61 protein-coding genes and 2 rRNA genes (1 of these 63 running past the window's edge) are annotated in these 57,671 nt (G+C 43.2%); 53 read left to right on the forward strand and 10 right to left on the reverse strand.

The features are described 5' to 3' along the window. Together ACFPOF_RS01825 and rrf are read left to right on the forward strand one after the other, a co-directional pair. Positions 1-99, forward strand: a 23S ribosomal RNA gene (locus tag ACFPOF_RS01825); the annotation flags it as partial. Between the two features lie 96 nt (positions 100-195). Beyond that, a 5S ribosomal RNA gene (gene rrf, locus ACFPOF_RS01830) occupies positions 196-312 on the forward strand. Between the two features lie 1,248 nt (positions 313-1,560). On the opposite strand, the gene ACFPOF_RS01835 is transcribed toward rrf, so the two are convergent. Further along, the gene (locus ACFPOF_RS01835) at positions 1,561-2,091 is read right to left on the reverse strand and encodes a C40 family peptidase (protein ID WP_378129045.1); all 531 of its coding nucleotides are present in this window, start codon (positions 2,089-2,091) and stop codon (positions 1,561-1,563) included. 306 nt (positions 2,092-2,397) lie between these two features. On the opposite strand from ACFPOF_RS01835, the gene ACFPOF_RS01840 reads away from it, so the two are divergent. The 20 genes from ACFPOF_RS01840 (at position 2,398) to ACFPOF_RS01940 (ending at position 16,516) form a co-directional block, all read left to right on the forward strand. Further along, on the forward strand, positions 2,398-2,985 hold the full coding sequence (locus tag ACFPOF_RS01840) for a guanylate kinase (RefSeq protein WP_378129047.1): 588 nt from the start codon (positions 2,398-2,400) through the stop codon (positions 2,983-2,985). A gap of 173 nt (positions 2,986-3,158) precedes the next feature. Next, positions 3,159-4,328 (forward strand): P-loop NTPase family protein, encoded by a 1,170-nt coding sequence (locus tag ACFPOF_RS01845; protein WP_378129049.1) that lies wholly within the window; start codon positions 3,159-3,161, stop codon positions 4,326-4,328. After that, positions 4,288-5,226 (forward strand): CpaF family protein, encoded by a 939-nt coding sequence (locus ACFPOF_RS01850; protein WP_378129051.1) that lies wholly within the window; start codon positions 4,288-4,290, stop codon positions 5,224-5,226. The genes ACFPOF_RS01845 and ACFPOF_RS01850 overlap by 41 nt, the downstream gene beginning before the upstream one ends. Before the next feature lie 287 nt (positions 5,227-5,513). Continuing rightward, a complete protein-coding gene (locus ACFPOF_RS01855; RefSeq protein ID WP_378129053.1) occupies positions 5,514-6,902 on the forward strand; it encodes a hypothetical protein in 1,389 nt (462 codons plus the stop codon). 149 nt (positions 6,903-7,051) lie between these two features. Next, positions 7,052-7,915, forward strand: a complete 864-nt coding sequence (locus tag ACFPOF_RS01860; protein WP_378129055.1) for a DUF4231 domain-containing protein — start codon at positions 7,052-7,054, stop codon at positions 7,913-7,915. A 258-nt stretch (positions 7,916-8,173) separates the two neighbouring features. Further along, positions 8,174-8,386: a hypothetical protein gene (locus tag ACFPOF_RS01865; protein WP_378129057.1), complete on the forward strand. Its 213-nt coding sequence runs from the start codon at positions 8,174-8,176 to the stop codon at positions 8,384-8,386. Between the two features lie 632 nt (positions 8,387-9,018). After that, positions 9,019-9,243 (forward strand): hypothetical protein, encoded by a 225-nt coding sequence (locus tag ACFPOF_RS01870; protein ID WP_378129059.1) that lies wholly within the window; start codon positions 9,019-9,021, stop codon positions 9,241-9,243. Positions 9,244-9,276: 33 nt separating this feature from the next. Continuing rightward, positions 9,277-9,552: a hypothetical protein gene (locus ACFPOF_RS01875; protein ID WP_378129061.1), complete on the forward strand. Its 276-nt coding sequence runs from the start codon at positions 9,277-9,279 to the stop codon at positions 9,550-9,552. Between the two features lie 21 nt (positions 9,553-9,573). Continuing rightward, the gene (locus ACFPOF_RS01880) at positions 9,574-10,077 is read left to right on the forward strand and encodes a hypothetical protein (RefSeq protein WP_378129063.1); all 504 of its coding nucleotides are present in this window, start codon (positions 9,574-9,576) and stop codon (positions 10,075-10,077) included. A 363-nt stretch (positions 10,078-10,440) separates the two neighbouring features. After that, a complete protein-coding gene (locus ACFPOF_RS01890) occupies positions 10,441-11,019 on the forward strand; it encodes a hypothetical protein (RefSeq protein WP_378129065.1) in 579 nt (192 codons plus the stop codon). 608 nt (positions 11,020-11,627) lie between these two features. Continuing rightward, a complete protein-coding gene (locus ACFPOF_RS01895) occupies positions 11,628-11,843 on the forward strand; it encodes a hypothetical protein (protein ID WP_378129067.1) in 216 nt (71 codons plus the stop codon). A gap of 139 nt (positions 11,844-11,982) precedes the next feature. After that, positions 11,983-12,357, forward strand: a complete 375-nt coding sequence (locus ACFPOF_RS01900; RefSeq protein WP_378129069.1) for a DUF2513 domain-containing protein — start codon at positions 11,983-11,985, stop codon at positions 12,355-12,357. A gap of 50 nt (positions 12,358-12,407) precedes the next feature. After that, positions 12,408-12,881, forward strand: coding sequence for a hypothetical protein (locus tag ACFPOF_RS01905; RefSeq protein WP_378129070.1), 474 nt, complete (start codon positions 12,408-12,410; stop codon positions 12,879-12,881). A gap of 234 nt (positions 12,882-13,115) precedes the next feature. Then, positions 13,116-13,652 carry a hypothetical protein gene (locus ACFPOF_RS01910; RefSeq protein ID WP_378129072.1) on the forward strand — a complete coding sequence of 179 codons (537 nt, stop codon included), beginning with the start codon at positions 13,116-13,118 and terminating at the stop codon, positions 13,650-13,652. A gap of 529 nt (positions 13,653-14,181) precedes the next feature. Beyond that, the gene (locus ACFPOF_RS01915) at positions 14,182-14,382 is read left to right on the forward strand and encodes a hypothetical protein (RefSeq protein WP_378129074.1); all 201 of its coding nucleotides are present in this window, start codon (positions 14,182-14,184) and stop codon (positions 14,380-14,382) included. A gap of 47 nt (positions 14,383-14,429) precedes the next feature. Next, entirely contained in the window at positions 14,430-14,747 is a 318-nt protein-coding gene (locus ACFPOF_RS01920; RefSeq protein ID WP_378129076.1) for a hypothetical protein, read from the forward strand. A 51-nt stretch (positions 14,748-14,798) separates the two neighbouring features. Continuing rightward, a complete protein-coding gene (locus ACFPOF_RS01925; RefSeq protein ID WP_378129078.1) occupies positions 14,799-15,269 on the forward strand; it encodes a hypothetical protein in 471 nt (156 codons plus the stop codon). 75 nt (positions 15,270-15,344) lie between these two features. Continuing rightward, entirely contained in the window at positions 15,345-15,818 is a 474-nt protein-coding gene (locus tag ACFPOF_RS01930; RefSeq protein WP_378129311.1) for a DUF1643 domain-containing protein, read from the forward strand. A 294-nt stretch (positions 15,819-16,112) separates the two neighbouring features. Then, positions 16,113-16,289 carry a hypothetical protein gene (locus ACFPOF_RS01935; RefSeq protein ID WP_378129080.1) on the forward strand — a complete coding sequence of 59 codons (177 nt, stop codon included), beginning with the start codon at positions 16,113-16,115 and terminating at the stop codon, positions 16,287-16,289. A gap of 53 nt (positions 16,290-16,342) precedes the next feature. Continuing rightward, positions 16,343-16,516, forward strand: a complete 174-nt coding sequence (locus tag ACFPOF_RS01940) for a hypothetical protein (protein ID WP_378129082.1) — start codon at positions 16,343-16,345, stop codon at positions 16,514-16,516. A gap of 122 nt (positions 16,517-16,638) precedes the next feature. Here ACFPOF_RS01940 and ACFPOF_RS01945 read toward each other — a convergent pair whose 3' ends face one another. Further along, positions 16,639-16,800, reverse strand: coding sequence for a ribbon-helix-helix domain-containing protein (locus ACFPOF_RS01945; RefSeq protein WP_378129084.1), 162 nt, complete (start codon positions 16,798-16,800; stop codon positions 16,639-16,641). 339 nt (positions 16,801-17,139) lie between these two features. On the opposite strand from ACFPOF_RS01945, the gene ACFPOF_RS01950 reads away from it, so the two are divergent. The 10 genes from ACFPOF_RS01950 to ACFPOF_RS01995 all read left to right on the forward strand — a co-directional run bounded on the left by ACFPOF_RS01950 (position 17,140) and on the right by ACFPOF_RS01995 (position 30,322). Continuing rightward, complete coding sequence (locus tag ACFPOF_RS01950; protein WP_378129086.1) at positions 17,140-17,559, forward strand: hypothetical protein; 420 nt, start codon at positions 17,140-17,142, stop codon at positions 17,557-17,559. A gap of 105 nt (positions 17,560-17,664) precedes the next feature. After that, positions 17,665-17,850, forward strand: coding sequence for a hypothetical protein (locus ACFPOF_RS01955; RefSeq protein ID WP_378129088.1), 186 nt, complete (start codon positions 17,665-17,667; stop codon positions 17,848-17,850). Positions 17,851-18,250: 400 nt separating this feature from the next. Next, positions 18,251-19,084: a hypothetical protein gene (locus tag ACFPOF_RS01960; RefSeq protein ID WP_378129090.1), complete on the forward strand. Its 834-nt coding sequence runs from the start codon at positions 18,251-18,253 to the stop codon at positions 19,082-19,084. 252 nt (positions 19,085-19,336) lie between these two features. Then, positions 19,337-20,689, forward strand: coding sequence for a hypothetical protein (locus ACFPOF_RS01965; protein WP_378129092.1), 1,353 nt, complete (start codon positions 19,337-19,339; stop codon positions 20,687-20,689). After that, positions 20,661-21,032 (forward strand): DUF5659 domain-containing protein, encoded by a 372-nt coding sequence (locus tag ACFPOF_RS01970; RefSeq protein ID WP_378129094.1) that lies wholly within the window; start codon positions 20,661-20,663, stop codon positions 21,030-21,032. The genes ACFPOF_RS01965 and ACFPOF_RS01970 overlap by 29 nt, the downstream gene beginning before the upstream one ends. After that, positions 20,962-22,443, forward strand: coding sequence for a TOTE conflict system archaeo-eukaryotic primase domain-containing protein (locus ACFPOF_RS01975; RefSeq protein ID WP_378129096.1), 1,482 nt, complete (start codon positions 20,962-20,964; stop codon positions 22,441-22,443). Before ACFPOF_RS01970 ends, ACFPOF_RS01975 begins: the two co-directional genes overlap by 71 nt. Positions 22,444-22,586: 143 nt before the next feature. Continuing rightward, complete coding sequence (locus tag ACFPOF_RS01980; RefSeq protein ID WP_378129098.1) at positions 22,587-23,075, forward strand: AP2/ERF family transcription factor; 489 nt, start codon at positions 22,587-22,589, stop codon at positions 23,073-23,075. 389 nt (positions 23,076-23,464) lie between these two features. After that, a complete protein-coding gene (locus ACFPOF_RS01985; protein ID WP_378129099.1) occupies positions 23,465-28,963 on the forward strand; it encodes an RHS repeat domain-containing protein in 5,499 nt (1,832 codons plus the stop codon). 12 nt (positions 28,964-28,975) lie between these two features. Further along, entirely contained in the window at positions 28,976-29,251 is a 276-nt protein-coding gene (locus ACFPOF_RS01990) for a hypothetical protein (RefSeq protein WP_378129101.1), read from the forward strand. Between the two features lie 447 nt (positions 29,252-29,698). After that, positions 29,699-30,322 carry a recombinase family protein gene (locus ACFPOF_RS01995; protein ID WP_378129103.1) on the forward strand — a complete coding sequence of 208 codons (624 nt, stop codon included), beginning with the start codon at positions 29,699-29,701 and terminating at the stop codon, positions 30,320-30,322. Positions 30,323-31,394: 1,072 nt separating this feature from the next. Here the strand turns inward: ACFPOF_RS01995 and ACFPOF_RS02000 are convergent. From ACFPOF_RS02000 to ACFPOF_RS02010, 3 genes are read right to left on the reverse strand one after another with little or no spacing between them, the layout of a single operon-like run. Next, complete coding sequence (locus ACFPOF_RS02000; RefSeq protein WP_378129105.1) at positions 31,395-31,892, reverse strand: hypothetical protein; 498 nt, start codon at positions 31,890-31,892, stop codon at positions 31,395-31,397. 34 nt (positions 31,893-31,926) lie between these two features. Then, on the reverse strand, positions 31,927-32,505 hold the full coding sequence (locus ACFPOF_RS02005) for a hypothetical protein (protein ID WP_378129106.1): 579 nt from the start codon (positions 32,503-32,505) through the stop codon (positions 31,927-31,929). Between the two features lie 44 nt (positions 32,506-32,549). Continuing rightward, positions 32,550-32,876, reverse strand: coding sequence for a hypothetical protein (locus ACFPOF_RS02010; RefSeq protein ID WP_378129108.1), 327 nt, complete (start codon positions 32,874-32,876; stop codon positions 32,550-32,552). Positions 32,877-33,968: 1,092 nt separating this feature from the next. Here ACFPOF_RS02010 and ACFPOF_RS02015 point away from each other — a divergent pair. The 14 genes from ACFPOF_RS02015 (at position 33,969) to ACFPOF_RS02080 (ending at position 45,737) form a co-directional block, all read left to right on the forward strand. Further along, the gene (locus ACFPOF_RS02015; RefSeq protein ID WP_378129110.1) at positions 33,969-34,190 is read left to right on the forward strand and encodes a hypothetical protein; all 222 of its coding nucleotides are present in this window, start codon (positions 33,969-33,971) and stop codon (positions 34,188-34,190) included. Between the two features lie 4 nt (positions 34,191-34,194). Then, positions 34,195-34,530, forward strand: coding sequence for a hypothetical protein (locus ACFPOF_RS02020; protein ID WP_378129112.1), 336 nt, complete (start codon positions 34,195-34,197; stop codon positions 34,528-34,530). A gap of 74 nt (positions 34,531-34,604) precedes the next feature. Next, positions 34,605-35,135 (forward strand): hypothetical protein, encoded by a 531-nt coding sequence (locus ACFPOF_RS02025; RefSeq protein WP_378129114.1) that lies wholly within the window; start codon positions 34,605-34,607, stop codon positions 35,133-35,135. Between the two features lie 318 nt (positions 35,136-35,453). Then, positions 35,454-37,232, forward strand: a complete 1,779-nt coding sequence (locus ACFPOF_RS02030; protein WP_378129313.1) for a recombinase family protein — start codon at positions 35,454-35,456, stop codon at positions 37,230-37,232. Between the two features lie 143 nt (positions 37,233-37,375). Further along, the gene (locus ACFPOF_RS02035) at positions 37,376-37,585 is read left to right on the forward strand and encodes a hypothetical protein (protein WP_378129116.1); all 210 of its coding nucleotides are present in this window, start codon (positions 37,376-37,378) and stop codon (positions 37,583-37,585) included. A gap of 31 nt (positions 37,586-37,616) precedes the next feature. Continuing rightward, complete coding sequence (locus tag ACFPOF_RS02040; RefSeq protein WP_378129118.1) at positions 37,617-37,985, forward strand: ATPase, T2SS/T4P/T4SS family; 369 nt, start codon at positions 37,617-37,619, stop codon at positions 37,983-37,985. Beyond that, positions 37,982-38,722, forward strand: coding sequence for a type II secretion system F family protein (locus ACFPOF_RS02045; protein WP_378129120.1), 741 nt, complete (start codon positions 37,982-37,984; stop codon positions 38,720-38,722). Before ACFPOF_RS02040 ends, ACFPOF_RS02045 begins: the two co-directional genes overlap by 4 nt. Beyond that, the gene (locus ACFPOF_RS02050; protein WP_378129122.1) at positions 38,719-39,561 is read left to right on the forward strand and encodes a type II secretion system F family protein; all 843 of its coding nucleotides are present in this window, start codon (positions 38,719-38,721) and stop codon (positions 39,559-39,561) included. The genes ACFPOF_RS02045 and ACFPOF_RS02050 overlap by 4 nt, the downstream gene beginning before the upstream one ends. A gap of 21 nt (positions 39,562-39,582) precedes the next feature. Then, positions 39,583-39,789 carry a Flp1 family type IVb pilin gene (locus ACFPOF_RS02055; RefSeq protein ID WP_378129124.1) on the forward strand — a complete coding sequence of 69 codons (207 nt, stop codon included), beginning with the start codon at positions 39,583-39,585 and terminating at the stop codon, positions 39,787-39,789. 4 nt (positions 39,790-39,793) lie between these two features. Next, the gene (locus ACFPOF_RS02060; RefSeq protein WP_378129126.1) at positions 39,794-40,486 is read left to right on the forward strand and encodes a TadE family protein; all 693 of its coding nucleotides are present in this window, start codon (positions 39,794-39,796) and stop codon (positions 40,484-40,486) included. 13 nt (positions 40,487-40,499) lie between these two features. Beyond that, positions 40,500-42,683 carry a hypothetical protein gene (locus tag ACFPOF_RS02065; protein ID WP_378129128.1) on the forward strand — a complete coding sequence of 728 codons (2,184 nt, stop codon included), beginning with the start codon at positions 40,500-40,502 and terminating at the stop codon, positions 42,681-42,683. Continuing rightward, complete coding sequence (locus tag ACFPOF_RS02070; protein WP_378129130.1) at positions 42,646-43,608, forward strand: TadE family protein; 963 nt, start codon at positions 42,646-42,648, stop codon at positions 43,606-43,608. Before ACFPOF_RS02065 ends, ACFPOF_RS02070 begins: the two co-directional genes overlap by 38 nt. A gap of 15 nt (positions 43,609-43,623) precedes the next feature. Further along, positions 43,624-44,118, forward strand: a complete 495-nt coding sequence (locus ACFPOF_RS02075; protein WP_378129132.1) for an A24 family peptidase — start codon at positions 43,624-43,626, stop codon at positions 44,116-44,118. Beyond that, positions 44,115-45,737, forward strand: a complete 1,623-nt coding sequence (locus tag ACFPOF_RS02080; protein ID WP_378129134.1) for a DUF6382 domain-containing protein — start codon at positions 44,115-44,117, stop codon at positions 45,735-45,737. The genes ACFPOF_RS02075 and ACFPOF_RS02080 overlap by 4 nt, the downstream gene beginning before the upstream one ends. A 20-nt stretch (positions 45,738-45,757) precedes the next feature. Here the strand turns inward: ACFPOF_RS02080 and ACFPOF_RS02085 are convergent, their stop codons facing one another. The 3 genes from ACFPOF_RS02085 to ACFPOF_RS02095 all read right to left on the reverse strand — a co-directional run bounded on the left by ACFPOF_RS02085 (position 45,758) and on the right by ACFPOF_RS02095 (position 47,608). Continuing rightward, a complete protein-coding gene (locus ACFPOF_RS02085; RefSeq protein ID WP_378129136.1) occupies positions 45,758-46,651 on the reverse strand; it encodes a TIGR01777 family oxidoreductase in 894 nt (297 codons plus the stop codon). 24 nt (positions 46,652-46,675) lie between these two features. Next, entirely contained in the window at positions 46,676-47,080 is a 405-nt protein-coding gene (locus tag ACFPOF_RS02090) for a superantigen-like protein SSL4 (RefSeq protein WP_378129138.1), read from the reverse strand. Between the two features lie 93 nt (positions 47,081-47,173). Beyond that, positions 47,174-47,608 carry a DUF2621 family protein gene (locus ACFPOF_RS02095; RefSeq protein WP_378129140.1) on the reverse strand — a complete coding sequence of 145 codons (435 nt, stop codon included), beginning with the start codon at positions 47,606-47,608 and terminating at the stop codon, positions 47,174-47,176. A gap of 139 nt (positions 47,609-47,747) precedes the next feature. Between ACFPOF_RS02095 and ACFPOF_RS02100 the strand changes: the two genes are divergently transcribed. The 4 genes from ACFPOF_RS02100 to ppnP all read left to right on the forward strand — a co-directional run bounded on the left by ACFPOF_RS02100 (position 47,748) and on the right by ppnP (position 52,388). Beyond that, positions 47,748-48,878, forward strand: a complete 1,131-nt coding sequence (locus ACFPOF_RS02100) for a deoxyribonuclease IV (protein ID WP_378129142.1) — start codon at positions 47,748-47,750, stop codon at positions 48,876-48,878. A gap of 45 nt (positions 48,879-48,923) precedes the next feature. Next, positions 48,924-49,823, forward strand: coding sequence for a formyltetrahydrofolate deformylase (gene purU / locus ACFPOF_RS02105; RefSeq protein WP_378129144.1), 900 nt, complete (start codon positions 48,924-48,926; stop codon positions 49,821-49,823). Between the two features lie 182 nt (positions 49,824-50,005). Next, positions 50,006-52,018 (forward strand): transketolase, encoded by a 2,013-nt coding sequence (tkt, locus tag ACFPOF_RS02110; RefSeq protein WP_378129146.1) that lies wholly within the window; start codon positions 50,006-50,008, stop codon positions 52,016-52,018. 55 nt (positions 52,019-52,073) lie between these two features. Continuing rightward, positions 52,074-52,388 carry a pyrimidine/purine nucleoside phosphorylase gene (gene ppnP, locus ACFPOF_RS02115; protein ID WP_378129148.1) on the forward strand — a complete coding sequence of 105 codons (315 nt, stop codon included), beginning with the start codon at positions 52,074-52,076 and terminating at the stop codon, positions 52,386-52,388. A gap of 94 nt (positions 52,389-52,482) precedes the next feature. On the opposite strand, the gene ACFPOF_RS02120 is transcribed toward ppnP, so the two are convergent. Further along, entirely contained in the window at positions 52,483-53,742 is a 1,260-nt protein-coding gene (locus ACFPOF_RS02120) for an NAD(P)-binding domain-containing protein (RefSeq protein WP_378129150.1), read from the reverse strand. A gap of 202 nt (positions 53,743-53,944) precedes the next feature. Here ACFPOF_RS02120 and ACFPOF_RS02125 point away from each other — a divergent pair, with 202 nt between their 5' ends. After that, positions 53,945-54,817 (forward strand): SPFH domain-containing protein, encoded by an 873-nt coding sequence (locus ACFPOF_RS02125; RefSeq protein ID WP_378129152.1) that lies wholly within the window; start codon positions 53,945-53,947, stop codon positions 54,815-54,817. 9 nt (positions 54,818-54,826) lie between these two features. Continuing rightward, a complete protein-coding gene (locus tag ACFPOF_RS02130; RefSeq protein ID WP_378129154.1) occupies positions 54,827-55,027 on the forward strand; it encodes a type II toxin-antitoxin system antitoxin in 201 nt (66 codons plus the stop codon). 87 nt (positions 55,028-55,114) lie between these two features. Here ACFPOF_RS02130 and ACFPOF_RS02135 read toward each other — a convergent pair whose 3' ends face one another. Next, positions 55,115-55,990: an AraC family transcriptional regulator gene (locus tag ACFPOF_RS02135; RefSeq protein WP_378129156.1), complete on the reverse strand. Its 876-nt coding sequence runs from the start codon at positions 55,988-55,990 to the stop codon at positions 55,115-55,117. A gap of 194 nt (positions 55,991-56,184) precedes the next feature. On the opposite strand from ACFPOF_RS02135, the gene ACFPOF_RS02140 reads away from it, so the two are divergent. Next, on the forward strand, positions 56,185-57,671 hold the 5' portion of the coding sequence (locus ACFPOF_RS02140; protein ID WP_378129158.1) for a glycoside hydrolase domain-containing protein. 205 nt of this gene lie beyond the right edge of the window; the window shows 1,487 of its 1,692 coding nt (coding positions 1-1,487); the start codon lies at positions 56,185-56,187; its stop codon lies beyond the right edge, outside the window.

Consider the following 57,671-nt stretch of genomic DNA (forward strand, 5'->3'; position numbering starts at 1 on the left):
TCGTAAGACCCCTGGAAGAACACCAGGTTGATAGGCTCGAGGTGGAAGCGCAGCAATGTGTGGAGCTGACGAGTACTAATCGGTCGAGGGCTTATCCTACTACAGTTTCACGCAAGTTAAACGCCGGATACTTCTTCAATAACGCTTTGTTTCGCTTCCAGTTTTCAAGGCGCAAGCTTTGAGTCAATCAGTTGGTCTGGTGGTAATGGCGGAGGGGTTCCACGCGTACCCATCCCGAACACGACCGTTAAGCCCTCCAGCGCCGATGGTACTTGGACCGCAGGGTCCTGGGAGAGTAGGACGCCGCCAGGCTGATGATAAGTAGAAAAAGCACCCTCGCGGGTGCTTTTTTGTGATGTTGATGTAGTTATCGCGGTTTCCACACTAGAACGGCGAGTTCAACCATCCGCGCGGTATGTCTTCATGGAAAAATCCATTACAAAGCGCCGATTAAGCGGGTTTAGTCGTCTGCCCCCGAAATAACTGTACATATCCATTAACGTCTCGTCCTGGGCATGAAAGAGACCAAATAACTGGATTTTTCCATGAAGCGCACCACAACGCTCGGTTGAACCCACTTGCCACGCCATTCACCGACTCCATCTCTCCCATATAGCAGGCTCCGTGCCAAGAGTTACTTACTCACGCGCATTATCTCGTCCGCTAAGCGTTTGTCGGGCACCTTGATATTTGCTCACTCACTTTATTTCGCACAATAGCGGATCCGATCTCGAGTTCATTATCGTACGCGCTCGCCCGCTAAGCAGACTTCGAGCCCCGAGTTACTTACTCGCCCGCTAAGCAGACTTCGAGCCCCGAGTTACTTACTCGCCCGCACAATCTCGCCAACTAATCAGGCTCCGAGCCACGAGTTGCTTACTCGCACGAACTATCTCGCCCACGTTATCGCTGTTTCTCACCTGAAGGGCATGCTCGACGACCGTTGTGCTATGTATTCATGTAAAAGTCCATTACATGGACAAGTTACTCACTCAAAACAGTTCGAATTCATGGCAAAAAGTCCATTAGAAATCGCTGCTTGAGTAAAGTCAGCCGTCCGTCCCCCCGAAATTGCTGTAGATACCCATTAACGCGCTCGTCTCAGGAGCGAGGCGAGCGGAATTGATGGACTTTTCCATGAAGCGTAAAGTGCCTGAGAATTGGGTTCAGGGATGAGCTTTGCCATAGGTCTCGGGGCCCGTACGCATTGTTCAGAGCAATGAACACATTCCGTCGTCGTGCAGCCCCCCCCTAGCTCCATTCCTCTACAAATCGGGAGTGCTTGCGAGACACAGGCGGCCTTTACAACAAGGCAGAGATTGATCTGGATGACATTCGTCATGGGTGTACGACGATCATTATCGCACACCGTTTGTACATCAAAATGAATGCGGATTAGTGGAGGAACAAGGTACTCAAGTGGACTAATGGGAGGAGTTACGAACAACAAAATCGTTAGTTTTGAAAAGCAGCAAACTTCGTTAAACAGCGCATAGTGTCTTAAAACACGGAAAACCCCGACATGCATTGGCATGCGGGGGCTTGTCCGTTAACGAAGCATTAACCAACCCGACGAGCGGTAATGTAGCGCTTGGAATAATCGCTCAACTTGCTGATCAAAATGCCGTTAAATTTACTGCCGATCGTATTGTGAATAAATTGACCGTTGCCGATATAAATACCAACATGGTTGATTTTTCCTGGCGTACTAACGCTAAGGAAAATCAAATCGCCAGGCTGCAAATTGCTTTTGGCCACGTAAACACCTTGTTTGCTTTGCAACGCTGTGCCCCATTTAAGGGATATGCCTTGCTTCGCGAACACATACTTCGTGAACGAGGAGCAGTCAAAAATCAGTTTGCTTGGGTTGTTTACGCCGAACTTATATTTTACTTTGCCCTTCAAGCTTTTCGCGTATGCGATAATGGCTGCTTTTTTCTGGGCGGAAGTTGAGCTTGCCGTTACCGCTTGTTTCGATACGGCAGCGTTCGTGGCAGCTTTCGCTGATTGGTGCCCGGCGACAGTGCTTCCGCCTGCGATAACCATGAAACAAGCGGCGCCAAGGATGAATTTTTTAATTTGGTTTTTCATACGGTGTGAGCCTCCTGTAGTAGATCTTGTCGACATGAAGGAGTATAGCATGTCCCACCGATCGAGGTAGAAATTATAAGCCTATCTTAATATTGGGAATTTGTGCCTAGAGAGGGGCTTCACGTGGCAAACTGGTTAAACTCGCGAGAAAATCGCCTTAAATGCGGAATATCGCTTGAATTTAGCCAAATTTGAGGATTTTATTTGACGAGCTAGATTGCTTTTGTTTATACTTAACAATTATCTGAACATTCTGCATATGATAAGCAACTCACTTTTTCAAGGGGAAAGGAGAGTGTAAGTCGCATGCTTGGATCGAATGGAAGGAACAATATCTTTGTTTTTACGGGGCCGGACGGATCTGGCAGGAAGTCTGTCGCGGAAGCAGTCGGACAAACATTTGGAATGGAGAAAGTGATATCGTTCGTGACCCGGCCACCTCGGCAAGGAGAAGTGAACGGGCATGATTATCATTTCATTTCGAATGAGAAGTATCGAGAGATGGAACTCGCAGGCGAATTTCTCGAAAGCGTAGAGATTGACGGCCAGCGATATGGCATTCGAAGTGCAGATATCGAGAACAAGCTTCATCACCGTGATTCCGTATATTTGATTATGAATCACGAGGGAGCCGGCATTTTGAAAAATATTTACGGTGACCAGGTTGTTCGTCTATTCCTTTATGCGGACCGCAGAACGGTAGAAGAGCGGGAGCGAAATTTAGGTTTGCCGGAAGAGACGATCATGAAGCATCTCAACCACTATGACCGTGAGATGAGCTATCGGCACTCCTGCGAACATGCTTTTGAGAATTATGATTTGGGGCAAACGACATACGAGATTACGAACGAGCTCGAGCGTTATTTGGAACGGGGTCTAATTGATAAGGATTAACGAACAGTTGCTAATTAATTTGTAAAAATAATTTGTAAAAATAAGGTTGACACTTTGTGGCTGCCATGTTATCTTTTCGGTACATTCATATTCGTATTGCGGAAGCACCGCAAATCTCGACGAACGTCGAGGTTTGCGGTTTTTTTGTTTTCGCTTAGAGAGGAGGAAATGGGATGGGATACAGGGTAGCGTTGGCAGTGACGCTACGTGAGTATGCGGTGAAGCTGGCAACGTTTCTGCGAGAGGAAGAGCCGGAGTGGGAAGTATGCGTCTACACGAATTTTAGCGCGTTGCGTACAGGGCTGGAGAGAAAACCGGATTTGTTCATCGGAACGAGGGAGTTAGTCATTGGTTTTCGGGAAGCGGGGGGCGTGGCTGCAAATACGATCGTGCTCACTGAAGAACGAGATGTTATTGAGGAAGAAACGGCTGCGAGAGGGGAGACGACAGCGCTTTACCAACCGTTGCATTCCTTGCTATCTGCCATAAGATCGATGAGATCAAGTAAACCGCTGCTAAGCAGCGGCAAAGGCACACAAGTTGTTACTGTATTCTCAGCATCAGGGGGAGTCGGCAAAACAACGGTCGCGCTGAATATCGTTCGGCATGTGGGAGAACTGGGGGCTCGAGTGCTTTATTTGAATTTGGAGCCGCTTAATGCGACATCGTTGTTGTTCGGTCGGGGGGAACCGGACAGCTTCTCTCGGTTAATATACGCGCTGCAAAGCGATTCGCAAAGCTGGGTAGAAGAGTTTCGACGATTAAAGCGGCATCAGCCTCAGTTACGAGCCGATTATTTGGATGCACCCGAGCATCCGGGGGAACGACTAGCCCTTCATGTTGAGACGATGGAGTCGCTGATCAATGGCTTGCGGCAATCGGGCCTGTACGATGCAATCGTAATCGATCCTGATTCCGGAGCGGGAGAATGGCATCGCGATTTGCTCCGCGCGAGCGATTTGGCAATATGGTTAGTCGTTGATGACGCGCATGCATTGCTGAAAACGGACAAGCTTTATCGTCATTGGCAAGATGCTGGCGACAGCGGGCCATGCGCTTTCGTGCTGAACAAGGCCATCGGAACAGTCGCAGGGTCTGGGATGCAAAATCGGTGGTCAATGCCTTTCGGACTCAGCGAAGTTATGTTGCCCTATATTCCGCATTGGAAAGCAGTAGATCAACCGGCCAGAGTGCTCGCAGATGCGACTTTCGCAGGGGCGATTGGACGGATGTGCGAGTGTTTCGGTATCGGCGGGCTGACCGATAAAGACTTGTTCGAGAAAGCGAGGAGGGGGGCTGTTCATGGTAGCGTTCAGCGGACTCGCGCGAGAGGAACTGGCTGAACTGAGGGAAGCGGTGAGATCGCGTCTTACCTGGGATAGCACGGTAACTGACAGCGAGCTCAGGCTATTGATCGAACAGGAGCTGTTTCGCAAGCAAATGACGCGTGCGATGACTGCGGCTGAACGCAAATCTATCGTATCCCGGGTATTTCATTCATTTCGAGGTTTGGATGCACTTCAACCGTTATTGGAAGATCCGGAAATTACCGAGATCATGATCAACGCCTACGACGAAATCTTTATCGAAAAGGAGGGGGAACTGCAACGGGCGGTCGTCGGCTTCGATAACGAGGAACGGTTGGAAGATTTGATTCAGAACATCGTTGGCCGGGTGAACCGGATTGTGAACGAGTCTTCCCCGATTGTCGATGCCCGTTTGGCGGATGGTTCGAGGGTTAATGTCGTATTGCCGCCGATTTCTTTGAAGGGGCCGACCGTAACGATTCGGAGATTTCCGCAGCATCCGCTGACGATGGAGAACTTGATTGAACGGGAGGCGATTACGCGGGAAGCGGCTGATTTTCTTAGAAGGCTGGTCGAGGCAAAATATAACCTGTTTATTAGCGGTGGTACTGGATCGGGCAAGACGACATTTTTGAACGCGCTCTCGCAGTGGCTTCCTTCCGAGGAAAGAATCATTACGATCGAAGATGCGGCTGAGCTACAAATTCGCGGAGTGGCCAATCTCGTGTCGCTTGAGACACGCAACGCGAACAGTGAAGGCAAGGGGCAAATCGGCATACGAGAACTCATACGCGCTTCGCTGCGTATGCGTCCGAACCGCATTATCGTTGGGGAGGTCAGAGGTGCCGAAGCGCTCGATATGCTGCAAGCGATGAATATAAAAAGTCTATTACAGCAAAAATGTCTCATAAATAGATTACTTATCAGAGGGTAACAATAATCTAATATTATTCCATGACGTCTTAGATAAGGCGCTAAAGGTTCTAAACGGTGTGCTATAGATGAATTGCACTATCAAACCAGGAAGAGTATGGTAATATATTATTTGGGAGTGTCAATCTGAAGCTTGAAGAAATGATCGAAGTAAAAATCGGTCTTTAAATTCAACCTATAGGAAAAGGGATAGCATATATGAATTCAATATTATCTCTTCATTGTTTTGGGAGTTCTGTAGTTGTTAATCAAAAACAATAAATTTGAGTGGCAATCAAGGAGGATCTAATGGAGATTCCAGAAGAGATGTACAAAGATTTTTTGTCAATTTTACTTCAAAGTAATCTCCATAGGAAAATTGAACTTGATCTAGTATATGATGTTCCTCAGAGAGAAACATTCTATATCTTAAAGGATTATGCAATTGAGGAATATTTTTTTGAAGATTCAAAATACATTAATTTGACTCTGACTTTAGCATTAAGTGATAATATGATTTTTACTTATCCAATTCCTTGGATAAGTAATGTTGAATATAATCCCGAAGGCACAATAGTTCAAGACAAGATTAAAATATGGATCATTGTTACAAATATTGCAAAGAAAAGGAATTTAGATATTCATACTAAGCATGGAATTACGCACTTATTAAAAAGTGAAGATCAAAATATCTTTAATAAAACGAGATTGTTTATTTATCCTGACTTTTCTGATTTTGCAAGTAAAGTATTCACAGACGATGAAGGGATGAAATTTTGTATGGCTGAACTCGTCTATGTTAATCCGATATTCAAAGGAAGAAGTTTCAAAAAGATGTTCAATAAAGTTGCTGTTCTGATTCCTTTCCAAAAGGAATTTTCTGAAATGTACTCAAATTATCTGGTTCCTGAAATAAATAAGTATGGATTTGAAGTGAATAAAGGGGACGATTTTTACGATAGTAATGTAATTATTGAAGATATTTGGCGCCTAATAAATGAATCAAACATAGTCGTAGCAGATTTAACGGGTAAAAACCCAAATGTATTTTATGAAGTAGGGATTGCTCATACTCTTGGAAAGCATGTTGTTCTTTTGTCTCAAAATTCAGAAGATATCCCCTTTGATCTAAGGCACTTAAGAAATATTACATATAGCTTATCTTCGGTGGCTGACATTGAACTGTTCAAAAAGAATATCGGAAGAGTATTTCAAGAAATCGAAAAGAAACTTAACATACCAAGGGATATTCAAGATGCCGTGATAAGTGAGAAAGAGATTTATCGTGTTGCTAGTGAGATGAGAAGTGCAACTACTGTTTATGCATTTGAAGAAACAACTAAATCCATGCTTTTGTTTGTAAAGATAGATGATTCAAATTTAATAACGTTGATCAAAAATCAAAGGATCATTGGTTTTAGTTCAAATTACTCTAATGAAAATAATTGCTTAATAATCAAAGTTTATGGTATGGAACAATATGACTATGCACCGATAATTGGCTTTATTCCTATTGATAAGCGCAGTTATAACGAGTTAATTCAAGTTGCACATGGAAAAGCCGGTTTATATTTTATTGCGGTTAACTTGGAGCAAAGATTATATTCGGTAAAGCCGATTTATTATGATGAATTCAACCGTCATACATTGCTTAGATTACTAGAAGCTATTCCTAAGAGCAGGGTTGGGGAAGGCTAGTGAATATGGGAATAAGTCAAGATTGTTATTTGAAAGAGAATGATATTATGACACTTGCTAACATGAAGAAGTGAAATCAGTATTCGAAAAACCTTAATTTCTATAATGTGCATGATCTTAGTTAAGTAATGCAGGGGAGAATGAATAAGGTGAATGCTCGTGTAAAATTCCCGACAATCCAAGGATTATCTGATCATTCCTCAGAAGAGGGCCAGAGACAGTATTTGTTATTAAATAAATTGCAATTGATGCTACTGTTATTTTCAACTGTTACAACTATTTTTGTAAGTTACAATCGGCAGTTACTGTTCCTTGTCCTGTTTTTCATGATAGGAAGTTTTGTTGTCACAACAGCTATTAAAATCAGAAAACCAGAAAGATTTTGGTATGATGGGAGAGCAATTGCTGAATCAATAAAGACTCTAACATGGCGTTTTATTATGAAGGCAGAGCCTTTTAATCAATCAGACACTAAAGATAAAGAGTTGTTTATTAGGACAATAAAAAAAATAACTGACGATCGAAAGTATAGTCAAATAAAGATCGTTAGTATTGATTCGGAAATCATAACAGATAGCATGCTAAATCTACGTTCCCTTTCTTTTGAGGAAAGGAAGGAATTCTACATAACTGAGAGGATAACAGATCAAAAAAAATGGTATTCAGGGAAAAGTGATTTCAACAAGATGTGGGAATCAAGACTTTTCTATTTATCTTTGATAACTCAGTTTTTAGCAATAGCTTTTCTAATTCTTATGCTTACATATAGTAGTATTAGATTAAACTTAACTTCCTTATTCACATCTCTCGTAACAATATCTTTGACGTGGATGCAGTTAAAACAACACCATGAATTAGCACAAGCATATGCAATGGCAGCAAATGAACTAATGGTAATTGAGTCACTTGGAAGTGAAGTATTCAAAGAGAATTCACTCTCAGAATATGTAAACGAATCAGAGAATGCGATTTCAAGAGAACATACTATGTGGATTGCGCGAAGAGGTCAATAAAGGAAGCGTCAGATGAACATATTCACTGAATTCCGGATCTCGAGCTTGGCGTAAGAAGTGTTGACGTTAGTAAAGTGGTTGTCTAGAAATAGTTGGTTTGCGATATTACCCAGTTCACAACGAACATTCCCTACAACTGGGAGTGTTTTTTTATGGCTCAAGCGAGTGCTTGATGCTAGAATGTAGCAAAAAGCTGGAGAAATGTGTAATAGGGTTTATTTATATGCCCGATATTCTGCTTTTAAGGAGGTTATAATAATGAGAGAAGAAAATCGGTCAACATTTGATAACATAATAATAATTGATGGCGATGAATACGAATGGACGTGCAATGAAGATGGTACAGATACAATTCATTGTGAAAAGAATAAGAATGGGTTTAAGGCTACAGTACATTATGTAGGATCACCTGAACAATGGAAGCAGAGTTATGAAGCAGTAAAGCGATTTTACATAAGGAATTTGTTATAGAAGTTGTGTTGCTGCCTACTCGTTGCTAAGTGCTTTGCAAATGAAGCCAGAGTATTTTAACGGATTGAGGGAATTGAAAAATATCAGCAAATGATGGTTATGAAAAAAAGTAATTAACACTTCAATAAGGTAATAATAGTTAATGAAAAAAAGTTCCCATTTTACCGGGAGCTTTTTTTTGTTTCATCGTTAACTTCAAATAAATCGTCAACCATTAAATTTAATGTTCTGGCGATTGCGAACATGTGTAAATTACTGTGCTGACTATTACGATCAAATCGACTAATAGCAGATTTCCAGATGATTCAAGCAATAATTAAAGCGGCTGAGATGGCCTACAAAGTTTGATTGATTATTTTAGGGTAAAGTTAGTCTGATATTAGCCTAACACGTCTTAGGTTAAACGCTAGAGGTCCGAAACGATGTGTAAAAAGGTATTGTACCTCCTAACTAGGAAGGGTATGGTAAGATAATGTAAAGGAATGCCAATCAAAAGCGCGAAGACAGGCAGAGATGTAAGGAAGCATTAAAAGTATTTCAAAACCTTGATCGATGTGCAAAACACTTCTTAGGGGAGATTTATTAAACAAAGCTATTATGAAAGATTTAGTTTCATGGGGAGGTAGAGTTTTATGAATTATTTAAGCGATGAAGAACAGTTCAAGGACATTCTGAATAATGAAGAGATTAGTCGCATTCGAGATCCTCTACTAAGAGCAATCAGAATGAAATACTGGTCATTAAGACATGAAGCGTTTTTAGATGAACGGAATATTCCTGACAGCGATCTAGAAAAAGTATATGACGAAATTAAGCACAAGGAACAAGAAGAAATACAGCGCTTTAAGCACAGATAAAATACTCGTATCAAAAGGAGTGAGGATCAGTTTATGAACTTAATACGTTTTACAGATGGAACATATGACATGATTTTTGATGGGGATTTGAAAGTCGAAATTATTGAGTCGAATCAAACATACGATTTCAATTACTTTATGAATGTAAAGTGGGATGAACTTTCAGTTGATGAGTTTAATTTAGTCGTACACACACATATGTTCATTCAAACAATATCTAGAAAACACATGACAAGTGCTTTGAAGAATCGATTGAAAGAGCTGGAAGAGCATTTAAGAAGTATTGTAGAAAAGAAGATACAGTACTAGTTTCGTTTGGAGGAAGTTAATTTGAAAAGTCAGCAGCAAGTAATTATTCACATTGATTGGGATGGACCGTATCCCCTAGACCAAATCAAGGGGCTAAATGATAGAAAAACTGAAAAAGGTGTTTATCAGGTATATGGAACGCATCCAGTTTACGGCAAAGATGTCTTGCTCTATATTGGAAGAACGAGTGATCAAACGTTTGGCAAAAGGATTCTTGAAGAAAAATGGGAATACACAAATAATTATGGCGATGTTAAGATTTACGTTGGTCGATTGGCTGGTAGCACTACTCCTTCAAACGACACTTGGGTAAAAGAGATAGATTTAGCTGAAAGACTATTGATTTATTCACACAAGCCAGCATTTAATTCAATGAGCATTCAAACAATTCCCCATCAGGATCTACATAATATTCATATCTTAAATTGGGGTTTATTCAATCAGTTGATGCCTGAAGTGTCTGGATTGCGATGGACAAAAATATTGGATAACATGCCGAATTATGAGGTTTACGGAGAGCACTAAAATGTCATGATAGAGTTGTTTCATGTTGTGTTGAAGTAAATTATAAGGGGCTACTCATGTGACTTGGAAGAGAGTTTTTTACAGCATAATCGTTCTAATCCTTATCGTATTATGGTTTACAAATCCAAGCGAAGATCAGTTCAAGAAGTTCTATGTAATGAATTACACAAATACACCAACTGAACAAGAAGGATGGGATCTTCTAAATAAGGTAATTGACCAAAATTCCATCGGAAAGAACTATATTCTATTTTCGATTTATGAATTTAGAGTCGAGCAGAAAGATAAAGGAACCATTAATCGTAAGTATTTTGCTATATTCAATAATTTCTACACTATAAAAAACGAGAATACTTTGACTAAATGAAACCTGAAATTCATGGGGTGAAGCTGATGAGTTTTTCAATATCAATACCAACGATTGTGATTCCTTTCAAATATCAAGAAGAAGAAAATTGGTTACAAGGAATAAGAAATAATTGTTCCGATGAGTATCTAAGGAAACTTGTAGATCGTAATGGCAATTATTCAATTAGTGGGTTCGGTGAACACATTACTGGAAAGTACTATGAATCTTTAGGATTTAAGTATCTTCATAGATTCGGTATTTTCGGCGGGAATCGTATCGGAACATTCCCAGAGGGAGATCAAGTCTTAAAGCGTAGATTTGGAGAAGATTTCTTCCTTAATAGTAGAACATTGTACCCTTCATTTAAGAACGCGAAGTTTGAATTGCCAGATCTATTAATATACAACGAAGATTGCTCTTACATAAAATTTATTGAGGTGAAGAGATCGTTTACAAACGATCATCTTCGTGAGCCCCAAGCTAGGGGACTAGCATTATTAAAACTACTTCTTAATTGTGATGTTGAAATGGTAGAGGTATGTGAAGATTCTAAGCTCTATAAAGCCGAAGATAATATATTTATGTTTAGTTGAAAACTAACTTTCATGTTAAGACAGAAGAAATTCTTGAAATGAAGTAAGAACTATGATGAGCATTACGCACGAGTAAAAACTTAATGAATGGTTAAGGGGAGTTAGAATCTAAGTATTTTTGAAACACTGACAATAATATGTCGATCGTTTGATTGCAGATCGCATTGAACAATTAAAGATAAAGATTAAGACCTTGAAGATGGAGAGATGAATCATAAATACCTTTGCCCTTGCATAATAGGAAGTAAAATCCGATTATCAAGGGGAGTGTTGAAGATGAAATTACCGGTTCAGCAACAAGAGACATTCTTATTGGATTCGGGTTTAAGGAATATGTAATCAGTAAAGGACGCTACAACTACAAATTTCATGGCAGGGTGATTGCAAGAGAGTTTGATGTTAATGGTAATACATACAAAGTTGAACCCATCAATAAGAACAAACTTAAGCATAGAGGACGCAAGTGTACAATTATAGGATTTGAGATGAACAATGTTCGTGGCTCCCATAAGGCCAGGGTTGTATTCAAGGACACTGAAAAATCAGGCAAGGTGGATCATGATGACTTGATAGAGTTTGAATAAAAATACGATGTGGGGAGTTTGCTCATGAATCTTAGAATGATTGCTATTGTTATATTCGTAATGGTTATTGGAATTCAAGTTTACTCATACATGACGAATACTCAGCCAGCAGACTTAGGTTCATGGAATGAACATCTTTATGAGTGGGAAAAAGTTCAAAAGAAACAGTTAATCACAATTGGAATATCCGTAGTTGTTGGAGCAATTGTTATTTTTGCATTACCAAGCAAAAGGAAATGAGCAGCATTGTGCGAGGGCTATGATGTGGCTATACAACAAAGGTAGACCAAATCAGATGATAAGAATGTCAGTGAGAGTTGGACAGCGAAGAGAGGAAGACTTCTCAAAAATAGTTTTATACAGAATGGAGAAAACTGCAATGAAGAGGAACATGGAAATTGTCATTGAAATCGCAAAGGCGATTGAAGAAAGGACTAGTGAACAACGTTTCTTAGAGTTTATTATCTTGGATGATAAATATGATCATGATATCGTTCAGTACCAATTGAAACTAATGTGGAAAGCTAATCTAATTGAAGCAATGGATATATCCTCTATGGATGGCGAAGAGTATCTTCCGGGAGATTTGACTTGGGCAGGTCACGAGTTTTTGGATGCAGCAAGAAATGATAATGTGGTGGAAAGAGCCAAGGGGATGGCGAAAGAAAAAGGCTTCGAGTTCGCAAGTCTCCCATTTGACTTGGCTAAAGATTTACTAGTTCATGCTGCCAAAGGTTGGTTTGGATTAGAATAATATGATGATTTCATTCGAGTATAAGATTGACGTCATTGGAGGGCTCAGGGATGTTGTGGAGAAAAAAGAAAGCTAACCCACAATCAGTGTTAGGGATTGTCGCACTTGCAACACCATTCTCATACAAGGTTCATGATGTCATTATGCAGAATGACAAAGAATACGGCTACTTTCAGGAGAAAAGTGAGGCGCTTTTTAAGCATGTTGTGGCTGCCGGTGCAATGATAGCAATAATAGAGTTGGAGAACGAATACTATTCATTGTACTTTTCCGATATTTTAGATGGTTTAGAGGCGCACTATTCAGGAATAGGAGAGTTGTGTGCTGATTTAAACGAGTTCATTAGATCAAAATATCATGTAAATGCAAGATTAGAGTCTGTTGTTTTGGAATGGTTGCATCGAGGTGTTGGTACTGGAGACACTTCTAATCAGATTGAAGTTGAAATGCTTGCAGGCGGGGTAAAGGCTATTTTCGATGTTTATTATGATTGGTTTGAGAAAAACAATATGCCGATAAAGTGACGATTTGATTAGGAAACAGGCAGATTCATGGAGAAATCCAAAATAACACTAAATAGTATTGTTGATAGATTTTTTAGTCGTATTTCTACACAGAATTCGAGACTCAGAGTTGTGGACTCAATGAACTTAGAGAATCGAAGAGAAATCAACAGTCATGGAATAATGCAGCAGGTTTATATTATTTCATGGCTACATAAATCATACACTTAGGTGTACAAGAGAGGAAGAACGAATATGCCTGATAGTTCAGAAAGAGCAAGAGCAATTGTATATAATCACTATGTCAACAAGAGATTGGGTATTGATCATTTCATAAGAATCACGAAATATAACGAGCAAGCAGTTAAAGAGATCATTACAGAAAGACTAGCCCGTAATACAAAACCTGTTTTAACAGGTAAAAAGATAGCTTGTGAGGTATGTCCTTATTCAAAAGTTAAACCTCCTAGTGATAGCGTACGTTATGACGGTGATAGATATCCGTCATATGGATATGATTCGGGGGGAATATCTTGTGGATACGAGAGCGTCCAAGATTATCGCGAAAAGAAAATAAATGTTGACTGCGATACTCATCGCCGTTTTCAAGTTATTGTGAAGTATCAAGATCTATATGCTAAGTATAAAAATACGAGTTGGAGTGAATTTCTAAAAGCGGTGGGAATAACTGAGACAGAAGCATTAAGATTATTTATTGTGGACAGTTATATGTTAAATCAAAATGATCTTCACGAAAAATTCCCTCACCTAGTTCCTGAAAATTTCTACTAGGATTATCGTGGGTTCTCCACGAAGAAATCGATTGTGACTAAATAAATATCTGTTGATTCATTCTCTTTAATGTTTTGCGGATTTCTGACATTCACATGTGTTGGTTGGTCAATTGGGAGTTGTCATTCAGAAGCGATATAATTAAACTTTTACGAAGACAAAGGAAATGATTATGAGATTTCAATCTTTTCACAAACGGCTATTCATTTGCACAGGCTATTCAATTTCTGAACAATCAGTATAAGGACAAATAAAATGTGAGTCTTATATAAGGAGATAATGAAGAGATGAAGAAGAGAAATTCAATATTCGATTTACGGCATATGTCGGCATATGGGCATTACTAATAACAGCGTATGTTGGTAGGGCTACTCCAAATGTAGGGCTATGTAAAGATTGGATTAATTGTTTTCAATGAAAAGGATGATTGGCATTGGTTGGCAGCTCTAGAAGTTCTTTTGATTGATAAATTGAAGCCCAAGTTCAATAAACGATTCTGATGAAAACAAGATTGCAATGGAAGTGAGTGATGATGTTGTCAGAAGACATTAAAATAAAACTTAGCGCAAGTTATGAAACAAGTCCGAGACCAATATCTTTGACGTTTCAAACCGAACATGGCGCAATAAGCAAAGAATTATCAATTGACGAGGCGCTTAGATTATATTCGGGACTTAAAAGAGTAATTCAAGCTACAGCACAAGTGAATGGAAAATTTGTTGATTTGTAATTACAAAAAATAACATGCTTTTATCTGTTGCGAGAGGAGTGTGTGTTATGGAAAGATTCACACATCTTTATGAAGTGGAACTCTTGCAGCCCATAATGGTGGATGTTAATAAAGAATTTGATATAAAAGAATTGTTTATGGTTATACCAACAGACTACCTTAGATTGCTACTTGTTGAATTTCAAAAGATCAAAGATAAAGACTTGTTCATGAAGATGAGTCATTTTATTGAGAATCTATTGAGTGAACGACTTAACTTCAAAGATACGATTAGAGAAGTAGAAACAATGTCTCCTGAGTTTATAGAGTATGTAACTAAAATGATTCAGCAGATGTTGAATTATGAGAAAATGAATTTTAAATGAAAAGGTAATTTCACACAAATTTTTAAAGTTTAGAGGGAGTTGGGTGTCATCATGGATGCAGCATGGATTGGTGTGATAGGTGTATTAGGCGGATCTGCTTTAACGCTTTGCGGTAACGTTCTTAATAATTATTACTTGCTTCGTAAAGAGAAACAGAGTAGAGTGTGGGAACGAGAAAAGGTGTATATGGAAAATGAAAATAAACATCGTGCAGAAAAATTTAAAGTATATAATGCAGTACTACAAGAAGATGGAGAGCATCAGTACGTAAGAGAAATTCCAGAAGTAAATACGAAATTTAAAGATTTCGATAGAATGAGATATAAGCAGGTGATGAGACCGCTATTAATGCCTAATCTTCATTTACTCGCCGATGATGTATTTTCATTAGTGCGACAATTGGATAGTTATACAGATGACGATCTGAACTACATCGATCATGAAGAATGGTATAACGACATGGCTAATATTTATAAAGCACTAATTGCTGAAATTGAAAAACAATATGAAGAAAGATTATAAAACAACAATTTTACCGAGAAAGTTGGTAACATAATGGTTTACACAGATAGGAAAAGTATAAATTCTGTGTCTACAATGTCAGACAATAATGAATATAGGTATAGGTTAACTCGAACTTGGGATAAAACTAAAGAGCTTGTCGGGTTAATAATGTTTAATCCAAGCAAAGCAAACGCACTTAAGACCGATGATACAATAATGAATATAACAAATTATCTTATTGACCATGATTATGGTGGCGTAGATATTGTGAATCTATTTTCGTATATGTCAATTAATAAATCAGGAGTGACTAATAGAGATCAAACGCATGAAAGATTGAATGACAACTATATCCTCCGTGTGGCAAAAAAGGCTAATACATTGATAATTGCATGGGGACCAAATGAAGAAGAGCAGGTTCTTAGGAAGCGAGAGGTTGAAAACTTGCTGTCTCCCTATGCAGGAAAATTAATATGTTTTGAAGACGAGGATGGTAAAAGCCCTAGACACCCATTACATTTATCAGATAAATGGAGTTTAGTACAATATTCATTTAGATATATTTGATAAAATAATTGCTTTTATTTGGAGATGGATATGATGGTTAAGAAGAATAAAGAAGATCAGTTAAAATGATGGTTTCAATCGGAAGGGGGATTTCAAATTGAGACTTGGAAAACAAGAAGGACTAAAAATCAATAATCTGAATAACAAAACAATGGCTTTGCGGCTAAAAGCAAGGTCATTGTTTTGTTATTCAGATTATTAATCGAGTAATATTGCAGATCATTTTTATGAATAGATTCATTGGGGAGTGAATATGCTAGTGATAGATTTAAGAAACAAAGAGGTGAAATGACGATGTTTGATCTAAATTCAGGTGATATCGAGGAAAAAGCGATTAAACACATCGAAGAAGAACTTGATGATAAGCAATTGATGATGCATTTTAAAGATACTGCTACTGGACCAATAAGATTGTATGTAAGAACGATGATAGAGGAATATCACAAGATACTAATGGAACAGCTAAGATAAAAGTCCATAAGATCCTCTTCATACCAGGTGACGCAAAAAGGGGGGAAACAATAATGCTACTTACAAATGAGCAAAGAGCACGACTTGAGGAAATGGAACGGAATTATACTGTTATCTGGCATGAAGGAACTAGAGATTTTGAGGATGTATTTTGTGAACATGTAATAGCACATGCAGCGAAACAAGGTATACATTTAGTTCGAAAGAAAAAAACAGATACTAAATAGTTTTCCTTAAAATTTATGATGAGTCTTTTAACCAGATCGATGTTAAGTCATGCTTTATCAGAGCCTTCCAATTTATCAGGTACTAATTTTAACTTCACATTAACAAAGATAAAGTTCCCATGTTAACGGGAACTTTTTTCTTTGTTATCATGATGTCTTTGAATGATCGTCACAATGTAGTTGCTTAATGATCTATTTTCATCTTTAGCCTCTAACTCAAGTTGCTCTTTTAAATTTATTGGAATTGTAATCATTACTCTAACGTTTTCATTTGAAATAGCCATCACTAGACACCTCCTAAATAACTAAATTATATACTTAAGTCGGAAGTGTAACAACATGAAACATTGATGTTGACAGGTGCAACACCTAATTGTATTATTGATTTAAGTTGCACGGTGTTACACCTGAATGATAAGGGGGTGCCATTATTAAGGCTCTAACTAGCCGTATCCGGTTCTACGCACGTAAAGCAAACAACTACAGCGATCAATCTCTATCGTGGCTAAAACGATTCCCTGGCTCACAGAAACCGCCTAAGAGCCGCTATGAGCGACTGATGAGGTATAAGCAAGCAATTAACCAGAAAATTGTACAAACAACAAAAGGAGACTGATCGAAAAATGAAAATTACACGTGCACAACGTCAACAACTATCGAGCCTTCTCGCATTTTTTAATCTTCAAGGTGGTGGGGTATTTGAAGAGGAATTCGGATTTCTCCTAAAATGCGGAATGGATGCTCAACAATTTATTACAAAGAATAGACACATTCGTGGTATCAAGTTGTTTCCTGCTATGGATCGTGAGCGCGAAAGAATCCTTGATACAACCCGCTATGACTCCTATGAGGATTTTGAAGAAGCATACATAAGAAACCCTCTAAGAGGCTTAAGCAGGCTCTTTGGTGAACATATGGATGCCGAAAAGGCGCGTCATTTAGATGGTGTACCACCGGAGCATATTTACGATCTGCATTTACAACATCCGTACAAGAGATTGATGGGGGTTGCAGTATACATAGGCACTTCAAAGACAGCGTGAACCATATACGAAAGCCGCATTTACCCAAATGATACGATGGGGAAGATGCGGTTTTTACTTATTTCTTACCCAAGTGGACACTCTAAATAAAGGAGGTGCAACCTAATGCGTAAAATGGATCAGATCGCGGAGAGACTTGGGTATGTAGGGAACCAAGCCGAAACTGATATACAGTGGTTGCTGTCGCAGTTGGAAAAGGCGGAGCGGGTGATGACTAAGGCGTTAAGTTATTTAAGTGATACCGAGATCGTAGAGGAAATAAAAAAGTTCTTGGTGAGTTTATCGAAATGAATCCATACGTATCCGAACTAGTGAACAATAATTTATATTCAAAAATCCTTTATATTTATTGCCTTTTTGGGCGATTTTCTATTGCGTAAATTTCAGTTAAGTGATAAAATTAAATTTTAAAAAACTATTGACTCACTATAGTTTGATGTTGTAGTATTACTGTAAAGACGAAATTAATTCAAACATTGATCAAAAACTACATAATCCAGAAGTGACAACCGCAATCAAGGGGAGCAATATGTTACCTTCGGATTTTGTGTTTTTCATCGACTTTTGAGTTAATATCAGTCTTTTTTTGTTTCCCAAAAATATCCATGCGAAAGCATGTTTACATATATAGCCGAGACGAGTTGAGCAGAGACGAGCAATGGGAATTAATAAAATTATGGAGAGTGAATGAATGGTCAAAAAAGTTGAAACACGGGGAAGACCTAGAATATTTCCAGAACGTGAAATTGTAGAATGGCAAAATGCTCATGGAGAAAGATTTGATGACCCAAGAAAGATTAAGTTTGTACAGAGCCTACTCCAAAAAGGGATAATAACTCAAACACAAATTGTTGCAGCTCACTTGCTGTTAAATTCAACAACGAGCCGAATCAATGCTTGTAAGTACAAGTCAGGCGTATACGCATCCGTGACTTCTGATTGGGATAATCCCGAGGTTATGGCATTGGATATCATAACGAAACACACAGGTATGTGGGACGCATGGGTGCTACAAACAGCATATTATGAACAAACAGATAACCATGCTGACAGAGCTAGTATAGACCGAGTTGACGAAAATTCAGGCTACAGCCTAAAAAATATTCAGTGCCTTTCAGTAGCAGAAAATACTAACAAAGCTACAAAGAAACCGCATTACATATTCGAAATTAAAGATAACATGTTTAGCGGATTACCCGATGATCTACCTACTTATAAAAGATTTGAGACGAAGCAAGAGGCCGTAAAATCTCTTGGCGTAAAAGTTAAGAGCGATAATGGTCGTATTTATCAAGGGCATGACGGTAAGAACTATCTAATTCAGTCCGAGGAAGTCACAACTGCAAAAAGACAATTCGAAGAATATGAACTTGAAGATGAGAAACTTTGGCATCAAGCGTGGCTACCAGTTGGAACATATGAGGATAGATTGGGGAATAAAGGGGTACTAAGGCAGCAAATTATTTTCCCTTACATGATGATAACGTTAAAGGAATCAACAGATGATGCTGTAAAGACTTCATAATACATTAAACATATCAGGGATGGCGGGAGGTTCCGCTTCCCGTCTTCCCCATAAACAAAGGGGATAATATATGAGACTTACAATCAACCTTAAAGATGGCGCGCGCGCTGAAAACAATAGCAATTTCACTCTCGAACAAGTCCAATCCTTGTTAGAAGGACTTACTGAGGGTTACACGATCAGATTTAACAATCCAGGTAAGCCTACAGTCGTATATCAAGCTGACGAAGTGGAATCGGTGACTGTCTACCTATGAGCATGATCTTCTACCTCGGATATGATGACAAGGCGTACTTATTTAGCGATACAAGGATGTCAGCGGTACATAACGGAATTAACTACTACTTAGGCGACGGGTTCGAAAAGGCCAGAGCTTTTAGGGACAAGACTATTATCTTTTGTATGGGTAGATTGGATGCGGCTAGACGATTATTTGAGCAACTTCCCTGCACAGACCTTGATCTTAATGAGATCAAGAGAATAGCGACGGAGATTTTTAAGGATTACAACGGCGATGAACTGGGCGTGTATGTAATGACTGTTGATGCCAGTGGGCAGTATGTAATACATACGATGGCAAGCGAAGACGACTTTAAAATCATGACGGATACCGTTAAGAACATGGATATGGCGGGAGCAGGAGCGAACAGTGAGAAAGCGTTAGATTTCGCTAGTACAAAGTTCGGCAAGATGCAGCCAATTGAGATAGTCAAAGAGTCGTACCGGCATGTTGCGGACGAGAAGGTTGGCGGCGAGCTTATCATGTATGAGATTGATGCGAGCAGCAATCCTAACATCACAATCAAACGAAGTAGTAGCACAATTACAGACAGTAGGCCGTTAAGACGTCTTCGCGCTCATGCGATGATGGATGGAACCGCAAAGTTTAGAAAAATGCAGTTAACCGATGGCAACAGTACGATGCTCATGGATAGTGAGACGCGAAAGCTGTACATAAACAATTGGGATATCGAGGGTGTAGGAGCTTTAGACGCTCGCTTTATGCAGACGGGTACTCTGACCGTAGCGGATGGATATATTAACGATTTGACGGTTACGCGACTAAAGACCTTAGATAAGTCAGATAGCATCGGAGACACTGTCGATTATCTACAGGCTCAAGATAATTATCTCAAATGGGTCACTGGTACAATTACTGACCGCCAGCAAGCAAAGGATGCTAATGGCACTTTGTTGTACTGGTCTGATGCGACAAAGAAGCAAATTACAACGGCTGCAACAGCATTTCCGTTTTATAATTTAACATTTAGTCCAGTCGAGAAAATGAGCTTCTTCCTCGAAGGAGAGGGGCTAGCATCCTACCCTAAGATGATTTTAGGAACTGGCGACGGAGTTTCACCGACATCGGGGAAAGCGATTATAGAGAAGCCAACAACAAAATTAGATATTACATATCACCGAAGTAATTCAGGAGCAATCAGACAGGTTGAATTGGCTGACTTGGGGATCACGATCAAGGCTGACGGCGGGAAGATAGTGATCGAGTCAACCAATGATAATGTCGAGATTAGAGGTAAGAATGTGAACATAACCGCATCAGATACGATAACTTTTGATGCAAGCAGCAAGTACGATTTCAAGTAAATTAAACACTGGAGCGGAGGGCGGAGCTGTTCCTGCTCTTCCAATCCAATACATTCAAGGAGCATCAAACCAAATGCAAACAACAACTAAAAGTTACGGTGATAATCTGATTATTAAATCTCAACGATTGGCGGGGTTTTTAATGCTTAATGGGCAAAAGCTTCACAACATAAAAATTTCAAACGACGGGAGTAACCGCAACGTTTACTTTTTTAGTCATACCACTATAATTGAGGATTTAATTGATTCATACAAAGCCGAGAAGGAGCTTAATGTCAAAAACAAAGAGTACGATTTCCAAGAATGCCGAGCAATTAAAGAACAACGGAGAAGTAAAGAATAAACTACACGAGCTATACTTTATCCAACGTTCACACTATCTGATCCAATATAAAAATTATGGGTACATAACATATAAACAGGGAAAAGCCAGACGCGGCGAGAAAGTAAGAGGGCTTCAAGATTATCAGATGACCTGTCATCTTGAGGGCAAGTATACGGTAGGGACATTTAGCAAGTATACAACTAAGTTTATAACTTTTGATGTGGATTTCCCTTCGAACAAAGAAACAGCAAAGTGGATTACATATAAGGTGTCTCATTCGCTTAACAGTTTAGGAATTGAACATCATATCAGCTTTAGCGGTTCAAAGGGCTGGCATATTGAAGTGTTTTTCAAAGATTTGATTCGGATTGACCATGCGAAAATGTTTTACAATCACATATTAGATGTGTCAGAGATTCGACAGTACCAGGATGAGGGTAATAAAGTCGAGTTTCGCCCTACTGACAAACAAGGCGTTAAGATACCACTTGGCGCCCATCAAGATACAGGTAACTACTGCGGATTTTGTAATGTGTCCGATGGATTACGAGTTTTGGGGAAAGATGAATCTGAGGCATATTTACTTAAAATCAATCGGATAGACTCGCAACGAGTTCTTGATATTATCGGCACAGAAAAGGATAGCATCGACAAGAAAGCGCTGATGCAGACTGAGGAAGCCATTGGACAATATAAGCCGTTGCCGATTTATGAGCAGTCCGAGAAATATAGTATTGATTATATAAAGGATGCTTATATTAATGGTCTGAAGGTACAAGGAAGCAGACATTCAATTACATTTAGGATTTGCTTGTATTTAAAGTATCATGGATTAGAAGCGGATCAAAGCAAAGCTGAGTTATACGAATGGATGGAGAAGCAGAATCCAGAAACGTATACGACAAAACTCGAAGATTGCTTTAAGGATATAGATAATATCGTTCGTGATGTGTATGAGAAAGACATGGGTTTAGCGGTTAGTAAAAGAGATTTAACCGTTACATACGAGGAAATCAAATGGATTATTGATAAATGTCCAGAAAAGAATCAGAAATTGATTGTATATGCGATGCTGATCCACTCGAAGCGATTTGCTACAAAAATTGGAGTTTTTTATATGAAGTTTAAGCATATCGAAGAGGCAACGGGATTAGACGATAATACAGTACAAAGACAAGTAAATAAATTGATTAGTCTTGGAGTTATTGATGCAGTTGAGCGTGACAGAAAGCAAAAAGGCACATATCTGCGAAAACCTAATAAGTATCGATTAAATTGTTTTGCAGAGAGTACGAACAATGAGAAGTCATATAAGGTGGACGAGACGCAAAATGATTTTACAATATGTTTGAAGTATTTTTTTACAGAGGCTCAATTAAAGAAGTTGATACCTAGGCGACAGTTTGAAAGATTGAAGGTATATACATAATCTGATTCAAGTTAGTTGTTTATAAAGCATCATTATCAATTAAACCTTATACATTTAATTCTTTCTATGGTGGGGGTAAGAGCGTTCCCCACTGGATAATAATAATAAATATCTATTATACCCCATATTGTACAAGAGGAGATTTGATTAGCATCGACAAAGTAAAATCATCATCACAGTATACCGGCGTTTCGTGGAACAAGAGTGCGAAGGCGTGGGAAGCGAGATTGTTTTATGAAGGTAAGTATCTTTATCTTGGCAACTGGAACAATGAACAGTGGGCAGCCGAAAGGTACGACGAAGAGGTCATTGACTTGAAAATGAACAAGCCGACAAACTTATTACCTAATCCATATTACAAGCCACTGGAGACAGTAGCCGAGAAGCGGGAATCTACATATAAGGGCGTTAGATGGTCGCTCAGGGCGCAACGTTGGGAAGTAAGGCACTATGATAAGGAAGATAAGAAGCAGTCGTATATAGGAGTCTTTGAAAACGAGAAGGAAGCAGCAAAGGCGTATGATCGGTATGTGTTCGAGGCAATGTTGAGTAGATTTAACTTTCCTGAAGATCTGAAATTAGAACAAAAGGCAAAGAGAAAGAAGAAGATAATCAGGGAATCCAATATGTAATTCTGAAGCGGGAGCGGGACATTATTGTTGTCCTGCTCTTTCTTGTTTGCGAATCGGTTCCCGAGAAGGAACAGCATAAAGAAGCCTAAGTCAAGGGTGACTATTATTTGAGACGACATTGAAATTGAATTCGTTCGTCTCGTCCTTTTCAAGTGTTTTAAAACCGCGAAAAAGTGGCTTTCTTAAACAGTCTGGAGTTGTCATAATTACAACTTCTTTTTTATTCCTGATTAATCAATATCCCTGGTTCTTCGTCGAATACTTGGCTTAATTTTTACTTGTCAATCCATATTATTACAAATTGGATGTTTTATGTTTGGATTTCCCTATGGTAAATTTGATAATCTTGTTAGGATGTTATCCTGTATCCAGAAAAAGGAGAAGAATCCATGTTTGCGTCAATCAGAAAACGTTTATTACCTGTAGCAATGTGCTTGTTTCTGGTTCAAAGTTCAGTTCCCGTTTTTGCTGAAGGGAAGTCAGAGGGTGTTGAAGTAAGTGCCCCAATTGAAATAAGTGCCTCAACGAATCAAGAAGAAGAAGCTGTAATCAATCAGGGTCAGTTTAGCAATGAAGTTTTTTCTAGAATTAAGAGTGAGTTTTCCGTCGAAATGCTTGAAGTAGCCGCATATTATTATCCTGAATTAATGGAACTATTAAATGAATCTCAAAAATCTACAGTTCTTTCACTTAATAATAATGAAATTGAAAGAATTTTGAATGGTATGTCGAATGACAATACTATGTTACTTAAGAACTTGACTCCTCTTCCAATTCTACAAAAAGAGATGAAAGAGAAAGAGAAAGAGAAAATTGGTCAAGAACTTTCTTCTCTAAAAGTAACCACTGGTTCCCCAAACTATACTTTTACTGAGAAACAAAACCCTATTCACTATAATGTAAGTATAGATTCTATTTATGATCCAATATACAAAACAAGCTCTCAAAATGATGTTGACCTCTATCTACCTGGTAAGCATGGTTTAGACTTTTTTCTTGAACGTAGATATAATTCACTAAGTTCAAAAATTTCTGAACCGACCTTGACAGGAGCATATTCAGAGATTTTTGCTGATGGGGCAGATTATAGTCCTGGTACTGGTATGGAAGATGGAATGCTTAACTTTGTTACCGACAATTTTAATCCTGGTTACGAGGATAATTATATAGCTGTGGGTTGGAGTTTAAATATACCGACTTTCAAAAGAATCGATTTTATAAAAAATATTCAATCAAAAAATGCAGTCGGTACAAATGGCATTACATACACATATTACAATAGGCAACAACCAGAATATCGAACCTATTCAATTACTTTAGAGAATGGTGAGACTTTTGAATTTAGAAATTTGCAATCTGACCATCCTTATAATCAACCAGATAGGAATGTAAAATTAGCTATATCAGCAGATGGTTATTATTTGTTAACGGTTGACGACACTATAACTTATAAGTTTGATGATAGTCACATTATTTCGAAAACTAATATATTTGGAGACAAGATTACATACACAAATAATACATCTCATTATTTAATTACCGATTCTGTTGGACGTACGGTAAAAGTCAATTACGATCCTGTAGGAACTGTTAATATAAAACAAAAAATTACTGGTTTCGAGGTGTACGATGCTAGTGGAGTGCTATTAAAATCAATAAAGTATAACTCAAGATTGTTTGATAAAGTTTGGATAAACATGAGATATTGTGATAATAATTTTAATGAATGCTATTTAAATCTCAAACAGTATTCATGGTATCAATTAGATTCAGTATCAGATAACATCGCTCAAAAAACATTGAAAACATACACATATTTCGATGTAGGAACAAGTACGACTTTAGCTGATTTTAACTTTGAAGATGATTACATGTATATTACAAATAACAATGCTCCAGTCTTAGACTACCGAAGCGAAAGTTATTATGTGTTAAATCAAGATAAAAGAAGGTATGGGGAGATCCAATACTTACTTCTAAAAGAAGTTCAAGATGATATTGGTTTCACGACACAATATCAATATCGTTCATATAATAGAAGTTGGTGGGATTCGTCGGATTTTTTAAGTAGTGATATTAACCGTGGTACGACTAGATTATATCTTGATCCATTTGCACTCACATACATAGGTTATCACCCATTAGTGAATGTTTTTTTCAAATATACAAACGGATCAGGAGAACAAAAAATTTCTCAGTTATCACTCGACATAGATTCAACAAAAACTCAAGAGATCTGGAATAGCCCTAAGAAGGGTGGGGAGTATGGAGATTTTCGTTTAAGTAATATCAGTTCTTATCGATCTGGAGATCAGATTTCAAATGTTCTTCGTAATAATTTAGGTTCATTCACCGTATCAAATAAGTTTAATTACCATTCATTGGATCGTGGGTTAAAAGTTACAGATTCTTTTACAAGAGCGATTGATACTCTAAGTAACAGTATTGAATTGAATGAGAGCAATACCAGATATACTACTATTAAATCGGAAGTTACTTCATTCCAATACGATCCAGGAAAAGTACAACCTTATCTATCGAAACATTTTGACATCGGAGGTACGAACGATCCTAAACCCCAAACTATTAAGGATTTCTTAATGTCTGGGAATAGTCGTTCATTGCCTGTTACACTATCAAACTATGCTACATTAAACAAGAATGAATATGATGCATCGGGATTTGTCATCTATCAAGAGGATTCTCTTGGAAATAAGACTAATTATCAATATAATGGTCCATTCCATCAAATCAGCTATTTGAAAAATACTTCAAGTGACGGAATAACTATAAACGAAGAGACTTCCGCTTACAATGTTGACGGCACACTTGCAAAAGTAACCAAAAAAAGTACGTATCGTAATCCATTGGATGGAACTCAAGTTAAAAGCGATACAATGATAATTGAATATTTGAATTATAATAGCTTTAAGGTACCAACCAAAATTAAAGAGACTGGGTCCGGAGCTCAATTTGATAATAATAATATAGTCACTGAGACTAATCTTGAGTATGACTCCAAAGGTTTCCATGTAACAAAAGAAACGACAAATGCAACGTTGGCTTCCGGGCAAGCTGCAATTCCTGTATCTGTTTCTTATCAATATGATAAACTAGACCGCTTAGCATTAATAACTTACCCTGATGGAAGTAAAGCAGAATATCAATATGATTTTAAAGATCGAATACTGTCGGAAAAATTCACACCGTCTCCTTCGTTTGTTGGTGCGACACCAAGAACGACAACCTATAATTACAACGATATTACCCGTACCCTTACAAAAACACTTCATGATGGTGAGAGGCAAATTACAAGCTACACTCCATACGGAGAAATTGAAACTCAAAAACGTAGTGTAGGCAGCGAAACTAAAACCATTTTAAAAAACTTAACTGACAACACAGGCAAATTGATCACAACTTCGTTGCCTTTTGCTGATGTTTCAAAAGCCACCAACTATAGCTATGGAGCAAATGGAGCAGTAAAAAGCAAAACTGATGCACTTGGTCAACAGACTAATTATTTCTATTCGAACACTGCTTATGCAATTGATGGATCATATACTTATTTGCAAGACACAATTAAAGTAGTAGAACCTGACGGAAAAGAAACCTGGACTTACAAAGATAAAGCCGGTAGAACAGTAAAGCAAATTGAAAAGAGCCAAACTAAATTAAGAACAATAAATTACTCATATACTCCTCTTGGAAAAGTTTCTCAAAAACAAGTGACATCGCAAGGAGTAACTCAAACTACCCAATATGGATACGATGCATTGGGTAATCTTATCTACATCAAAGACGAAAAAGGACAAATTTACGAGTATGTTTATAATCGATTAGGTCTAATGGTTGCTTGGTATATTAATGGGCAATTGCAAAAACAAAGCATATACAACGAGGCGGGTTGGCTACTTATGGAAACCAATGCTGCTGGGAATCAAGAAAAATATCAATACAAAGCAAATGGTATTATAGAATTATATACGGACAAAGACTTACAATCGTATAACTACACATACACACCGTATAACGAACAAAATCGATTGTCTGTAAAAAATCAATCTGGAACTGAAGTCTATTGGTCTCAAAACACCTTTGATCCGACCACAAGACTGTTGATAGGTTTAACAAGCAGCGAAAACGAATCTTTAGCCTACCATTATGACCAATGGAAGCGCATGGATACTCAAACCGTCGCTGGTCGCAATTATTCTTTTGGATTTGATGGTTTTGATCGGATGAATACGTTAACTTATCCCGATGGAAAGGTAGTGACATACGGGTACGATAATTTGAACCGAATGTCTTCTGTGTCCTATTCGGAAATGGGCATTACACCGGTTAACTATTCCTATACCGTAAGCAACAATGAGAATAAATATACAATCATTTATCCGAACGGTCAAAACCAAGATAAGAAAACCGATGCATTTGGCGAGCTAACAGCAGTTAATCATTATAACAACAGTACAACCCCGAACTGGGTTGAATCGTTCGGCTACGATGGAATGGGGAATATTAATAGTATTAATCGTAATGGAGCAGCTTACAGTTACTTATATGATGAACTGAACCGTATACAACAGGAGTCCAATCCAGCGGCTTCGATTAATGTATATACTTATGACGATAAAGGCAATATCTCAAGCATCTCACGAAACGGAACCACAAATCCGTTCACTTACGATAGCGTAAATAGGGTTCAACAATCGACTGTGACAAGCGGAACGATAAACTACACGTACGATAATCGTGGAAATCGTTTAACCGCAAATGGCTCAACTTATACTTACAACGCAATAAACCAGCTTAAAACATTCAACAAAACAGGTACAACAGCTTCGTATACTTACTATAGCGATGGACTACGTGCAACAAAGACGACTAACAACGAACTGACGCGCTATGTATATTTTAATGGTCGAGTAATTGAGGAACTGGATTCCACAGGTAACGTAAAGGCTCGTAATATTTGGGGAAATGAACTGATATTCCGCAAAGATTACAGCGCAAACAAAGGCGGCTATTATTGGTATAATGGTCATGGGGATGTTGTGAAGTTAAGCGATAGTAACGGGATATCGTTGAACACTTATGACTTTGACATTTGGGGCAACATTACCCAATCGACTGAAACGATTTCGAACCCCTTTAAGTATAGTGGAGAAATTTATGACGATGAATCGGGTCTCTATTATCTAAGAGCGAGATATTATGACCCTTCAATTAGTCGATTTATTACAGAGGATACGTATGAGGGACAAATTAATAATCCATTGACGCTGAATCTTTATACGTATGTTGGGAATAATCCGTTAATCTATACTGATCCTACGGGACATTTTTGGGAAACAATCGCTGATATTATTAGTATTGGATGGAGCGCTGTTGATTTTTGGAAAGACCCTAGCTGGAGCAACGCAGGTTATTTAGCGTGGGATATTGCTGCCGCAATTGTACCTTTTGCTCCCGGTTCATATGTACTTAAAGTGGGTAAACTGACGTTCAAAAGTGGAGAAGAAGCTGCATCGTACTACAATAAGCTTAAGAAAACACAAGACATTAATTGGAGCTCTTATAAAAAAAAGCACACTCTTGATAGTAAAGTGAAATGGGACAAAAAAGCTATTGAAAGTACTAAAACTGGTCCAGCAAAGTATAAGCCTGGGATCGATAACGAAATGCTGGAAAGAATTGCGTGGGATCAAGGTACAACTGTGAAAAACAGTGACGGGTCAATATGGAAAATACTTAAGTATGATGATGTTGTCGGTGCTTATCTCGGTAAGGAAACGAATTATGTTGTAGTCAAAGAAAGTGGAGGAACAATACATGGACACCCTATTAGCGAAGAAGAAGCAAAAGCCTATTTAAAAAATGCTTAGAGGAGAGATAATGTGTTTGAGAGAATTGACTTTAGCCCAGGCATAATTACTTACAATGAAACACATAATCAAAACTATATGCATGAAGAAGATTTGTTTCAGGTTTCATACAACCAAGATATGTATGTTCTTGATTTAGGGTGGTATGGAAATGAATATGCATTAATGTTGATTGAACAGTTAAATTGGTCAAATCCAATATGGGAAAAGAGAACTTCGGAAGTACTTGAGCTTGAGCCTATAATGCTTGAATGTGTTGATTATATAAAAGAAAAACTTCTGCGATAATCATCATTACTTGACCAAATGTGAGTGTAACAACTTCATGCGGTTTATCTTTTTGTCCGAATAATAATCTGATCTACAGCACAATTTGCTATCTAAGCGGGAGTAGGAGAGAATGTTATCCTACTCCCTTTTTTTTTAGGAATTAACATATCTGTGTAGCTGCGATTGTTACAATTACGATATTAATTTAACTGATAGTAGAGAATGATAATAATCCTTTTATCATTCGAGGAAAAATCATTATTATGTTTTAGTATACGGTTTTTGAGAAATGTGCAAATTTCCTTTTTTGGATATGACTTTTTTCGATGCATTGACGATGATAATTCAAACGTCTAAAACTTAACATTTTTGCACATCCTGAAACATTGTCTAAAAGTCTAAAACTTCTATACTTGAATTTGTCCAAAAGTTAGTCTATAATTAAAAGTACAGAAGTTCTAAAACATGTGGACGAAAATTGGGATGGTGATTATGTTGGGAAAGGTTTATGGCTATGCTAGGGTCAGCACAAGCGGACAAGATAATGGTTTGGAGACGCAGGAACAATTGCTGGAGGAAGCGGGATGCAGCTACACGTTTAAAGAAATGGTTTCCGGTAAGTCCACTAACAACCGAATTGAGCTACAGAGAGCAATGGAACTATTATCCTCAGGGGATACGCTTGTTGTTGCTAAGATAGATCGACTTGCAAGAAGTATCAGCGATCTAGACAAGATTGTGAAAGAGTTGCTTGCTAAAGGGGTCAATGTGCGCTTTCTAAAGGAAGACATGACCTTTAAGGTCGATACTAAGCCCAACTCTATGCACTCTCTTCTGTTTAATATTCTAGGCTCATTCGCACAGTTTGAGCGTGAATTGATCAATGAGAGGACATCAGAGGGACGTGCGCGAGCCAAAGAGAAAGGTACACACATGGGCAGACCAAGCAAAGATAAGAAGGACATTGCAAGAGCGTTAAAACTCTATAGTGAGCGTGATGCTAATGGAATGAGCGTAAACGACATATCAAAGCTGACAGGAGTCCCTAGATCATCAATATACGCTGAGATTAATAAGTCCTCTTTGTGAGGGCTTTTGTTTTGAACAGATTGAAGGAAAAAATACTTAAATGTCGAATTCTGGTATTGAGGAAATGTATTCATATATGAGTTCAAATGGAGATTAGGAGTGGAACATTATCACTTACTATGAAATTAAAGAACCACCTTTAAAGCAAACACCTCAGATTACTCCATCTGAAAATAAATCGTCGATAAGAGGTCTGATATTTTGGGGCATCGTGATAATTATTCTGGCAGTAACGAACCCAAGAGATGATGATTTCAAGTCATACGTTGGGAAAAAATCAGGAATAGGCAGTGTGGCTGCTTCATTCGCCTTGATGATGACAAACTACAATAGGGATGACTATATAGTTTGTTCCGTCTTTACACTTGAGTCAGAAGGTAAGGAAGCTCAGTTTTTAGGGTTTCTTAAGAGATTCTATATCAGGATTAGTTGAGCATTTGAATGAGAGGTATGGGTTCAAGGAAAGGAATTACTTTAAACACCAGATTAATAATTTAGAACCGACAGCACAAATGAAATTGGCATTTCAATGGATTTTATATATTAGGAAATAGGAGTATTAAAGAGTATGAGGGGGATATGGGGAGATAATGAGAAGGTCTAGCCGGGGTGGGTTTACATTATTCAGGGTTAGTTGTTGTGTCGAAGGGGCTGAAGCACTTCCACCCACGCATCAAGGTTATTTTTTTCGATGGTCGATTTGAAGATAACTCAGTTACCCTCAGGGGGGATAGCATCATCAAGCTTGGAGTACATAAGAGCATCAGACTTCGTATAAATATGACGGGCTCGCACCAATATGTTTACCAAGTAGCAAATGTGAAATAACATCATATTTGCCAGAAGCACAAGTCACGGATAACTATATTCATATCGGCTTCCTTACCTTCATGATTTCATCTGGTTATCAAAGACATCACTACCATAAATACAATAATAAAGAATAGCACAAGCCATCTGTTTGGCGGTTTAGGAGTGCCTCGAAGACCGCCAACAACCATTCTCCGGGTTACTCACGATAACCAATACTTCCTTCACCTTATCAACCTCCGATTGGCATAAAACATGCCTTTCATCTTCTCTTATTCTTTATATTTTGCAGCCTTAGAATCTGAATTACTTCATTCTTTGACAAGGCCAACCCTTTTGCCGTTTCTTCGAGTTCATGTACCATGTCCTCAATGAACATGACTTCGATGTTCTCTGCATTAAATTTCGCCATCCACTTAGCCCTATTTTTAGGTGAACCAAAATAACTGTAAGTAGTAATCAACCTTTTGCTTATTTCGTAATCATGATCATTGCCGATAATTTCCCTGATTTTATCATCTCGTTCTTGATTGTTCAGTTGATCACGAATATGAACAAATCCAGCTCTTTTCCTGGTTGTTTCCGATATCTTTGTTGACCCCGTTCGAATTTTCACTTCACAGTCCCAAATCACTTTATCAGCAACGTTAACAGCCAAGATATCAATGTCTTTATGAAACTGAGCGTAGTCGATTGTGCTCATCATAAAAAAGTTTTTTGTTGTCAGCCACGCCTCAACAATCTTTTCGTTAACGTCCAAGACATTCTCTCTCCCTCATCATGAATGAACCATTTTATGATCTTTTAATAATTAGTTGATAGGTATTTTTATTAACATATTGACTCTTATCAGCTATAAAATTATTAATGATCTCTTGAGTTATAGCATAGTCGGAAGCCTGCACATGTTTTCTTTGATTCAATTCTTGCTTGTATACCGAATATGCTGATTCCAACAAAACATCATCAACACCAATAAACAAAACATTGGGAATTGAATGCTTATCGACTTTCATTTTTTTAGAATCCCAAGTATAGATTTCGAACTTTTTACTTGAATTTAAACCACCGAAGATGAGATTCACACTAACTGTTGGATTATTGGAAATCTGCTCCCTTACTTCCTGACTCGAAATCAGAACTTTCAGTGATTCTGATAGTTGATCAAATCGATTTTCATTAAACTCTATATTATCAAGAATATATTCCCCAAATCCTTGTGTCCCGGAAAATGCAATAAATGACGAATCATTATGGTAACTTCTGAATTTTTTAAAGTCTTCGGTAAGGACATCTCCATTGAGATTACAAACCCTACCATCAGTCATTACACTACAAAAAAACTTATCAATAACAACACTAACGAAACTCACTAGAAATCACCCCTTATTTTGAAATAGCCATTTTATCTACATTATTAATCAGCGACTGATCTTTGATTAATGTGGCCTGATAGCTTTATACACTTAGTGTAACGCTCTAAAAATTTATCTCTTTGTTCGTTAGAATAACGAACATTGTTCACCATCTTACGTAATGCTATTTCACATTTCGCATACCACTCTTCAATTTCTAGACGGTCTTCGCGGTTTACTTCTCTTGCTTTAGCTGGATCACTTAATAATTCAGCAAATTTTTCAGTGTATGAGAAAACGTGTTCTATTTCCCCATCATTGTTCAACTTTCTCCAAATCACATTGATTTCATCATTCGAAAGTTTGTTTGCATAGTTGTATTTAATCACAATCTCACTCCTATTCATTATGAAACAGTCAATTCACGTACTTTCGCCAGTTCTTTATAATTGATGGTTTATCATTGATCAGTGTTGAGTCGATGCAAATATAACAAAATCCATCCACCTCATCTGTGCTATTGATAGCAAGTGCTACTTGTTCAAGCCAATCAAAAGGTTCGCCATATATGCTTTTATTTGCATCCATAACAGCAGTAGCCGTTCCACTTAATCTGACCTCAAACTTAGGCACTCCATCATTCACAATACGTAAACCAATATAGTCCTGGTTGGCACTTCATCCATTCCGTAACCTATCCTTACAATTTTCATCAACATATCCCCCTTTGCATAAATAACCCTTTCATTATACATTGAACAAACTTCTAATTTCCTCTCGGTCATCTCCCCAATAAACCGCATCAGGCTGGAGTTCGACGTTTGTAACTAATACAAAATATGTGAACCAATCATAGACCCTAGTCTTATTTTTAACATATGTGACATACCAACCATTCGAATTTAGATTCTTCAAATTCGTGTGGTAACTTGTTATCATCTTCACCAAAATGATCCAATCCTTTTATTTCAATTATAGCAGAAAACGCAAGTATGGTAGACAGGATTCGAGCTTGTGACAAATCGCTAATGAGGCTACCGCTCTAACCAACTGAGGTGAAGGCCGATACAAGCTCTCAATAGGGCTGCTTAAAGAGGATATATTCTCCCAATTTGCTTCGAGACATGTCAACATGCCATCCAGCATTTATCTAGGCTCTGAAATGCTTTGGGTCCGATCCAGACGACTTTGTACTTAAGCTTGTGACAAGTTGTCATAAGCTTATTTCTTGTTTTTCCAGGCTCCATTTGAATTCGGCAATCGATTGCAGATGTAGTTAGTAATATCGACAAATTGATTTTAAATTGGCTCCTGTAGTGTAAAAATTTAGGTTATCGTGGTATATTTAGGGTGTCATTTGTACTATTCATATGGTCTGATAGGCTTAGAAGTCAAAAGAGAAGGAGGATGGGCTATAACCGTATCACATATGCCGGGGTATTACGAATTCAAATTCGCATTTAAAGAATGGAGGAAAAAGTGTGAAATTAAGACTAGCTACAAATTTAGCCATAATTGGTTCTATTCTATTTGTTTTGGGTCAATTACTAATAGTATTAGTTGACTTTGATGCTTTTGGAACTGACAACATAGATTCCATATATTCATATTTAAAATGGAGTTCCGTTTTTACCCTTCTAGGAGCAATTTCAATCCTGAATTTCTTTATATCATTTTTATCAGCACAGAAGAAGAGGGGGTAGGGGCATGTCTACAGAGTTAGAAAAAATCTTGGAGAATAATGAACAACAAACAACATTGAAATTGGAGTCAAGTCAATCAGGTCAAAATAAGATTGCAGATATGATTCATCAAATAGGAATGTGTGTAATGGTAATTGGTATCCTTGCTGGTGTAATAATTGGTTTTACAATGACAGACCCTACATCGTCAAGCAGCTATGATCCTGATCCTCATCCTTTAAGATGGGTGTATGGGGGAGCCTTAATACTTTCATCTTTCATTAGCGGAATATTATTTGTCGGATTTGGCGAAGTGATTAAAATCCTTCATGATATTCGGGCAAATACTAAAAAGGGTTAAATACATACGTCTCTTAACAGCTCACACGTGTGCCGAAATATATTGGCAAATCATGGAATGGAGAGATGCTAATAATGGTTTATCTTGTTTTGATTATTCTGTTTCTTGGTATTGTAATTCAATATCATATAAGAAAATCTGAAACAAATAAGATCAACAAAACAAAGGAAAATTTAAACGGTGTACTCTTCTCTTATAAAGAAATCTGGTACATTGGTGGGCATCCACTTGTAGATGTTAGAGAAGTAAAAGGCGGAGTTCTACATATTTGTTTTGATAAGATTGTATATCTTAATAATATTAACGCTTTATTGAACCCACTAAAACCAATTTTTGAAATTCCGATGGAAAGCATTGTTGTAAGCGCGGTGGAAACAAAAGAATCGTTAACTGTTAGTAGAATACTTTTAACTGGTATACTGGCCTTCGCTTTAAAGAAAAATGAGAGTTATGTCAGAATTGAATTCAACAATGAATTAGGAAGCGTCAGCAATGTCATTCTTTCACCCAATAATAATGTACTGGCATCTCAAATTGTAGCAGCAATTAATAAGGGGAAAGTAGATTGCCTTAAAAACACACAAGAAACCGTAGTTGTTCAATAAAATCATAACTGTAGAAATAAAATAACCGCCAATTTCGGCGGTCAGACTGTTTAGAAAAGCCACTTTTTCGTGATTAAAGATACACTTGAGACGAACGGTTCAGGTGCGAAGCAGTGACAAACAATAATCGCTCTCTACTTGGCCATCTTGGCCAGGTGGAGAGCGATCTTCTTTATGTTCTGCGCTGTTGCCGTCATTAAAGCCTGCTCCGCCTGTCTCGGAAACGGCAATAGCGAAGCCCGTGCGGCTTTTTGGTATATTGTGTTGACTCCAATATTGCCATATTATATGAATAACTATTATTATGGCGGTGGAAATATGGTTTGTACTTTTTATGGCAGGGTTTCAACGGATAGCGATTCTCAATCCTCTGCGATGGAAAATCAGGAAGATTGGTGGATTGATTACTTCGATAAAAACAGATTAAAGATGAATGTTGAATGCGGTGCTTATTACAGTCGTGATGGAAAGTTACTACCTAGAAGAGGGTACTATATTGACGAAGGGATATCAGGGTACAAATCAAAGAAATACAGGAAAGCTTTTTTAAAGATGATCGAAGACGCAAAGCTAAAAAAATTTGATATGATTTATACTCGTAGTATTAGCAGATTTGGACGCAACGTTAAGGATATACTGGACACAATTAGCGATTTACGCAAGTACAATGTTGGGGTTTATTTTGAAGATGTTAAAATTAATACACTAGATCAAAATGATAACTTCAAACTTTTGATATTCGCTGGCTTGGCTGAAGAAGAATCACGGTTGAAGTCAATGAGCGTACAAAAAGGAAAGTACATTGCAGCCGAAAAAAAAGGTATCTGGTCAGGCAGAGAACCGTTTGGATACAACATAATTGAAGGCAAATTAATATTAAACAGATATGAAGCGATATTTGTAAAAAGAATATTTGACTTATATTTGGATCGCGGTTGGGGTTTAAGCAAAATTGCAAAATACATGAACAAGAAAAATGTTTCGCGTAAAAGAGGGGCAAAGAAGTGGGATCAAAGTATAATAAGCAAAATATTAAGTAACTGTATTTACAATGGGGAAGTATGGCTACATCGAACACGCAAAAAAGATCCTCAACTAGATATCATTGAACCTATTCCAATTGACGAACAAATTAGATATGAAGATCACAATTTAAAAATCATCGATTCCTATATATTCGATAGAGTACAAAAGTTAAAACAAGAACGTTTTGAGATGTTTGGTGACTTCAAGTATAAAGAAATTGAAGTTGAAGATGAAATAACTGGAAGTAAAGGAAAGCGCAAAGTAAGAATTGGTATTAATAAAACTGGCGAAAGATATTCAGGGGCGCACATCTTTAGCAATTTATTAAGATGCGGAAATTGTGACAGCCCACTTAGGTTTAAAAAGCAAAAAAGTAGTAGTGGGAAAATTCACAGATACTGGTTTTGTTCGAATAATGATAAAACAGGCATGTGCAAATACAGAAACCTTCAACGTGAAGAAGAAATTTTAGAATGGGTTAAAGAAGAAATAATTAAGTTTAGGACGAACGATCACAAACATAAAGGATTGCTGAGAGAATATCTTAGATTACAATTAGATACTAGCGACATAGATAAAAAGTTATCAGAGTACCAAGAAAAATTAAAGGAATTAAAGATTGAAGCAGATATGAATATGAGCGCATGGACAAAAGGTTATATACAAGAAAATGAGTTTGCTGAACGTGCAAGTAGGGTTAATTTGCAGAAAACAGATATTGAAGATAATTTATATAAACTGCACCATGTGGATGATGAAAAGAAGAAGATCATATGTCAATACGAAGATTTCAGAACTAGCCTATCAGAAATTGATTTAGACAATTTAGATAATCAGACAGTAAGAAGAATAATAGACAAAATTGTATTTTGTACAAACGATGAAGATGAAGGAGATATAGCGACGTTGCGTAGTCGTGGTATATACTTGCCAGAAGAAAGGAAAATATTTTGGAAATTCATGGGTGTATCTGCATCTCAAATTGCTAGTGATTATATTGGTAAGCATTTTTATATAGGTGAGGATGAATATCTAGATCCAGATACACTAATGCCTTTAGATCTTAAATAAGATAGATACGTTCGATGTTGACAATATCATCCAATTTATTGTAGTTTGAATATATACACGAGAAGCACTCGTTTACAGAAGAGGTATAAAACCTCTCTGTTTACGAGTGCTTTTTTTGCGTTCAAATGAGGAGATGGGAATTCATGAAGAGGTACATTCGAGTAGTAAATGATGAGCAACTTGAATGTTGTATGAGAAATCAAATTAATGTTGACGTGTGGTTTAAAGGAGAACTAGAACTTACGTTGCCGATTCAATGCTTTGATGAGGAGACAGTGATTTTTAAAGAAGCAAGCTACTTAAGAGCAAATGTGGAGCTACGTGTTAGGGGAAACTATTTTGTCGGATTTTGATTAATGACTATTTATATAAATCATTCAAGCGATGAATACTGGTCACGAGGGCAGCTTGTCGACCGGTCATTCGAACGGTGCGCAAGATATGCTTTCCCGATTGGAAACGATGGTACTTGGCGGGGCGGAGCTTCCCATCAGCGTCGTCAGGAAACAGATTGCTTCAGCGCTGGACGTCATTATCCACCTTGATCGGTTTAGAGATTCATCAAGGCGGGTCGCCGAAATTTGTGAAGTCAAGGGGATGAAAGACGGAGAAGTTGAGCTGGCTACGCTATTTCAATTCGAGGAGACTGGAGGTAAGGATGGGAAAATGAACGGGAGATTGGAACGTAAAGCTTCTTTATGCAATATTCGTAAGTTAACGCGGGCAGGCATGACAGAAGAGGTAACAGCGTGACGGATTATCGTGTTTATCGGCTAAGCAATGGGGAGAAAAGCTGGGCGATCGCGCTCGGATGTACGATAGGCTTTGCGGCGGCATGGCTTTTCTATCGTCATGCGATCGCCGGATTACTCGCCGCTCCGTTGGGGCTGCTCTATCCGCGTTATTACGCCAAGTTGCTGGGAGGGAAAAGACAGTACAAACTTCGACTTCAATTCAAAGAGGCGCTTCACGCGCTTTCGTCGCTATTGTCGGCAGGAAGATCCGTGGAGAATGCTATGCACGCTCTGGATAAGGAGCTGTTGTTACTGCTGGGCGACTCGCGTTCCGACCTTTTAGCGGAGCTTAGGATCATCTCGATTCGTCTGCAGAACGGAGAACCGATTGAAGTGGCTCTGCAGGATTTCGCCGCACGATCCGGTCTCGAAGAGGCGCGAAGCTTCGCCGAAGTATTCGTTATCGGAAAGAGAGCGGGAGGGGACCTGGTGGACATCGTCCGAAGAACTTCACAGTTGATCGGTGAGAAAATGGAGGTGGAGATCGAAGTAGACGTGCTTGTGGCGCAGAAGAAGTTCGAAGCGAGAATGATGATGGTCATGCCTTTCGCATTCGTCGGGTTTCTTGGTTTGATGGCGCCAGACTATATGGAGCCGCTCCATAGAGGTATAGGATTGCTGCTACTGACGGTTTGCCTGGCGTTGCTGCTTGTTTGTTGCCGTTGGATCATGCGGCTAATGGATATCCGATTATGAGGACGGTACTTGCACTTGTGACATTTGTTGTCGTTGTGCTTGCCTATTTATGGCTTGCGTTACTTGCCGTTCGTCGTGAAAGAGACAAGCCATTTCATCCTCGTGTTCATCCGTTTGTTGAATTGCTTCGATGGAAACCGATTGCCTTGAAGTTATCGCCTTTGCTCCAAAGACCCAAACTGCTGTTGTCAGCGTTACAAGGAGGCTCATGTTCGAACGAACGGCTCATTTTCTGGACAGCGGAAAGTGTCGGCCTGGGTTGGTTTGTTCTGGCGGGTACGGCTTTATTGGCGTGGTTGGGGGGCAAACCGAACTTGTTAGTCGTCGGGGCAGCGCTTGGGGGAAGCTTGCCTTTATTGCGATTGAAAGAGCTGGAAAAGGCTGTGGCAAAGAGAAGACAGACGATTTTGCTGGCGTTGCCGGATTTGCTAAGCAAACTTCTCCTGATGGTCGACGCTGGGGAGAATGCGATGAAAGCTTTCACTAAAGCGGTAGACCAAGCTCCCGATCGTGAGCACCCGTTATACGCGGAAGCAAAGTCGGCGCTGGCTGCAATCGGCCGAGGAGAGAGCATGTCGATTGCGTTCGAAGAAATGGGCAGGCGATGCGCAGTTCCCGAGGTCAAGCTATTCGCGACGACGTTGATCATCAACGCCCGTAGGGGCGGGGATGCTTTCGTTCCAGCGATGAAAGAGTTGACGAGACAAATGTGGGAGAAACGAAAGGCGGTTGCCCGAACGTTGGCTGAGCAGGCATCTTCGCGAATGGCTTTTCCGTTAACGGTTATTTTTCTGATTATTATGGCGATTGTAGGCGCACCCGCGGTGTTGATGATGTAAAACAGCGAAAGGATGATGGATATGTTATCGATACAATGGAAGCGTGCGATCAATGCGTTAAAGCTAGGCGAGCTGTGGGAGGACGAGGATGGGCTGGGAACACTTGAGCTAGTACTGATCGCGGCGGTGCTTATTATTATGGCGATCTTGTTCAAAGACTGGATTCTAGAATTTTTGGGAAATCTCATGGATTCCGTGGAAGGCAAGTCGGAATCGATATTCGAATAGCGTCATGACAATCACGAGGGGCAAGAAAGAGAAACTAGGTCGGGACGAAGGGGGATCGGTAACGCTCGAAGCCTCCGCGATATTGCCATGGGTGTTTCTGATGATTGCCCTTACGATCTTATTTGCACTATATGTCTTTCATCGCTCCGTCGTCTATTACGGAATGACGGTAACAGCAGAAAGATCAGCTTACAGTTGGTCGAATTCCGCGAAAGATACAAAATCGGGGGCGTTCGAAGAAGGGAAATACGACGGATTGTACTGGCGTTTAACTGATGATGCGCTCGTCAAAGGGCTTTTCGGTTTAGCGTCTGGCAATGAAACGGTCGAAGTCGACATCGCCGAACATGCTGATGGGGAGGATACCAACTCCGGCTCGGGAGCGAAAGATAAGTTAAGCAAGCGGGCGTCCGATTCACGTCTACTGATGGACAGCGGTGAAATGGGATATCGGAATGTTGGCTTGAAAAGAGAAATTCGCGTTTGGAAGCTGGAAGAGGCATTGCCCGGCCCGCTGAAATGGCTTCGTAGGAATGAGGGAAAGAAGGTCAATGTGAGTGCACTGGTCGTCGAACCGACAGAATTTTTGCGGACGTTCGAACTCATCAGGTACTATGCGGCAAAAATGAAAGACTCGCCGGAAGGGGAGGCCGATTATAAGGAGAAGGCTGGAAAAACGTTGAAAGGGAAGCTGTAAAGGGGGGCGGAGCTTGAAACGAAGCAACGAAGGGGCGGTAACCGTTTATTTTGTCGCGGCGACGGCGGCATTCGTGCTTCTGGCAGGATTGCTGATCGATTACGCTCGTATTACCGCCTTCCGCAAGCAAGCCGAATTATCTGTCAAGTCGGGCGTACGATCGGTGTTGGCGGCGTACGACCCACTATTGTTCGATCGCTACGGGATGTTCGTCCGAGGCGGGGATGCCGCTGACGAATTGTTCCGACGGACGCTGAATGGGAACGTTTCGGAAGATGACAAAGGCGCTCTCCCGTATATGGATTTGAAGTGGACTGAGGCAGGTGTCACCGAGAGCCGCCCGTTATCCGATCATCGCGTCTTTCGGAGACAAGTGCTGGAGGAGATGAAATACAAGGCGCCGATCGATCTTACGATCGAACTTGCCGGCCGGTTCAAAGGAGTCGCCGGGGCGATGAAGGAGACGGCAAAGACGGTAGATGTGCTGGAACGAGCTCGTAAATCGTACGAGCGCCGGGAGAAGGCGTTTGATAACGCGTTAGATGTTATGCGAAAGCACGGAAAACATGTCGCAGTCAAAGCCGCAAACTTGAAAGACAGAGTTGCCGGCGTCGTCTCCGGTTACGATGACTATGTCGTCAAGCGAACAGAGGATGAAGCAAGGCGCGAAGCTTTGCGATTGAAAGAGCAAAGAAAGAAGCAAAGGGAGGAAGCGGGAGAGACTGACGAGCAATTCATGATGGATTCGGAGGAAGGACCGCGAAACGAAGCTGCAGTCGCGGCATATGAATCGGAGGCACGGGAACTGGCTTCGTTGCTCATTCGCTATTCGGTCACTTGGAGGGACGAAGCGGCATCCGTCAAGGATAAAGCGTACTTCGCGTTATCGGAAGCCCGACAGGCGAACGAGGAATTGAAAGCAATTGTCTCGCTTACAGAGAGCGTTCCTTCAGTGGGGGCTACGAACGAAAACGAGGATGATTCGGTTGAAGGTGAGACAATAAAGGAAATTCGTCAGTCCGCGAAGGAATTGGTTCTGGAAACAAGTTTTTTTGATGCCTTTGAGAATGAGGCGGATGAGCTATTGATGAGCGGGGCTGCTTTATCGGTGGAGATGTCATCTCTGTCGTCACTGATCGCAGCTATTCCCGGATCGACGGGGTTGACGGCATCTCTTACTGGCGGGAATGGTGAGTTGAAAAGCGCTATTTCTGCATACGATCACTCTTACGGGGCGGAAGGAGCCGTATGGAAAGCGCGTGACGCGGCTCTTGAGGCCCATAGATCTAATGACAAGGCACGTAAGGAACAAGAGGAAATTGCAAAAGCGAAATGGGCGGGAGCAGCGAACTTTATAGGTACGCTTGTTGGAGTGCCGGGCAACGAGGTTGAGCGTGAGAAGTTCGCCAGAGCAGACGAGCTCTATCGCTCGAATCTGGAATGGAACAAGGCGGAAGGTGAAATGGCAAAGGTAATCAGGTCAAGCGACCCATTCGAAGGAAGGGACGACGCGATCCGCTCTTCAGAGGGGCTGTTCGACGCGCTGGGAATATCGCTTGTTGGAGCTAGAGACCAGATGTTTTTTTCGGAATATGTGATGTCAAGGTTCTCCAGCTATGACCCCTCCTTGGTAAAGGAACTGATCAAAGGCGGGGACCCTTCGCTCGATCTACATATTCAGGAGGCGGAGTATATTCTTTATGGCCTGAATCATCCTTCCGGCAATATCGCTGCGGCATACGGAGAAATATTCGGCTTGCGTTTAGCTATTCGAACGATGGAGGGGATGATTGAGAGCCGATCGCTTGGCAATCCGCTGCTCGTGCTGGCCGCCGCGCTTGTCTACGGCATCGTTAACGCTACGCTCGACATGAGTAAGCTTGTGGCGGATGGCAAGATCCAATTGTCCAAATATGCGAAGACGGATACGTATTACGCTGATTATTTGCGGCTGTTCCTTTTGGCGCATGGAAGTTCATCGGGAACGACTGCCCGCATAATTGCCGTGATGGAGCATGCGTCCGGCGTGGATTTTTCCGGTGCTTATACGTATGCGAGCGGAGAGGCGACCGCTTCGTTTCGATTGTGGTTTTACCCAGGTCTATTGAAGAAGCTTGGGCGCCAGGGACAAGCCGGAGGGACGATAAAGGGGAACCGTTATGAAGCGACTTACGTTGCGGATAACTCTTATCTCTAGAAGAGAACATGAGACCGGCAAATCGGAATTCGGCGGCGTTACGTTGGAAACGGCAATGGTCATGCCGGTCTTCTTGCTGTTTGCCGCATTTCTTGTCTTTATCGTGCAAACGGCAATAGTATCCATGGCCCTTCATGGCGCGCTGTCCCAAACGGCCAGGCAGGCAGCATCGGCTTGGTATCCGGTTTCCATGGCGATCGAGCGGGCGAGGGAATCCGATCTCAATCAGCAAATCGAACATTGGAACGACAAGTGGATGAGTGTCAGAGAGACGGTTGGACGCTACGGAAAATGGTTGCCATCCCCGATGAAGGAATGGGCAGAGCAAGCCGCGAACGGGACGTTTTCACTGGAGCAACATGCGGCGCGAATCGCATTCGGGAGACTAGTGAAGACATTCGTAGACGAAGACGTTCTTGACCTTTCACGAATACATATCACAAACGTGGGACTGCCGGACGAGCAGAATGTTTCAGACGGTTACGTAACGATTGAAGCGGAGTATATCTTGCCGATGAAAGTGCCTTTTCTCGGAAGGCAGCTCAATCTTCGTTCTTCCGCCCGCGAACGCGCGTGGATCGGAGGCAGTCCTTCGAAGTCACGTATTGCCAAGGAAGGGGATGGGACGGCTTTCGTAGTCGATTTCGTCTCCTTAAATCCAGATCCTGTGCAACGGGGACGCAAGGCGACGTTAGTTATACGGACCAAACCGGGCACGGCCGTTGACTTGTCGATCTTGTACAAAAGCGGATTAAGCCAGGCGAAACACTTGGGAAGCGCGACGGCGGACGAATCCGGCCTCGTATCGTGGACGTGGCATGTTTCTGGCAACACAACACCTGGCACATGGAGCATAAAAGTAACGAACGGCTCTGGCGGAGTCTGGGAGCACTTGTTTGAAGTGGCAGCGAAGATGACGAAATAAGAGAGGAGAAACGGAATGGCCGATTGGTCATTGGCGGGCACGGCAGCTTTGCTCGCCGCTGCCTGCTGGACGGACGTGCGCAAGCTGACAATACCGAACGCGCTTACGATTTCTTTCGCGGCATGCGGGTTCGCATATCAAGGGATATATTACGGCGCTGACGGTTTAGCGCTTTCCGCCTGGGGGGCGGCAGCGGGCTTTCTGCCATTGTACATGATGAACAGGCTCGGAGGCATTGGTGGCGGAGACGTGAAGTGGTTTGGCGCTTACGGAAGTTGGGCTGGGCCTGTCGCAACGTTAAAGCTACTCGTGTTGTCGATCTGGATTGCAGGTGCCTTCGCCTGTCTGTTGCTAGCTGCGCGTCTCCCGTTCGTTCGGCAATGGGCGTCGAGATGGCGGTGGCCATGGGGGAAACATCCCTCGGAAGGAGGCAGGGGGGTGCGGTTTCCGTTTATGCTGGCTGTCGCTCCGGGATTTTTCATTTTGCTGGCGGAGGGATTATACGCATGAGCAAACTTACTGCACGGTTCGAACAGATCAGAGGACATTTCATGATCGTAGAGCGAGATCCTCCAATTGCCCGCGAGGAGCTAAACGATATGCAAATGCAGATGATAAAGCGATGCGACATTCCCGGGTTATTACCGCTTGAAACGGAAGAGCAGGACGGCAAGCTGTCGCTGCGTTACGGATTGGCGGGTAGCCGGATGTTATCCGAGTCGCTTCGAATCTCCCACTGGACGATGGAGGATTTGATGACGGCGTTGTGTGCTTTAGGAGAAACATTGGAAAGTTGCAGAAATCATATGCTGGACGCGGAAAAAGTTCGGTTGCTTGACGAGTTTATATTTGTCGGAGAATACTGGTCTGATTTGAGGTTTACTTACGTGCCGCTCGATATGCCAACGGAATTGCGCGCTGACGATATGGAGAAGCTCATCGTTAGATGGATGATGAGGGTTGAAGAGCCGGATGGCCGAGCGATGCAAGCTTTGCTTCGGCTTGCTGCGAGTCCGGGGTTCATGCCGCTCGCGTTGTGTCGCTATGCGAGGAACTATTTGGCTGGAGGAGTAGAACCTCAGGCTTTTTCAACGGCTCTTCCAGACGAACGGAAAAAAGGTTGGTCTCGCGAGCAGGGCGATTCCAAACAAGAAATGAATGTGCGTAACGCATTGGACCCAATGGAGAAGTCCCGTTCATGGGACTTGTTGCAGCCGGATTCTGACGCGATGAAACCCGCTTACGAGCTGTGGGGGGATGGCGATGATATGTCGGGAGACGATGCAATTTCTACGTCCGGCGACCGAGCATTGGAAGGCGAAATGGAGGCAGGCAGATGGCGGACGATGATTGTTTGCGCTGCTGCCGTAATCATCGCCTGTGTATGGAGATTCGCTTACAAGGGTCAATCGGACACGGGCCTTATCGTTTGCACCGGATTGACTTTAGCGGCGATAGCAATCGTCATTTTTTGCTGGAACGGTGCGCAGTCACCCATCATGAAAAGATTTCTCAGGCGGCCCAGAAGCGATCATATGGACTTTGGTGCCGAGAACAGAGCTCCTTCCAGGGAATCAGCTCATGAAGGATATGCTGATGAAGATTCTAACATGGATGCTCCTTTATCCGATTCCAGATTCCCAAGTATGCGGAACGAACGGGAGCGGGGAAATCTAGGGACAGGCGTGCCTCAGAACCTCTTCAACCGAGAATCAGTATCGGAACGTCACCGGGAACTGGCTGAACCATCCGCAACGGAATGGCTGCCTAAGGACGATTTGCGCACGGAGCTCCTTCGAGGCAGAACGCCGGATGTGAAAACCGAAAGTACATATTGTTTGATCTGGCTAACGTCTCAGCCACTTCGTCGTATCCCGTTAAGCGGATTATCGGTCGTCATTGGGCGATCGGCCGATGCGGCGGATCATGTCGACGAGACGAATGGAGTGTCTCGTGCTCATGTTGAACTCGCTAGGGAGAATAACACATGGAAAGCGAAAGATCTTGGTTCGAGAAACGGAAGCAAACTGAATGATAAACCAATGACGCCTTACGAGTGGTATAAGCTTCAGGATGGAGATCATCTGAATTTGGCTGGTTCTGAATACCGGTTCGATCGTTCGAAGTAGTGCCAAACAATAAAGAAGCCCTAACGGGTAATATCCCGCAGGGCTTCTTCCAATTTCGGAAAGGCGAATTGAAATCCGTGATCCAGTAGTTTCCGAGGCATCGCTTTCTGCCCGGTCAGTACAAGAGTGCTCATCTCTCCGAGCGCGATCTTCAGCAGTGCCGCCGGCACCGGAAACCAGTGCGGTCGCCCTGTGATGCGCCCGAGTGTTCTTCCGAATTCATCGTTAGATACGGGAGCGGGAGCAACGGCGTTCACAGGGCCGGAGATATCCGTTCGATCTAGACAGAACAAAATCAATGCGACCATGTCTTGCAGATGGATCCAGGGCAAACCTTGTTTGCCATCCCCGATTCTTCCACCCCCGAATAAACGGTAAGGCAGGCGAATAAGCGGGAACGCTCCGCCCTCCCGGGCGCAGACGAGGCCGATGCGAAGCTTCACGAGCCGATCGACGGGAATACGGTCTGCGGCTTCTTCCCACATCGCAACCGTCTCGCCTAGAAAGTCGGCGGGATTGGGCGGAGAAGTCTCGTCAAACACTTCGTCGCCAGAGTGACCGTACAGCGAAATGCCGGAAGCATTCACGACGACCGGCGGCGGATTGTCCGTCCGCTGCATGTACTCTGCAATGCGGGTCGCAGCAGCGGTACGGGAAGAGACAATTCGCGCTTTCGCTTTGCTAGTCCATCTCTGGTTGATCGATTCACCGGCCAGATTCACCACGCCGTCAAAGCCGCCGAACCGAATCGGATCGGCGGTCAGCTGCTCCCAAGTGACATACTGAACGCCGCCAAAAGGTGGCTGGGATGGCGGCGTTCTCGTGACGATCCATGCTTCGTCCCCGCGGGACAGCAACGCCTGCGACAAGGCACGGCCGATGAATCCCGTGCCGCCCGAGATCAAATACCGCACAATCACGTCACCCCGTCAGATCAATTATTGCTTGTCGATCGAGACGATCGACAACTGTTCGTTGCTCCCGTCGGCCTTATATTCGAATTTGACTTTGGTTCCGCTATCCCAAGGTTCGACCTTATCTGCGATCTCCGGGCTTACTTGGAAAGCGGTTGGGCCTTTGTCAGTGATGATTTCGATCGTATGTCCGTCTTGTAAGCCTGAATATTCGCCGGTCGATTCAATCATTTCCGGAGAAGCGGAAGGGCTAGCTTCTCCCGCCGCGTTCACCTCGCTAGATTCCGGGCTGGAAGGCGTGGCTGTTACGGGCGGATTAGATGAAAGAGACGCGTTCGAGTTTTTGTCGTTGCCGCATGCCGTACCCATAAGGACAAGGGCAAGCACGGCGGAGCTTAATACGATTGCGGTTTTGTTGTTTTTCTTCATCGAGTCGTACACCTCCTACGAGGTTAAACGAAATTTTTGGGCAAAGGTTTCGGTTTTCGTCGAAAATGAGAAAAATCGAATGTTCGCTCAACGTCATTTGAGCAGGTGGCGGTAGGCCGAATAATCGATCGCGCTCTTGTCCAGGAACGCTTTCAGGCTGTTATGATCGCGCGGAGGCGTCGCTCGAATGTAACCTTCGATGCAATGATCGGTCGTCACTTCGGGCGCGCCGCTCTCGACGGCGAGCTGTCCGATCTTGGCTGCGATCGAGTGGCTCGCAATTTCCCTGAACGGGGCAGGCACCGGGGAAACGAGCTTGTGCAGCATGTCCTTCGATTCGTCGGTCCATAGCTCCCGACTGCGTTCGACCCAGTAGTTCTGCCAATCAAGCTTGGACTTGCCGTCCCGCTGCGGGAGCACTTTCAGAAACTTGCGGAACATGAAGAAACCGCCCACGCACATGGACAGAACGAGAACAACGGTCCAAAATCCGATAAAATACATGAACCAGTCTGGTGCTGATTTCATTCCTATCACCTCATCTTGAAATTATAACGCATTCCTAGATTTATTTCGACGTTCGCGATACAATAATGAAATGGTTGCCCGAATAGCTCCCGAAGTCAAGCGGGGCGCGGGTCGGAACGAATGAAGGGGGAACACGTATATGTTGAAAATCGGATCGCACGTATCTTTCTCGGACAAGGGATTGCTGACAGCGACGAAGGAAGCGACAACTTATGGCTCCGGCACTTTCATGATTTACACGGGGGCGCCGCAGAATACCCGCAGAAAAGCGATCGAAGATTTATATATTCCGGAAGGCAAGGCGGCGATGAGTGCAGCCGGCATAGGCGAAATCGTCGTGCATGCACCCTACATTATTAATCTCGGCTCTTACAAAGAAGATACGTACCGCCTTGCGGTTGATTTTCTTCAGGAAGAAATTCGCCGTACGCATGCGATCGGCGTCAAGAATATCGTGCTTCATCCAGGCGCGTACACGGAGAAGGACCCGGAATACGGTATCGCCCGCATCGCGGAAGGCTTGAACGAAGTTCTTGAGGCGACGAAGGAAACCGACGTCAACATTGCGCTGGAGACGATGGCGGGCAAAGGCTCCGAGATCGGCAGAACGTTCGAGGAACTGGCACAGATCATCGAGAAGGTGCAATTGAACGACAGGCTGACTGTCTGCATGGATACTTGCCACATTCACGATGCCGGATACGACATCGTCGGCGACATTGACGGCGTATTACGTAAGTTCGACAGCATCGTTGGCTTGGATCGAATCGCCGTCGTACACGTCAACGACAGCAAAAATCCGCTCGGAGCTGCGAAGGACAGGCACGCGCCAATCGGCTCCGGCTGGATCGGCTTCGACGGCATCGCCGGCGTCGTCGGCCATGAGCTTTTGAAGGACAAGCCGTTCATACTGGAGACGCCGTGGATCGGCAAAGTCGACGGCAAGGAACGTCCGATGTATGAAGCCGAAATCGCTATGCTGCGCAAAGATTCGGAAGAACGGTTCGGCGGAGAATTTCTCGTGGACGTAGAACGGCTGCACTATTTCTTCGATAAGGTCGGCATAGACTCCCGATTGTACGTGCTGAATACGTGGGAACTGCTCAAATCCGATGCAAAGGCCAGAAAAGCAGATCCGCGTGAGCCGATGGAACGCCTATACGATATGATTCTCGAGAACGGCGTATTGTCCGGAGATCTCGACGAAGAAGCGGTCAACAAGCGTTTGCTCGGATTTCTGGCAGGACCGGACTGGCTGTCCAGCTTATAACTCGAGCAACCAACGCGATAAGAACAGAAAGGAAGAAAACGAACGATGAGTAACAGTTATCCGTCTCCTGCAAGCCAGACCAATGAAAGCCAAAGTAATCGCGTCCGCATGTTGATCTCCTGTCCGGACAAGGCGGGAATCGTCTCCGCGGTGTCGCAATTCCTGTACGAACAAGGCGCGAATATCGTTCAATCCGACCAATATACGATGGACCCGACGGGCGGCATGTTCTTTATGCGCGTAGAATTCGATCTGCAGGAGCTGGAGAGCCGGCTGCCGGCCCTTCAAGAAGATTTTACCCGTATATCCGACCGCTTCTCGATGAGATGGAGCATTTTCCGCGCGGCACGCCGCAAAAGAATCGCGATCTTCGTCTCGAAGGAAGACCACTGTCTGTTGGAATTGCTCTGGCAGTGGCAATCGGGCGATCTCGATGCGGACATCAGCATGGTCATAAGCAACCACGAAGATATGAGAGCAACGGTAGAGGCATTCGGCATTCCTTATCATTATGTTCCGGTTACACCGAATACGAAAGACGAGGCCGAGAAGCAACAGCGCGAACTGACCGCCGGCAAAGTCGATCTGATCGTGCTTGCCCGTTACATGCAGATCGTCTCGCCGAAGTTTATCGAGCAATATCACAACCGAATCATTAATATTCATCATTCGTTCCTTCCGGCTTTTGTCGGCGGCAAGCCTTATCAGCAAGCTTACAATCGCGGCGTTAAGCTGATCGGAGCGACCGCGCACTACGTAACGGAAGAGCTGGACGGCGGTCCGATTATCGAGCAGGACGTTCAGCGCGTCACCCATCGCGACGAAGTGAATGAACTGAAGCGGATCGGTCGCCATATCGAACGGATCGTGCTTGCCCGCGCGGTCAAATGGCATGTCGAAGACCGTCTGCTCGTCTATCAGAACAAAACAGTCGCTTTCGTATAATCTAAATTGCGGAGGTTCTCGCCTGGAAAGGGGGGAGCCTCCGACTTGTACGGGCAGACAATGGAAATCGTCCTTTTCTCGTGTTACAATGTACAGGATTTGGGAAGCCGCGCATAATAACTGTACGATTCTCGGCTAACAAGCTTTGAACGTACGTGAATAGAAACGAGGAGGATATTGAGATGACAGCAAACAATCAAGCAATCGAACAACTTTCCGTAACGACGATCCGGACGCTGTCGATCGATGCGATCGAGAAAGCGAAGTCAGGACACCCAGGCATGCCGATGGGGGCTGCTCCGATGGGGTATCAATTGTTCGCGAAAACGATGAAGCATAACCCGTCCGTCCCGACCTGGATCGACCGCGATCGTTTCGTGCTTTCCGCGGGCCACGGCTCCATGCTTCTCTATTCGCTGCTCCATCTAAGCGGATACGACTTGTCGCTTGATGAATTGAAAAACTTCCGCCAATGGGGCTCGCTGACACCGGGACATCCGGAATACGGACATACGGCTGGCGTAGACGCGACGACAGGCCCGCTTGGACAAGGCATTGCAATGGCGGTAGGCATGGCGCTTGCCGAAGCGCAATTGGGCGCGACCTATAACCGCGACGGCCATGAGATTATCAACCACTTTACATACTCCATCTGCGGAGACGGCGACTTGATGGAGGGAATCTCCCATGAGGCGGCTTCGATGGCCGGTCATATGGGCCTCGGCAAGCTCATCGTCCTGTACGATTCCAACGACATTTCGCTTGACGGCGAGCTGAGCTTGTCTTTCTCCGAAAGTGTCAGCAAGCGGTTCGAAGGCTACGGCTGGCAATACTTGCGCGTAGATGACGGCAACGACCTCGAAGCGTTGGCGAAGGCGATCGCATCCGCTCAAGCGGACGCGAGCAAGCCGACGTTGATCGAAGTGAAAACGGTCATCGGTTACGGTTCCCCGAACAAAGGCGGCAAAGGCGGTCACGCTGGCCCGCACGGCTCTCCGCTTGGCGCGGACGAAACGAAGCTGACGAAGGGCTTCTATGAATGGACACACGAGGAGTTCTACGTGCCTGCCGAAGTTCGCGAGCATTTCGCGGCGGTTAAGAAGTCCGGCGAGCAAGCATACGCTGCATGGCAAGACCAATTCGCGAAGTACAAGGTCGCGCACCCGGCGCTTGCGGCACAATTCGAAGGCGTTCTTGCGGGCGAACTCCCTGCCGGCTGGGATGCGGATCTTCCTGCGTATACGACGGAAGACAAGCCGTTGTCCACTCGTGTCGCTTCCGGCAATGCGCTGAACGGACTCGCGAAAAACGTACCTTATCTCGTAGGCGGCTCCGCAGACCTGGAAAGCTCCACGATGACGCATCTGAAAGGTTTATCCGTCTTTAAGCCAGGCAGCTACGACGGCCGCAACATTTACTTCGGCGTTCGCGAATTCGGCATGGCGACGGCGATGAACGGCATTATGCTACACGGCGGCTTGAAAGTATTCGGAGGGACGTTCTTCGTCTTCACCGATTACCTTCGTCCAGCCGTTCGTCTGGCTGCTTTGATGGGCCTTCCGGTCGTGTACGTTCTGACGCACGATAGCATCGCGGTCGGCGAAGACGGCCCGACGCACGAGCCGATCGAGCAGCTAGCATCGATTCGCATTATTCCGAATTTAACGGTCATCCGCCCGGCCGACGGCAACGAGACGTCCGCTGCATGGGCGTACGCGCTGCAAAACAAACAAAATCCGGTCGCGCTTGTGCTGACGCGTCAGAACCTCCCGATTCTCGAAGGAACGGCGAATGCACGCGAGCAAGTGGCTAAAGGCGGTTACATTGTATCCGAAGCGGCGAATGGCGCACCTCAAGGCATTCTGATCGCGACCGGCTCCGAAGTTCAGCTTGCCGTCGCCTCTCAGAAGGCGCTGGCGGAACAAGGGGTTGATGTTCGCGTCGTCAGTATGCCGAGCTTCGACTTGTTCGAGAAGCAAGACGCAGCTTATAAAGAGAGCGTTCTGCCGAAGTCGATTAAAGCGCGTCTGGCAATCGAGATGGCTCATCCATTCGGCTGGGAGCGTTATGTCGGAGACGAGGGAGCAATCCTCGGCATCGCGACGTTCGGCGCTTCCGCTCCAGGCGATCGCGTCATTAAGGAATATGGCTTCACCGTGGACAACGTTGTCGCACAATTCAAGAAGTTGGTGTAACTGATCGCGAATTATCGCGGTTGTCACATAGACAGACAAGGGAGCTGGAGTCAAGATGTCGCAATTCGATAACGTATCTGTAGTGAAAAAAGCAAACGTGTATTTCGACGGCAAGGTGACGAGCCGCACTGTGGTGTTTGAGGACGGTACGAAAGTTACCCTCGGCATCATGCTTCCGGGCGAATATGAATTCGGCACGGGCGTGAAAGAAATCATGGACATTCAAGCGGGCGAACTGTCCGTCTTGCTGCCGGGCAACGATGAATGGCAAGACATTACGGAGCCGACGAAATTCGAAGTGCCGGCGAACGCCAGCTTTAAGCTGAAGGTAAGAACGGTCACTGACTATATTTGCTCGTACTTGAGCTAAGCGAACGCGCATCGTTCGTTGGATCGTCAAAAAGGCAGGCCCTCGATTGAAGAGAGCCTGCCTTTTCCTTGTACGCGCTTGTGTAAAGCTGCTTTTATTGAGATTGGCTAGCGATATACTCTTGCAGTTGCAGCCGCTGATACAGCGGCAATGCGCTCAGCAAGCAACCGTAGACGAACTTGCCGCTCTTGCGTTCAATCCGAATAAGCCGTGCGGTGATCGGAGGCAGCTCGGATTCCGGTCCGAAGTGGATGACGATAAACATATCTTTCTCGAGCGGTGTGCCGGACTCGATCTGTAGACCGTCTTCCGACAGGTCGCGGAGCCTGCCCTCGATCGTATGGCCGCTAAAGCCGCCGTCGCCTTCCCACTGATAGATGGACATATGAAGAGGGATATCGAGTGGCAAGCGGGTTTTCTTCCGGCGTTCGTCGGTTTTCTGTCCGGCCTCTACCGGCGGAGCAGGCGGATCGCCGATTTTGCGGCCGATCCAGTTCTCGTAAATGTGAGCGAGCGCGGCTAGATCATCATCGCCGTAGCCCGCGGCTTGTCCAAGCTGGAACAAACCTTTCGCGGATTCGAGCATCGGGGTCGACATGTGCATGGCATCCGTCAGCACAGACGACAAACGTAAATCTTTTAACATAAGGCTCAAGGCGAATTGGACGCTGAAATCACGGTTGACAATTTTTTCGCCTTTCAAGTCTGCTTGCTTGCTGGCAGCGCCCCCGGACTGGACAATGTGCAGAAATGCGGACGCATCGATGCCGCTTTTGGCTGCGATCGCCATCCCTTCTATTAAACCGGCGGCGTTGATGCCGACAATCGTATTGTGGGCAAGCTTGGCCGTCGCACCGCTGCCATTTGGCCCTACGTAGACGATGTCGCGACCCATTGTCAGCAAAATATCGGTGTGGGCGTCTACCGTTGCTTTGTCGCCTCCGGCCATGAACAGAAGCGTGCCTTCGATTGCCGCAGGTTTGCTGCCGGTAACCGGCGCATCGATGAAGTCGCAGAACCGATCGCCGATTTCCGCCGCCAATTTTCTGGCAAGCGTCGGTGAGATCGTGCTGCTATCGATGATTGTTGTCCCGGGTTTCAATTCCTTCAGAATTCCGTCTGCACCGAAGTACACTTCTTCGATCGCGTCGTCATTGCTCACCATCGTGATGACGACATCGACGCGTTTGGCGATGTCGCAAGGCGAATCGGCGATATCCGCTCCGAGTTCGACCAAGGCGTTCGCCTTGCCAGCGCTGCGGTTGTAGACGGTTACCGAGTAACCTTTGCGCAGCAAGTTGGCGGCCATGGGCTCGCCCATCGTGCCGAGTCCGACAAAACCGATTGTTTTCATCCACATCGTCTCCTGTTCGTCTAATTCGCAATAACTCTATTATCCGTTTCTTTTGCGAATTTCGGAAGAGCAACATTCGAAAATGTGCAAGAAATAATTTCTCCGAAGAATCGCGGCTTTTTTATATTGTATGGAAATTCAAAACCAAAAGTGATATCATATAAATATCAATAAAATATAACTTTATTCAGAGGTGTCGGAGATGACAACAACGAAAGCGTGGCATGTGAACGGATTTTTGGCGCTGCTGCTTGCTTTGGCTTCCATTGCCGGAGGTATTGCGTTACTGGTGAATGGAGGCAACAGGTTGGAGCCGAACGGCGTAATGATTGCGTCGGGCATCGCGTTGATTGTGGTTTTTGTTATTTTGTTGACTTCGCTCACGATCGTACAGCCTAACGAGGCGAAAATCATTACGTTTTTCGGCAAATACAAAGGAACGATTACCGACAGCGGACTGTGGCTTGTGTTGCCGTTTACCGGCAAAAGCAAAGTATCGCTTAAAGTACGCAACTTCAACAGCCAGACGCTGAAAGTTAATGATGCGGAAGGCAATCCGATCGAAATCGGCTGCGTTGTCGTATTTAAGGTCGTCGATACGGCGAAAGCGGTGTTCGACGTCGACAACTACAGCAAGTTTGTCGAGGTGCAAAGCGAGACGGCCATTCGTCACATCGCCGCGAATTACGCCTACGATACGTTCTCGGACGAGCAGAAGCCGTCGCTCAGGGGCAATGCCGACGAAGTGTCGCACGAGTTAACGAACGAACTGCAATCCCGCCTCTCGCTGGCAGGCGTAGAAGTGCTGGAAACGCGGCTCACCCATTTGGCATATGCGCCTGAAATCGCCAGCGCAATGCTGCAGCGCCAGCAGGCAATCGCGATAATCGCGGCTAGGCAGAAGATTGTGGAGGGCGCGGTTACGATGGTGGAATCGGCGCTTCAGCAGCTGAAGGACAACGGGATTGAACTGGATGGGGAACGTCGCGCGGCAATGATCAACAATCTTATGGTTACGATCGTATCCGACCGGGCGGCTACGCCTGTGATTAACACGGGTACGATGTACGGGTAAGGTGCCGACATGGCCAGGGAGAAGAAGGCGTTCCCGCTGCGGCTGGACGCCGAACTGCACCGTGCGGTCGAGAAATGGGCGGAAGATGAGTTTCGCAGCGTAAACGGGCATATCGAATTTTTGCTGCGCGAGGCGTTGCGCAAAGCCGGCAGGCTTCCGGGGAAAGTTCGGCCTGTTGGGTCCGATACATCGGAGAATCAGGAAATGTAAACTTTGGAACTCAACATACTCAATATTGAAAAGGCGAAGCCGCCCATTTGTCCCTTGAGGACTCTGGCGGCTTCGTTTTTTGCCGTGTCAATCCAAATAAACGACATCGTACGGATGCTCTGCCGCGCGCTTGCGGAACTCTCCGGGCGACAAATGCAAGTATTGACGGAAGATTTTCCCGAAGTAGCTGGGGCTATCGAAGCCGCATTGGGTGCCGATCGACCGAATGCTCATATCGGTGCGCCGCAGCATCGTGACGGCAGCCTCCACCCGTTTGCGCTGCAAAAAGGCGAGCGGCGAATCACGTTCTATTCTTTGGAACAGTCGGCACAAATATGACCGGGACAGTCCGCAGTGGGACGCGACGTCTTCGAGCGTGAGCGGCGAGGCGAAGTTGTCTTGCATGTACGTCTTCGCTTGCCGGATCGCCGGATGTGCCGAGGCGATGTCCTCGGACGTATCGTTCGCGTCAGGTTTCAACAGCGACAGCGTCCACTTGTACAGCATGACGGAAAGCTCCGCCGCGTCGGTTCGGCGATCGACGGACACCGCCCGGTAAAGCTCCCAAAACAAGGTGAGCGGAAGCGAACCGGCGGCAAGCCGGACGATCGGTCCTTGGCGTTCGATCATTCGGTCCCACATTCGAAGCGCGTCTTCGCCGCGGGCGTTAAGCCAGATGAACGACCAGGGCTTCTGGCCGTCCAGCGGATAATAATAGCGATGATCGCTCGGGACTTTGACAAGAAACCCGCAGCCTGCGGGAACGTCGTACGTCTGAGAGCCGATGTCGATGCGGCCTGTCCCGTTTAACGTGTATTGGAATATCGCGTGGCCTTGATCTCTCCGCTTCCGTCCGTCATTGCCGTAACCGGCTGTTGCATCGGCTGTCCAGCCGAGGGAATCAAGCGTCAGAAACGGTAAGTTTTCCGGCAATCGAAAAGCGAAAGCGCCTGGTTGCAGCATTCTCATCACCTGGATAACATTTTATTATCTATTATACTTCATTGGCTGTAATAACAGGGGTTAATCCTGTTGATTTCTCTTCACTGAGGTCAATATCGTTATATAAAGGTGAAATATGTTCAGATTGTCGGCGCTGCGCCCGCTTGTTAAGATTAAGCCATCATGAAGCGATTAGCGAAGGAGCCGAGATCCCAATGACCAACGACCAACCGCAATTCCAAACCCGTTGCATCAGTTCGCTTGTAAAAGTATTTGCTGACGAGCCTTTGTCCGCGCCGTCCTGGAGCAAAGGAACGGCTCTATGGTCGGAGACGTACGCATTTCAAGTGGCGTATCGCACCGAACAATCGTTGCATCCGCTGCGCGTTTTCGCATCTTCCGAATTGGAGCCGTGGATGTCCGTAAGAGCGGTTGGACTATCGCCTTCCGAACTGCCAACCTACGCCCACTCGGATAACAAGGTGCTGCGCCAAACGCCGGGGCTGTACCCGGATTTGCTTCAACCACTGGGGCAAGAGGGACTTCGGGGCTATCCGGGACAATGGAGAGCGGTGTGGGTAACGGTGGAGCTGCCGACTCGTGCGGAGTGGGAAGCGGCATCCGGTCACGGCTCAGTCAAAGACGTTCGTCCGTTTTCGATTGACGTATGGTTCGAGGACGGGGAAGGGACCAAATTGGGCGGCGAACAATTCGTATTGGACGTCCTGCCCGCCGAGCTGCCGGAACAACGCCTGATTCATACGGAATGGACGCATTACGACTGTCTGGCTTCTTACTACGGAGTTGAAGTTTTCAGCGAACGCCATTGGGAACTGATCGAACGTTACGCTTCTGCCGCGGTTCGCCACGGAATGAATATGCTGCTGACTCCGATCTTCACGCCGCCGCTCGACACGGCAATTGGCGGAGAAAGATTGACGGTTCAGCTCGTAGACGTTGAAACTGCGGGAGACGGAAATTATACTTTCGGCTTCGATAAATTGGGCAGATGGGTGGAAATGTGCAATCGCATCGGCATCCAATATTTCGAGTTTTCGCATCTTTTCACGCAATGGGGAGCCAAGCACGCACCGAAAATCGTCGCGAAAGTATCCGAAGGCGGAGAGAAGCGGATTTTCGGCTGGGAAACGGACGCAACCGGGGAAGCTTACGAGAAGTTCCTGGGGCAGTTCCTTCCTGAGCTTGTAGCGTTTATTCGAGAGCATGGACTCGAAGCGCGCAGCTATTTCCACGTGTCCGACGAACCGAGCCTTGAACAGCTTGATGCTTATCGCAGCGCAAGTGCCATTCTGAAGAAACATCTCGGGGATTTCCCGTTTTTCGAAGCGTTGTCGGATTACAATTTCTATGAGCAAGGCCTGGTGCCGGTGCCGATTCCAGCGAACGATCATATTGACAAGTTCCTGGAAAACGGCGTTTCGCCATTGTGGACGTATTACTGCTGCGGACAGTCGGTCGAAGTGTCCAACCGGTTTTTCAATATGCCGTCGGCTCGCAACCGGATTATCGGTTATCAGCTTTATAAATTCCGCATTCAAGGTTTCCTCCATTGGGGGTACAACTTCTGGAATACGCAACATTCGGTGTCGGCGCTCGATCCTTATCGGGTGACGGACGCCGGCGGAGCTTTCGCTTCTGGCGACGCGTTTGTCGTCTATCCAGGCGAGGAAGGACCGCTGGA

Origin of the sequence: Cohnella soli, from assembly GCF_042655525.1 — a bacterium.
Classification (GTDB): Bacteria; Bacillota; Bacilli; order Paenibacillales; family Paenibacillaceae; genus Cohnella; species Cohnella soli.

Coding starts and splice junctions, on each gene's coding strand:
- ACFPOF_RS02035 (WP_378129116.1), top strand. CDS start 37,376: ATGAAGAGGTACATTCGAGTAGTAAATGATGAGCAACTTGAATGTTGT.
- ACFPOF_RS01905 (WP_378129070.1), top strand. CDS start 12,408: ATGTTGTGGAGAAAAAAGAAAGCTAACCCACAATCAGTGTTAGGGATT.
- ACFPOF_RS01835 (WP_378129045.1), bottom strand. CDS start 2,091: ATGAAAAACCAAATTAAAAAATTCATCCTTGGCGCCGCTTGTTTCATG.
- ACFPOF_RS02080 (WP_378129134.1), top strand. CDS start 44,115: ATGAGCAAACTTACTGCACGGTTCGAACAGATCAGAGGACATTTCATG.
- ACFPOF_RS02025 (WP_378129114.1), top strand. CDS start 34,605: ATGGTTTATCTTGTTTTGATTATTCTGTTTCTTGGTATTGTAATTCAA.
- ACFPOF_RS02020 (WP_378129112.1), top strand. CDS start 34,195: ATGTCTACAGAGTTAGAAAAAATCTTGGAGAATAATGAACAACAAACA.
- ACFPOF_RS01895 (WP_378129067.1), top strand. CDS start 11,628: ATGAATCTTAGAATGATTGCTATTGTTATATTCGTAATGGTTATTGGA.
- ACFPOF_RS02030 (WP_378129313.1), top strand. CDS start 35,454: ATGGTTTGTACTTTTTATGGCAGGGTTTCAACGGATAGCGATTCTCAA.
- ACFPOF_RS01945 (WP_378129084.1), bottom strand. CDS start 16,800: ATGGCTATTTCAAATGAAAACGTTAGAGTAATGATTACAATTCCAATA.
- ACFPOF_RS01890 (WP_378129065.1), top strand. CDS start 10,441: ATGAAACCTGAAATTCATGGGGTGAAGCTGATGAGTTTTTCAATATCA.
- ACFPOF_RS02125 (WP_378129152.1), top strand. CDS start 53,945: ATGACAACAACGAAAGCGTGGCATGTGAACGGATTTTTGGCGCTGCTG.
- ACFPOF_RS01900 (WP_378129069.1), top strand. CDS start 11,983: ATGAAGAGGAACATGGAAATTGTCATTGAAATCGCAAAGGCGATTGAA.
- ACFPOF_RS02060 (WP_378129126.1), top strand. CDS start 39,794: ATGACAATCACGAGGGGCAAGAAAGAGAAACTAGGTCGGGACGAAGGG.
- ACFPOF_RS02100 (WP_378129142.1), top strand. CDS start 47,748: ATGTTGAAAATCGGATCGCACGTATCTTTCTCGGACAAGGGATTGCTG.
- ACFPOF_RS01965 (WP_378129092.1), top strand. CDS start 19,337: ATGAGCATGATCTTCTACCTCGGATATGATGACAAGGCGTACTTATTT.
- ACFPOF_RS02120 (WP_378129150.1), bottom strand. CDS start 53,742: ATGAAAACAATCGGTTTTGTCGGACTCGGCACGATGGGCGAGCCCATG.
- purU (WP_378129144.1), top strand. CDS start 48,924: ATGAGTAACAGTTATCCGTCTCCTGCAAGCCAGACCAATGAAAGCCAA.
- ACFPOF_RS01935 (WP_378129080.1), top strand. CDS start 16,113: ATGTTTGATCTAAATTCAGGTGATATCGAGGAAAAAGCGATTAAACAC.
- ACFPOF_RS01875 (WP_378129061.1), top strand. CDS start 9,277: ATGAACTTAATACGTTTTACAGATGGAACATATGACATGATTTTTGAT.
- ACFPOF_RS01960 (WP_378129090.1), top strand. CDS start 18,251: ATGGTCAAAAAAGTTGAAACACGGGGAAGACCTAGAATATTTCCAGAA.
- ACFPOF_RS01910 (WP_378129072.1), top strand. CDS start 13,116: ATGCCTGATAGTTCAGAAAGAGCAAGAGCAATTGTATATAATCACTAT.
- ACFPOF_RS01855 (WP_378129053.1), top strand. CDS start 5,514: ATGGAGATTCCAGAAGAGATGTACAAAGATTTTTTGTCAATTTTACTT.
- ACFPOF_RS01975 (WP_378129096.1), top strand. CDS start 20,962: ATGTCAAAAACAAAGAGTACGATTTCCAAGAATGCCGAGCAATTAAAG.
- ACFPOF_RS01970 (WP_378129094.1), top strand. CDS start 20,661: ATGCAAGCAGCAAGTACGATTTCAAGTAAATTAAACACTGGAGCGGAG.
- ACFPOF_RS02090 (WP_378129138.1), bottom strand. CDS start 47,080: ATGAAGAAAAACAACAAAACCGCAATCGTATTAAGCTCCGCCGTGCTT.
- ACFPOF_RS01930 (WP_378129311.1), top strand. CDS start 15,345: ATGTCAGACAATAATGAATATAGGTATAGGTTAACTCGAACTTGGGAT.
- ACFPOF_RS01870 (WP_378129059.1), top strand. CDS start 9,019: ATGAATTATTTAAGCGATGAAGAACAGTTCAAGGACATTCTGAATAAT.
- ACFPOF_RS01915 (WP_378129074.1), top strand. CDS start 14,182: ATGATGTTGTCAGAAGACATTAAAATAAAACTTAGCGCAAGTTATGAA.
- ACFPOF_RS01865 (WP_378129057.1), top strand. CDS start 8,174: ATGAGAGAAGAAAATCGGTCAACATTTGATAACATAATAATAATTGAT.
- ACFPOF_RS01925 (WP_378129078.1), top strand. CDS start 14,799: ATGGATGCAGCATGGATTGGTGTGATAGGTGTATTAGGCGGATCTGCT.
- ACFPOF_RS02075 (WP_378129132.1), top strand. CDS start 43,624: ATGGCCGATTGGTCATTGGCGGGCACGGCAGCTTTGCTCGCCGCTGCC.
- ACFPOF_RS01920 (WP_378129076.1), top strand. CDS start 14,430: ATGGAAAGATTCACACATCTTTATGAAGTGGAACTCTTGCAGCCCATA.
- ACFPOF_RS01940 (WP_378129082.1), top strand. CDS start 16,343: ATGCTACTTACAAATGAGCAAAGAGCACGACTTGAGGAAATGGAACGG.
- ACFPOF_RS01840 (WP_378129047.1), top strand. CDS start 2,398: ATGCTTGGATCGAATGGAAGGAACAATATCTTTGTTTTTACGGGGCCG.
- ACFPOF_RS02095 (WP_378129140.1), bottom strand. CDS start 47,608: ATGAAATCAGCACCAGACTGGTTCATGTATTTTATCGGATTTTGGACC.
- tkt (WP_378129146.1), top strand. CDS start 50,006: ATGACAGCAAACAATCAAGCAATCGAACAACTTTCCGTAACGACGATC.
- ACFPOF_RS02050 (WP_378129122.1), top strand. CDS start 38,719: ATGAGGACGGTACTTGCACTTGTGACATTTGTTGTCGTTGTGCTTGCC.
- ACFPOF_RS01950 (WP_378129086.1), top strand. CDS start 17,140: ATGAAAATTACACGTGCACAACGTCAACAACTATCGAGCCTTCTCGCA.
- ACFPOF_RS02055 (WP_378129124.1), top strand. CDS start 39,583: ATGTTATCGATACAATGGAAGCGTGCGATCAATGCGTTAAAGCTAGGC.
- ACFPOF_RS02040 (WP_378129118.1), top strand. CDS start 37,617: ATGAATACTGGTCACGAGGGCAGCTTGTCGACCGGTCATTCGAACGGT.
- ACFPOF_RS01850 (WP_378129051.1), top strand. CDS start 4,288: ATGGTAGCGTTCAGCGGACTCGCGCGAGAGGAACTGGCTGAACTGAGG.
- ACFPOF_RS01955 (WP_378129088.1), top strand. CDS start 17,665: ATGCGTAAAATGGATCAGATCGCGGAGAGACTTGGGTATGTAGGGAAC.
- ACFPOF_RS01985 (WP_378129099.1), top strand. CDS start 23,465: ATGTTTGCGTCAATCAGAAAACGTTTATTACCTGTAGCAATGTGCTTG.
- ACFPOF_RS01845 (WP_378129049.1), top strand. CDS start 3,159: ATGGGATACAGGGTAGCGTTGGCAGTGACGCTACGTGAGTATGCGGTG.
- ACFPOF_RS02135 (WP_378129156.1), bottom strand. CDS start 55,990: ATGCTGCAACCAGGCGCTTTCGCTTTTCGATTGCCGGAAAACTTACCG.
- ACFPOF_RS02070 (WP_378129130.1), top strand. CDS start 42,646: ATGAAGCGACTTACGTTGCGGATAACTCTTATCTCTAGAAGAGAACAT.
- ppnP (WP_378129148.1), top strand. CDS start 52,074: ATGTCGCAATTCGATAACGTATCTGTAGTGAAAAAAGCAAACGTGTAT.
- ACFPOF_RS02130 (WP_378129154.1), top strand. CDS start 54,827: ATGGCCAGGGAGAAGAAGGCGTTCCCGCTGCGGCTGGACGCCGAACTG.
- ACFPOF_RS01995 (WP_378129103.1), top strand. CDS start 29,699: ATGTGGACGAAAATTGGGATGGTGATTATGTTGGGAAAGGTTTATGGC.